This is a genomic window from Roseomonas sp. E05, assembly GCF_030063475.1.
GTDB lineage: Bacteria > Pseudomonadota > Alphaproteobacteria > Acetobacterales > Acetobacteraceae > Pseudoroseomonas.
Window position 1 is genome coordinate 56,608 of sequence record NZ_JASIRT010000006.1, and the last position, 55,457, is coordinate 112,064.

Genomic DNA, 55,457 nt, shown 5'->3' on the forward strand with positions numbered 1-55,457 from the left:
CCGCTCGGCCAGGGCGCGCTGGCGGAGCAGCCGGTGCTGCAGGAGATCGGCCGCAAGCATGGAGCGACTCCGCTGCAGGTGGCGCTGGCCTGGCTGCTGCGGCAGGAAGGGGTGGTCGTCATTCCCAAGGCGGCGCGGCGGCAGAGCCAGCAGGCGAACCTGGATGCCGTGGCGCTGGCGGCGAAGCTCGATGCGCAGGACGTCGCCGCCATCGACGCCCTGCCCAAGGACTGGCGCCGGGTGGACCCGGATTTCGGTCCGGACTGGGACGCCTGAGGGCCTGGGGGCGCGACCTCAGGCCTCCGGCTTCGGTGCGTCCTCCAGCAGGGAGAGCCAGATCGGCTCCTTCACCTTGCCGAGGAAGGCGCGGTGCGCCTCCAGCTCCGCCGCGCTCGGCACGATCGGGCGCGGCGTGCGGGCGACGGGCCCGGCTTCGAGCTGGAGGGCGGTGGGGGCGGAAACCGCCGGCCGGCTGGCCAGTGCAAGCCCCGGCTGCTTGCCGCCCATCAGCTCCAGATAGACCTGCGCCAGCAGCTGCACGTCGAGCAGCGCGTTGTGCGAGGTGCGCATCGAGTTGTCGATGCCGTAGCGGCGGCAGAGCGCGTCGAGGCTGTTGGGCAGGCCGGGGAAGCGCTTCTTCGCCAGGGCCAGCGTGTCCACCATCCGCGCCCGATCGATGACGGTATGGCCGGCCTTCTTCAGCTCGAAGTCGAGGAAGCCGAAGTCGAAGGGTGCGTTGTGCGCCACGACCGGGTCGTCGCCGAGGAATTCCAGCATGGCGGGCGCGATCTCGGCGAATTTCGGCTTCCCGCGCAGCATCTCCCAGGTGAAGCCGTGCACCTTCGCCGCCTCCTCGGGCACTTCGCGCTCGGGGTCGATCAGCACGTGGAAGGTGCGGCCGGTGGGGACGAGGTTGACCAGCTCGACCGCCGCGACTTCCAGCACGCGGTCGCCGGTCAGCGGATCGAAGCCGGTGGTTTCGGTGTCGAGCACCAGGGCGCGGCTCATCGGAACCTCTCCAGCAGGCGCCGGATCGCCCGGCGCGCATGGGCGCGGGACAGGCCGGTGCGGATGACGAAATCGGCGCGCCGGCGCTTCTCGGCATCGGGCGTCTGGCGGGCCAGGATGGCGGTCAGCCGCTCCGGCGTCATGCCGCGGCGGGCCAGCACGCGGGCGCGCTGCACGGCCGGCGGCGCCGAGACCACGACGACGGCGTCGCAGCGGGCCTCGCCACCGGTCTCGAAGAGCAGCGGGATGTCCAGCACCACCAGTCGCCGCCCCTCGCGCCGGGCGCGGCCGAGGAAGCGACGCTCCTCCGCCCGCACCAAGGGGTGCACGATGCCCTCCAGCTGCTTCAGCGCCGCCGGATTGCCGAGCACCGCGCGGCGCAGGGCCTCGCGGTCCACCGCGCCATTCCGCACGCTGCCGGGGAAGGCGGCGCCGATCGGTGCCACCGCCCGTCCGCCGCGTCCCTGCAGCCGGTGCACCGCGGCATCGGCGTCGAAGACCGGTACGCCGAGGCGGCGGAAGGTGCCGGATGCCGTGGACTTGCCCATGCCGATGCCGCCGGTCAGGCCAAGGATCTTCATGCGCGGCGCGGAATGTCGCTGGCCACGAAGTCGCGCAGGGCGGCATCCACCTGCGGCATCACGCCGAACCAGGCGGCGAAGCCCGGCCGCGCCTGGTGCAGCAGCATGCCGAGCCCGTCCACCCCGCGCAGGCCGCGCGCGCGGGCGGCGGCGAGCAGCGGCGTCTCCAGCGGCACGTAGACGGCATCGGCCACCACGGCAGGGGTGGGCAGGGGAGCGAGATCGATCTCCAGCGGCGGCTGACCGGCCATGCCGAGGCTGGTGGCGTTCACCAGCAGAGCGGCGCCCTCCAGCGGCGGTGCCGTGGCGACTTCCACCGGTCCGCCCAATGCCCTGGCGAGGGCCTCGGCGCGTTCGGTGTTCCGGTTGACGATGGTCAGGCGCGGGCATCCGGCATCCAGCAGCGCGGCGGCAATGGCGCGCGCCGCCCCGCCGGCCCCCAGCAGCACGGCCGGCCCGTCGCTGGCCTGCCAGCCGGGCGCCTGCTCGCGCACACTTTCCAGGAAGCCGAATCCGTCGGTGTTGGAGCCCAGGATGCGCCCTTCGCGGAAGACCAGCGTGTTCACCGCCCCGGCGCGGCGGGCGCTCTCCTCCAGCGTGTCGCAGAGGGCGAAGGCGGCCTCCTTGTGGGGGATGGTGACGTTCGCTCCCTGGAAGCCCAGCGTCACCAGGGCGCGGACGGCGGCGGCGAAATCCTCCGGCCGCACCGGCAACGGCACATAGGTGCCGTCGATGCCGTGCCGCTCCAGCCAGGTGCCGTGCAGCCGCGGGGAGCGGGAATGGGCGACGGGCCAGCCGAGCACGCCCGCCAGTTTCGCCTTGCCGGAGAGGATCACCATACCGGCATGAATCCGCTGCGCGGGCCTTGCGGTCAATAAGCAAGGCTGAGGGAATGAATTCCCCCAGACCCCCTTCTTTTTTCTTCGGGCTTTCACGCCGGCGGTGAGGCGGGCGCCAAACGGACAGAAAAAAGATGGGCCAAACCTATGGGCTTGGCGGGGGAATTCCTTCCCCCGACCTTCTCCCGCGCCATCCCCTCTGGCATTCCGCGTCGGCCGATGCCACCACTCTCCGCCAGAGAGAGACAGACGGAGCGTTCCATGGCGCGGGCATTGAAGGTGGCGGTCCAGATGGACCCCATCGAGAGCATCAACATCGACGCCGACAGCACTTTCGCGCTGATGCTGGAGGCGCAGGCACGCGGCCACCAGCTCTGGTTCTATCTGGTGAAGAACCTGACGCTGGCTTCGGGCAAGGTGCTGGCGCGGATGCAGCCGGTCGAGGTGCGGCGCGAGAAGGGCAACCACTTCACCCTGGGCGAGGCGGCCGAGCACGACCTCTCCGGCATGGACGTGGTGCTGATGCGGCAGGACCCGCCCTTCGACATGGCCTATATCACGGCCACGCACATCCTGGAGCACATCCACCCCAAGACGCTGGTGGTGAACGACCCGGTGCATGTCCGCAACGCGCCGGAGAAGCTGTTCGTGATGCACTTCCCGGACCTGATGCCGGAGACGATGATCACCCACGACCCTCTGGAGGTCCGGAAGTTCCGCGAGAAGCACGGGGATATCATCGTCAAGCCGCTTTTCGCCAACGGTGGCGCCGGGGTGTTCCACCTGCGCCCCGAGGACGGCAACCTCAACGCCCTGCTGGAGCTTTATGCCGAGCGCTCCCGCGAGCCGCTGATGATCCAGAAATACGTCCCGGCCGTGCGGCAGGGCGACAAGCGCATCATCCTGGTTGATGGCGAGCCGATGGGCGCCATCAACCGTGTCCCGGCGAGCGGGGAGAGCCGCTCCAACATGCATGTCGGCGGCCGGCCCGAGGCGGTGAAGCTGACCGAGCGGGACAGGGAGATCTGCGCCCGCATCGGGCCGGAGCTGAAGGCGCGGGGGCTGATCTTCGTCGGCATCGACGTGATCGGCGACTACCTCACCGAGATCAACGTCACCTCGCCCACCGGCCTGCAGGAGATCGCCCGCTTCGACGGCGTGAACCTCGAAAAGGCGATCTGGGACGCGATCGAGGCCCGGCGCTGAGCCGGGCCTGGCCGGGGAGGGCGGTGTGCCCTCCCCGGCCGGGTCTCAGGCGGTGCCGAGCAGCCGGATCAGGCCGAGACTCACCGCACCAAGTGCCAGCAGCGACAGCACCACCGTGGCCGAGACGCGCCCGCCGGCCCGCGCCACCACCCGCACATCCACCCCGAGGCCGAGCGCGGCCATGGCCAGCACCGTCAGGATGCCGGTGATGGAGGCGAGCGGCGCCAGCAGGGCCTCCGGGATGACGCCCAGGGCGCGCAGCACGGCCAGTGCGACGAAGCCGATGATGAACCAGGGCACCAGCTTGGCAAGGCCAGGGCGCTTGCTGCGGCCCTCCTGCCGGCCATCCACCAGGGACAAGGCCAGAACCACGGGGCCGAGCATGAGCACCCGCACCAGCTTGACCAGCGTGCCCATCTGCACTGCGAGCGTGCCGACCGGCGCGGTGGCGGCCAGCACCTGCGGCACGGCATAGACCGTCAGCCCGGCCAGCACGCCGTACTGCAGCTGGCTGAGGCCGAAGAGCGGCATCAGCAGCGGCAGGCTCAGCACCATCACCACGCCGAGCACTGCGGTGAAGGCGATGGAGGCGGCGACGTCCTTCGCCTGTGCGCCGATCACCGGCGCCACCGCGGCGATGGCGGAGTTGCCGCAGATCGAGTTCCCGCAGGCCACCAGCACCGCCATGTGCCGGGGCAGGCCGAAGGCGCGCCCGATGCCATAGCTGAATACGATGGAGAGCGTCACCACCACGGCGATGCCGAGAATCAGCGCCGGCCCGGCCGCCAGCATCGCCGTGAGGCTGAGCGAGGCACCGAGCAGCATGACCGCCACCTCCAGCAGCGTCTTGGCGCTGAAGGCGATGCCGGGCGCCGTGGCCTTGGGCGGCGCCCAAAGGCTGCGCAAAACTGTGCCGACCAGGATGGCGAGCACCAGCGGCTCAAGCCAGGCATGGCCGAACAGTGCCTCCTCCATCCTTGCGAGCACAACCGCCACCGCGGAGACGCCGGCGCAGAGCACGACGCCCGGTACGAGCTCCCGCAGCTTGCGGGCCAGCGTCGGTGGGGCGTGGGTATGGGCGGTGGAGGATGGCATCGGGGAGACTCGTGCGTTGCAGGGATGTGGCAGAGGATGACAGTGGCGATCCGTTCGATCCAACGCGTTGCTCTTGTCGTTCCGTTCGATAAAACTGATGGGTCATGACCCTGGAGCAACTCCGCATCTTCCTGGCTGTCGCCGAGCGCGAGCACGTGACCCGTGCGGCCGAGGCGCTTCACCTGACGCAATCCGCCGTCAGCGCCGCCATCCGCGCATTGGAGGCGCGGCATGGCATCACCCTCTTTCACCGCGTCGGGCGCCGCATCGAATTGACGGAGGATGGCCGAATCTTCCAGACCGAGGCGGCCGCCGTGCTGGCGCGCGCCGATGCGGCGGAACTGGTGCTCTCGGAACTGGGCGGCGCGCTGCGCGGAACCTTGCGCATCCAGGCCAGTCAGACCATCGCCTCCTACTGGCTCCCGCCGCTGCTGGTGCGGTTCCGCGCCGCCTGCCCCGGCGTGGCGGTCGAGGTGGGGGCGGGCAACACGCGCAGCGTGGCTCAGGCGGTGCTGGACGGCGTGGCGGAACTGGGCCTGGTCGAGGGCGAGGTGGATGACCCTGCCTTGGCGCAGACGGTGCTGGCGCGCGATCAGCTCATCGTGGTGGTGGGGCCGCGCCATCCCTGGGCAGCGCAGGGGCCGATCGCCCCGGCGCGCCTGCCGGAGACGCCCTGGATCATGCGCGAGGCAGGCTCCGGCACGCGCGCGGCCTTCGAGCAACTGCTCCCGGCATGGAGGCTGGCGCCCGAGGCCCTGACCATCGCGCTTGAACTCCCCAGCAATGAGGCGGTGCTGGCCGCGGTGGAGGCGGATGGCGGCGCCACGGTCGTGTCGGAACGCGCGGCGGGGCCGCATCTGGGCGCGGGGTTGCTGGTGCGGGCACAGGTCACGCTGCCGCCGCGCAGCTTCAAGGCGCTGCGGCACAAGGAGCGCTACGCCAGCCGCGCCTCGCGCGCGCTGCTGGAGCTGGCACTCCGGTAAGGAGATGGGATCAGAACAGGCGGTGGCCGTTGCCGTAAGGCACCACCAGCTCGTCCTTGCCGACCATGTTCAGCAGGGCGCGGGCGCGTTCGTCGAGCTGGTCGCGGTCAATGCGGTCACCGCGCAGACCGGCCACCTTGCGTTCCATGGAGTCGCGCTCGGCCTCGGCCTCCACCAGGGAAACCTTGGCGGCGGCGATCTCGACAGCCTTGGCCTCGCGCGCCAGCGAGCCGACGCGTGGGCCATGCACCGCATACCAGGCGAAGTGCCAGATCAGCCCCGCAAAGACCAGCGGCAGCCAGAGCACCTGGACCATTCGCTTGATGGCGCGCATCGAGTCGTCCCATACCGCAAGAAACGCAGGCACTTAACGGCAGGAGCACGGCGCGCCGCAAGGGTTGCTTCAAGAATCCAGGCGCTTTGTCACTGTGGCGTGGCGCGCCGGACACGCGGGGGAGGGCGCAGGCCCATCCCCCGCAGCCGTTCAGCGCTTCAGGATGGTGCGGCCGGCATAGCGGGCTGCCGGGCCGAGCCCCTGCTCGATGCGGATGAGCTGGTTGTACTTGGCCAGGCGGTCCGAGCGGGAGAGCGAGCCGGTCTTGATCTGCCCGCAATTGGTGGCGACGGCGAGGTCGGCGATGGTGGCGTCCTCGGTCTCGCCCGAGCGGTGCGACATCACCGCCGTGTAGCCGGCGCGATGGGCGGTTTCCACCGCCTCCAGCGTCTCCGTCAGGGTGCCGATCTGGTTGACCTTCACCAGGATGGAGTTGGCGGTCCGCTTCTCGATGCCCTGGCGCAGGCGCTCGGGGTTGGTGACGAAGAGGTCGTCGCCGACCAGCTGCACCTTGCCGCCGAGGCGGTCGGTCAGCAGCTTCCAGCCCGCCCAGTCATCCTCGGCGCAGCCGTCCTCGATGGAGATGATGGGGTACTTGCCGCAGAGATTGGCCAGGTAGTCCACCATGCCGGCGGCGTCGAGCTTCTTGCCCTCGCCCTCCATGTCGTAGGTGCCGTCCTTGAAGAACTCGGTGGAGGCGCAGTCGAGCGCGAACATGATGTCCTCGCCGACGCGGTGGCCGGCCGCCTCGCAGGCCTTGGCGATGAAGCCCAGCGCCTCCTCGGCCGACTTCAGGTTCGGCGCGAAGCCGCCCTCGTCACCGACATTGGTGTTGTGGCCGGCGTCGTGCAGCGCCTTCTTCAGGCTGGCGAAGACCTCGGCGCCAATGCGGGCGGCATCCGCCGCGCTGCCGGCAGCCACCGGCATGATCATGAATTCCTGGATGTCGATCGGGTTGTCCGCATGCTGGCCGCCGTTGATGATGTTCATCATCGGCACCGGCAGGGTGCGGGCGAAGACGCCGCCGACATAGCGGTAGAGCGGCACGCCGTAGTGCTCGGCCGCCGCCTTGGCGGTGGCGAGGGAGACGGCGAGGATGGCGTTGGCGCCGAGCCGGCCCTTGTTGGGCGTGCCGTCGAGCGCCAGCATGGTCTCGTCGATCTTCACCTGCTCGGTGGCGTCCATGCCGGAGAGGGCGTCGAAGATCTCGCCCTCGACATTGGCGACGGCCTTCTGCACGCCCTTGCCGTGGTAGCGGGCCTTGTCGCCGTCGCGCAGTTCGACAGCCTCGTGCGCGCCGGTGGAGGCGCCGGAGGGTACGGCGGCGCGGCCGACCGCCCCGCTGTCCAGCACGACATCGACCTCCACCGTCGGGTTGCCGCGCGAGTCGAGGATTTCTCGGGCGATGATGTCGGCAATGGCGGTCATTCCGGGCCCCCTGGGTGTCGGATGAATCTTTGGACTGAGCGCGGATAAGACGACCGCCGTCACAGGGCAAGGTCTGACCTGGGTCCAGGGCTGCGACGATTTCGTGTCCGCCTCAGGCGGAGGCGCTCCGTAGCGGCGCGGTGGCGGTGGTGCGCTTGACCCCGTACATCGCCGCGTCGGCATGCCGCAGCAGCGCCGCGGCCGTGGTGCCGTGCTGCGGATAGACGGCGGCGCCGAGGCTCGCGCCGACCGAGACCCGGCGCCCCTCCAGGATGATGGGCTGGCTGACCATGATCAGCATCCGGTCGGCCACGCCCTGCCAGAGATCCGGGGCCGGCAGGTCCGGCAGCAGCACCACGAACTCGTCGCCGCCCACCCGGGCCACGGTGTCGCCGGGACGCACCTCCCCCTGCAGGCGCAACGCGACCTGCTGCAGCACGGCATCGCCCGCGTCGTGGCCCAGGGTGTCGTTCACCGGCTTGAAGCGGTCCAGATCAAGGAACAGCAGGGCAAGGCAGCCCTGCTTGCGCTCCGCCTGGGCGAGCGCCTCCTCCAGGCGGCGGTCCAGCAGCAGCCGATTGGGCAGCCCGGTCAGGTCGTCATGCTGCGCCGCATGGGCCAGGCGGACCGCCACCTCGGCCGTGATCGCATGGTGCTGCGCCACGCTTTTCAGCAGCCACCACAACATCAGGGTCAGGGAACAGCCGCCCAGCAACAGGGCAAGCGGGGCAGGCCCCAGAGCATGGCGGACCGGTGGGCGGGTGATCGTGATCATCCAGGCCCGGCCGGCGACAGGCAGCACGGCCGAGAGGCGGTCCGCCTGCGGCACGGCGGCAAGCGGAGCGGCGGATGGCGGCGCGCTGTCGAACACCAACTGCGGGGCCGCATCCGCTTCAGGCCATGCGCCACGGTCCTCGATGGACACGCGGTGGCCGCGCGGCAGTGCCGGTAACAGGGGGGTCATGATGCCGGCGCCGCGGAACACGATGCTGAGCACGCCGCTGAAGGCGGCGCGGCGCTGATCTTCGGTCCAGATCGGGGCGTCCTGCCGATAGATGGCCTGGAGCACCAGGAAGCCGCGCGTTTCCTGCAGCAGCTGCAAGGGCGGGGAAGCCTCCGGCTCGCCGGTGTCGCGCGCGCGCTCGAGGCTGCGCTGCCGGCTGGGCTCGGCATTCAGGTCGGAGCCGAAGGCCGCCTCGCTGCCGGCCATCGGTTCGATGTAGAGGATCGGCGCATAGAAGGGCCGCTCGCCTTCGGGCCGGATGGTGAAATCCGGGTAGCCGCCCGGATCGAGGCTGGTATCGGCGCGTACCGCGGCTTCGAAGGCCGCTTTCTCCACGGCGGAAACCAGGGGGGAGAACTGCACCGAGGCCACGCCGGTGAAGCGCTCGCGCAGGCGCAGCGTCGCGGCGTGCCGGTGGAAATCGGCGCGGCTGATCTGCCGCTCCGTGCTGAACAGGCCGCGGAAGCTCGCCATCAGGTCCAGCGCGCGGAGCATCCGCTCATGGACGAGGCGTGTCACGGACTGTGCGGTGTCGTGGAAGCGGGCTTCGGCCTCGGCCGCGCTGCGGAGCGCCGCGAGCTGCCAGAGCAGGACCGAGACGAGCAGGCCCAGTGCGGGCACCGTGACGCTGGCATATCGGAGGAGCTGCGTCCGGGCGGTCAGCGGCTTCAAGGAGGCACCCATCGGCGACGGCTCCCGGTCGGCGGGCGGTGGAAGAGGGTGCCGCGCCGGCTCAACCGGCCACCTGCGGACACTCCCCTTCTTCCCACAAGCCGGTTAGCGAAGGCCTAAGCGCCCCGCCGCCAGGCTGCCGTCACACCGGCTGGCCCTGATGCTCCCCGCCCAGCCCGATCTCCGGCAGGTTGCCCCGGAGGAGGCTATCGGCCTCGCCGCTTTCGGCTTCGCCGGCGAACCAGTTGTTGACAGCCCAGATGGCGGCCTGGGTCCGGTTCGCCGTCTGCGTCTTTCGCAACAGCGCCTTCACATGCACTTTGACCGTGGCCTCGGTGATGTCGAGTTCGCGCGCGATCATCTTGTTGGAGAGGCCGTCCACCAGGCATTGCAGGATCTGGCACTCACGCTTCGAGAGGCTGATGGTGCGCGGCCGCTCGCCGGCCATGCGGGGCATCCCCTCGATGCCCGGCCGGGAGGGTGCGAGGTCTGAGGGAATGGCCTCGTCGGGCTGCAGCCAGAACGGATTGAAGGCGAGCTGCGCCAGATTGCCCGGCAGCAGGTGCTGACCGTTCAGGACCAGCTCCAGGGCACGCTGCAGCACCTCGGCGGAGATGTCCCGGGAAAGGAAGGCTTCCACGCCGCTCCTGACGGCGGGCAGCAGCAGCGCGGGCCGGGAACAATCGGTCAGCACCACCGCCTTCATCCCCACGAAGCGCAGCCGCGCCCGCTGGATCTCCGGCAGCGCGGCTTCGATGCCGGTGTCGGCGTCCAGAGTGTGGATCAGGAGGTGGATGGCGGTTCCGGGCGGTATGCCCTGCAGGGCCTCGCCAAGGGTGGCTCCCTCGGCAACGACAGCAGTGGCAGGAGAGGAGATCAGGCGCCGCAGCGCCTCGCGTGACAGACGCCGTGGATCGATGACAGCAATGTTGAAGCGACTGAGGCCCTCGGCGGTGGAGGAGAACTCGTTGTCCATGGAGATAACCCCCGAGATTATAATAGAATTGCTGGATTCTTGCTGGCGAACTGCCGGACCCGACAGGTGGAATTCCCTTTGTTCTTCGAAGCGGCTTTTTGGAACAAAAAATATTTATGCCGTTTCTGTCGCCTTATTTAAACGTATGCATCGTGGCGCCGGATCGTTTCAACCAACCAGTAATTGCATTTGAGACGCCCCCTAACGCCGCTGATGTGTTCCGGCTACCTTGAGTTGTGATGAGTTGTTTCAAGAAATACTTTCACGTGTGATTATATTTGGTTCACGCACCTGGGATGGTGGCGGATGAAGTAATTGTAGGATCCTACGACCTAAGATTTCCAGAAGATCGCAAAGACGTTATTTATGGTTAACGTTAACGTCTCGCCTCTCCTGCCTAGACGGCGGACGGGCATAAACATCCGTGTGTGACGCACGCGCTTTGCGCGCCTGGAAAAGGGCGTCAGCCCAGCCTTCCGCGGAAGGTGCGGCGCTCTCCAGGGCAGGGTCGCTGGCAGCTTCTCTCGCCCTGCCAAATGCTATGGCAAGAGGCGGGATCGCATTGCCGAAAAAGGAGGGATGCCGCTTTTATGCCCGGCCCAGAGGCGGGTTCCAGGCTGGGCAGCCGGGGCAGCCTCCTTCCGGGATGAGCGCGCCTGCCGCCGGAACTGCGGCAGGCGCCGTCGCTCAGACCAGCCGTGCCTGCTTCACGGCCGCGCCGACGAAGCCGGCGAAGACAGGATGGGGCTGGAATGGCTTCGACTTCAACTCGGGGTGGTACTGCACGCCGATGAACCAGGGATGGTCCGGGTATTCGACGATTTCCGGCAGGAGGCCGTCCGGCGAAAGGCCGGAGAAGCGCAGCCCGGCTTGCTCCAGCCGCTCGCGGTAGCCGATGTTCACCTCGTAGCGGTGGCGGTGCCGCTCCTCGATCTCGCCACGTCCATAGACCTGGCGGATCAGCGAGCCCTCGGCCAGCATGGCGGGGTAGGCGCCGAGCCGCATGGTGCCGCCCAGATCCCCTTCGGCCTTGCGCCGCTCGCGCTCATTGCCGCGCAGCCACTCGGTCAGCAGACCGACCACCGGCTCCTCGGTCGGGCCGAACTCGGTGGAGGAGGCTTTGTCCAGCCCCACCAGGTTCCGCGCCGCCTCGATCACCGCCATCTGCATGCCGAAGCAGATGCCGAGGAAGGGGATCTTGCGCTCGCGGGCGAAGCGCACCGCCTCGATCTTGCCTTCCGAGCCGCGCTCGCCGAAGCCGCCGGGCACCAGGATGCCATGAACCCCCTCCAGCCGCTCCAGGGCGCTGGAGGTCTCGAAGATCTGGCTGTCCACCCAGTCGAGCTTCACCTTCACGCCGTGCTGGATGCCGCCATGGGTAAGCGCCTCGGCCAGCGACTTGTAGGCGTCGAGCAGCGAGATGTACTTGCCGACGATCGCGATCTTGACCTCGCCCTCCGGGTTCTCCAGCCGCTGGACGATGCGCGTCCAGCCCGAGAGGTCCGGCTCGCCGTAGATCGAGAGGCCGAAATGGCGCAGCACCTCCCGGTCCAGACCCTCGGAGTGATACTGCAGCGGCACGGCATAGATCGAGTTGGCGTCCAGCGCCGGGATCACGTTTTCCGGCCGCACGTTGCAGAACAGTGCGATCTTGCGGCGTTCGTTCTCGGGGATTGGCCGGTCGCAGCGGCAGAGCAGGATCTGCGGCTGGATGCCGAGGCCCAGCAGCTCCTTCACCGAATGCTGGGTCGGCTTGGTCTTCAGCTCGCCGGCGGAGGGGATGTAGGGCACCAGCGTCAGGTGCATGAACAGGCTGCGCTGCGGGCCCAGCTCGTTGTGCAGCTGGCGCAGCGCCTCCAGGAAGGGCAGGCTCTCGATGTCGCCCACCGTGCCGCCGACCTCGATCAGCACGAAGTCCAGCCCCTCGGTCTCGGCCGTGGCGGCTTCCTTGATGGCGTCGGTGATATGCGGGATCACCTGCACGGTGCCGCCGAGATAGTCGCCGCGCCGCTCCTTGGCGATCACGTCGGCATAGATCCGGCCGGAGGTGTAGGCGTCCAGCTTGGAGGCATGCACGCCGGTGAAGCGCTCATAGTGGCCAAGGTCGAGGTCGGTCTCGGCCCCGTCATCGGTCACGAAGACCTCGCCGTGCTGATACGGGCTCATGGTGCCCGGATCGACGTTCAGATAGGGGTCGAGCTTGCGAAGGCGGACCTTGTAGCCCCGGGCCTGCAGCAGCGCGCCGAGGCTTGCCGCCGCGATGCCTTTGCCGAGAGAGGAAACCACGCCGCCGGTGATGAAAACGAACCGCGTCATGGGCGCCCTTTCTAGCGTGCGGCGCCTCCGGCGGGAAGTGAAAGCGCGGCGACGCAGCTGCGTGTTGGAAGCGTGGCCGGAATGGCCCACGCCGCGGGACCGGTGCGGCCTCATGGCCGCACCGGTCCCTCATGAAACAGCTCGGGCGCCTGGGGGTGTCCCGGCGCCCGATTCGGCGGGTTAGTTGTTCGGCACGCCGGCCGGTGGCGGCGTCGCCGGCTGCGCCGGGGCCGCCGGCGTGGCGGGGGCAGTTTGTGCGGGCGCCGCCGGCTGCGGCTGCAACGGCTGCTCGCCGGTGACGGCGGGCGGCGGCGGCGAATCCAGGATGGAGTTGCGCTGCGACTGGCCGCGGCCGAGCAGCGCCATCGCCAGGGCGAGCGCCATGAACAGCGTGGCCAGCACGGCGGTGGTGCGGGTCAGCAGGTTGGCGGTGCCGCGCCCGCTCATGAAGGACCCCATGCCCTGCGAGGAGCCAATGCCAAGCCCACCCCCTTCGCTGCGCTGGAGCAGCACGACGCCGATCAGCGCAAGGGTGACGAACAGGTGCAGGACAAGCAGGACGGTCATCATGGCGCTGCGCTCTTAGCCGCCTTCCGGGAAGGACGCCAGCGGCAAGCGCATGTCGGGGCGGGGGAAAACCGTCGCGCGCGGCTCAGCCGGCCTCGCCGCGCTCCGCCGGGGGCGGCGGCAGTTCGAGCGTCACGAGCAGGCCGATGCCGCTCTCGGGTGTGCTCCAGCGCAGCGTCCCGGAAAGCTTCTGGCTCAGCCCGTGGATCAGCACCATGCCCAGGCCCGTGGCCTCCGCCGGCGCGAAGTCCGGCGGCAGGCCGTGGCCGGCGTCGCAGACGGTCAGGCGCAGGCCGCCGCCGGGCAGCCGCCGGCATTGCAGGTCCACCGGGCCGGCGCCGTATTTCGCGGCATTGGTCAGCAGCTCGGTGACGATCAGCCCGATCGAGACGGCGTCGTCCGCCGAGTATTCCGCCACCTCCACCGCGACATGCAGCGGCCGCCCGGCATCCGTCAGGCCGGAGGAATAGTGCAGCTCCTCGCAGAGTCCCTGCAGATAGTCGGCGAGATCGACTTGGCCGATGCGGCTGCTGCGGTAGAGCCGGTCATGCACCCGGGCAATGGTGGAGACGCGCTGCGCCGCCTCCTCCAGCAGGGCGCGGGAGGATGAGTCCTGCGTGAGGCGCGATTGCATCGCCAGCAGCGAGCGCGTCACGGTCAGGCTGTTCTTTACCCGGTGGTCGATCTCCCGCATCAGGAGATCCTTCTGCCGCAGCAGTTCGTCACGTGCCCGCAGCGCCTCCTCGGCCTCCTGCGCCCGCGCTTCGGCCAGCGCCGCCAGCCGGCTCATCTCCTGCCGGGTATGCTCGCGGTCCATCGCCGCCCCAAGCGTGTTGGCGAAGGCCTGGAGAAAGTTGACATCGTCCGGGGTGAAGGCGGTGCCGTCGCGTTTGTCCGCCTCCAGCACGCCGTAGGGCGTGCTCTCGCCCCGGATGATGACGTTCACCGCGCGGCGCACGCCGTGCTCGGCCAGCAGCGGCGTCATCTGGAAGCGGCGCTCGCTGGCCAGCGCATTGGCGATCACCGGCCTGCCGGTGCGGAAGGCATAGCCGGCCGGGCTTTCCATCTCGCCCCCGATCCGCGCATGGCCGACGACGCCTGGATGCCAGCCGACGCCGGCGCGCACCAGGAACGTGTTCTCCCCCGGCAGGTGTTCCAGCACCTTGGCGAAGTCGCTGCCGAGGCCGCAGGCGGTCAGCCGCGCCGCCATGTCGAGCAGGCTCTGGAGGTCCTGCGACCGCAAGGCGGCGAGGCCGAACTCCGCGATCAACGCCTGCTGGCGCAGGCGAATGTCCACATCCTTGTTGGCTTCCATGTCACGATCCGTCCGGGGCCGCGCAGCAGGGCCCATGGCGTTCCCTTACAACGCCGCCGCCAAGCCCGCGATCATGCAGCCTGCTGCGGCGCACTTTCCCGGGGCGATCTCACGGCAGCGTGTTCTGCGCCCGCCTCCGGCGGGGCCGCTAGCCCGCGTCGTTTGCCGGTGCCGGCCCGGCCGCCTCGCGCAGCAGGCGGAGCGCCATGGCGACACTTGCCGCGCGCACCCCGCTCCGGTCACCGGGAAGGACGCAATGCCGGGCCAGGGTGGTGGCGCCGCGCCGGGCAGCGCCGAAATGCACCAGCCCGACCGGCTTTCCCGGTGTGGCGCCGCCCGGCCCGGCGATGCCGGTGATGGAAACGGCGAGATCCGCTCCCGAATCGCGCAGCGCCCCCTCGGCCATGGCCCGCGCCACCGGCTCGCTGACGGCGCCGAACTCGGCCAGCATCGCCTCCGGCACGCCCAGCATGCGCTGCTTGGCTTCGTTCGAGTAGGTGACGTAGCCCGCCAGCAGCGTGGCCGAGGAGCCGGGGATGGCGGTCAGCGCGGCGCTGACCAGGCCGCCGGTGCAGCTCTCCGCGGTGGCGAGGGTGAGCTTGCGCGCCTGCAGCGCCTGGAGCAGCGAGGCCGCCTGCTCCAGGGTCTCGGCATCGAGCAGCGTGGTCACAGCGGGATCTCCCAGAAGCGCAGCGCCAGGATCGGCAGGGCGGCGAGCGCGCCGGCGATCAGGTCGTCCAGCATCACCCCGGTCGTGCCCTTCTGCCGGTCCGCCCAGCCGACCGGGCCGGGCTTGGTGATGTCGAACATGCGAAACAGCAGGAAGGCCAGGATGATCCCGCCCGCCCCGGCGCCGAGGGGAAGCGCGGCGAGGGCGAGGCTCTGCCCTGCGCCTTCATCGACCACCACCCAGCCGGGGTCGGTCCGGGCGTCGGGCAGGCGCTCCAGCGCCCACCAGCCCAGCAGGCTGAGCAGGGCGGCGAGGGCGAGGCAGCCATCCGGCCCGAGCAGCGCGGCGGGCAGCACGATGGCGCTGCCCCAGGTGCCGGGCGCCGGGCGGATGAAGCCGACGCCGCCCAGGCTGGCGACGAGGCGCGGCAGCGTCGCCGCCGGCAGCGGCGGGGCCGCGAGCGGGGTGGACATCAGCGCGCCGTCCCGACCGGAAGCCAGGGCTTCAGGGGATGGTCCCGCCCGCCGGCGCCGCGGAGCGCACGGTAGATCACTGCGTTCTCCACCACGCGCTGGACGTAGTTGCGGGTTTCGCTGAAGGGGATCTGCTCGATCCAGTCGATCATGTCGGCCCCGCCGGCCTCCTGTGGCATGCGCGGGTCGCCGTAGGAGACGATCCAGTCGTCCACCCGGCGCGGCCCGGCATTGTAGGCGGCGGCCGCCATGGCGAGGTTGCCGAAGCGCGCGAGCTGGTCGCCCAGGTATTGCGCCCCGAGGCGCAGGTTGTGCTCGGGCTGGCCGGTCAGCCAGGAGGCCTGGTGCGGAATGCCGAGCTGCCGCGCCACCAGCGTGGCCGTGGAGGGCAGCAGCTGCATCAGCCCGCGCGCATTGGCGGGGGAGACGGCGCCGGGATCGAAATTGCTCTCCTGCCGGCTGATCGCATAGACGAAGGCCGGCTCCACCGGCGCGGCCTCCGGCACGGGATAGGGTGTCGGATAGCCTTCCGCGAGCATCGTCACGCCGTCGATGCCGGCGCGGCGCGCCACCCAGACGGCATTGTCCGGCCGGCCGATGCTGTTGGCCAGCCGCGCCGTCAGCACCTGCTCGGCGGGGTCGGCGGCGGTGTCCTCCAGGCGCAGCAGGAAGGTGCGGGTGCGGTCGGTATCGCCCAGGTCGGCCAGGGCCAGCACCGCCTGGGCCATCTCCTTGCCGAGGAAGGCGCTGGCGGCTTCCGTCGTGGGCTGCGGCGCGGGCAGGGCGGTGATGCGAGCGGCGAGCTGCGGCGATGTCTCGCCGAGCGCCAGCGCGCCGAGCTGGCCGTAGAAGGCGGTGGGCAGCGCGGCGGCGGCGGCGAACTGCGCGCGCGCCTCCTCGGCGCGGCCCTGCGCGGCGGCGGCGCGGCCGCGCCAGTAATGCGCGCGGGCGCGGGTGATGACGCTGCTGCTGTCCTCGCCGAGGCGGGCGAAGTGCTGCGCCGCGCGCGCCGGGTCATTCAGCTTCCGCAGGGCGATGAAGCCGGCCAGGAACTCGGCATCGTGCAGCGCGGCACCATCGGTCTGGCCATGCGCGGCGGCGACGCGATAGGCGGTGGCGGCGTCGCCCAGCCGCAGCAGCTTGCGGGAGAGGATCTGCCGCTCGATCCAGGTGGCGCGGGCGGCCTCGTCCGTCAGGCTGCGCTGCAAGGGCTCGGCCTGCTGCCAGACGGCGGCGGCCTCGCGGTCGCGGTCCTGCCGGCGCAGGTAGCGCGCCAGCTCCATCGCCAGGCCGAGATCGGCGGCGGCGCGCGGCGCGGCGCCGGCCTCCGCGGCGGCCTGTCCGCCGGCCAGCGCCAGCCGCAACTCGCCGTTGAGCCGCGCCTCGGGTGGCAACAGGGGCAGCATGCGGGCCGCGGCGGCGGTCTGGCCGGTCCAGGCCAGGCGCTCGAAGCGGGCGCGGTGGTCCTCCGGCCCCAGCACGCCGCCGAGCGCAGCGAGAAAGCCCGCCTCGGCCTCCGCATCGGGGGTGGCGTCGCGCCAGCCGGCCTGCACCGCACGCCGGGCGGCGGCGGCATCACCCTGGCGCTGCAGGGCCTCGGCGAGTTGCCGCACGGCGGGGAGGCCGCGCGGCGGCGTGCCGGCGAAGAGCCGCAGCACCAGCGCGTCCTCCGCCAGGACCGGCAGGGCCTCCTCGCCGCGCTGCGCCAGCGTGGCCTGCAGCGGCCAGCCCGGATTGGCGGCGAGGAAATCGGCGATTTCCGCCGCGCTGGCCTGACCGCGCACCTGCAGCCGCATCCAGGTGATGATCTTGTCGGCCAGAGGGTCGGCGCCCCGGTCCGCCAGGACCTGCGCCTCGCTCCAGCGGCCGGCATTGGCGGCGATGAGGGCGGCACGGCCGGCGGCGCGGGCCTGCTCCGGCGCCCAGGGCTGCGCCAGGGCTGCCGGCGCCGTCAGCGCGAGCGCGGGGAGGAGGGCCAGCGCCAGGGCGCGGCCCAGGAAGGGGCGGGGCAGGGAGGGGCGCGAGGCGGAAAGCATGGGCATCAAAGTTAACCGATCCGCGAGCACTTGTCCCGGCGTTTGGGGGAGCCATGCGGCGTCCGGCGCTTGTGCAGGGCCGGGCGCGCGCCTAGCTTCCCGCCAGCATGCCGCCGCCATTCCGGGAAGGAAAGCCTCGTCCGATGTTCAAGGGATCCCTCGTCGCGCTGATCACGCCGATGACCGAGAACGGCGCCCTCGACGCGAAAGCGTTCCAGGACCTCGTGGAGTGGCAGGTCACCGAGGGCACCGCCGGGCTGATCCCGGTCGGCACCACCGGCGAGAGCCCGACGCTCTCCCATGAGGAGCACCATCGGGTGGTGGAGATGTGCGTCGAGGCGGCCGCCGGGCGCGTGCCGGTGATCGCCGGCGCCGGCTCGAACAGCACCGAGGAAGCCATCGCGCTCACCCGCCACGCCAAGCGGGCGGGCGCCGACGCCGCGCTGGTCGTCACGCCCTACTACAACAAGCCGACGCAGGAAGGCCTCTACCTGCACTTCACCGCCATCGCCGACGCGGTGGACCTGCCGATCATCATCTACAACATCCCGCCCCGCAGCGTGATCGACATGTCGGTCGAGACCATGGCGCGGCTGGCGAAGCACCCGAACATCGTCGGCGTGAAGGACGCGACCGCCAACCTGACCCGGCCGCTGCACACCAGGCTCGCCTGCGGGCCGGATTTCTGCCAGCTCTCCGGCGAGGACCATACCGCGCTCGCCTTCCGCGCCGCCGGCGGGGTCGGCTGCATCAGCGTGACCGCCAACGTCGCGCCGCGCCTCTGCGCCCAGATGCACGCGGCCTGGGAAGCCGGGCAGATCCAGGAGGCCATGGCCATCCAGGACCGGCTGACGCCGCTGCACGACGCGATGTTCTGCGAGACCTCGCCCGGGCCGGTGAAGTACGCCGCCAGCCTGCTTGGCTACTCCTCAGCCCGCTGCCGGCTGCCGCTGGCGCCGCTCGGCGAGGCGAACCGGGCGCGCGTCAAGGCCGCCATGGTGGCCGCCGGGCTGCTGAACTGAAACCGCGACCAAGGGGGCGCCGCCCCCTTGGATCCCCCGCCAGGGTGACGGTGCAACCCCGGATCCCGCCAGCAGGGGGAAAGACTCCAGGAACGATATGGCCGAGCCCCGCAAGAAAGCCCTGATCGCCCACGGCACCGCCGCGCAGAACCGCAAGGCGCGCTTCGACTACAAGATCAACGAGACCGTGGAGGCCGGCATCGTGCTGGTCGGGCCGGAGGTGAAGTCGCTGCGCGCCGGCCGCGCCGCGCTGGCCGATGCCTGGGCGGGCGAGCGGAACGGGGAGCTGTGGCTGTTCAACACCTACATCCCCGAATGGCAGGCCGGCAGCTTCGTCTCGAGGTTCGAGCCGCGCCGGCCGCGCAAGCTGCTGGTGCACCGCAAGCAGATGCGCGAGCTGATCGGCGCCGTGACGCGCGAGGGCATCACCATCGTGCCGCTGGAAATCCTGTTCAACGACCGCGGCATCGCCAAGGTCGTCCTCGGCCTCGCCGAGGGCAAGAGCAAGGCCGACAAGCGCCACGCCATCGCCGAGCGTGACTGGCAGCGCGACAAGGCGCGGCTGATGCGGGAGCGCGGCTGAGCCGCTCTCCCGTCCGCCGGAAAGCCGCTGGCCTTATTCCTTTTCCTTGAAGGACGCCTCGTGGCTCAGCAGCGTGCCGCTGCGGTCCTCCAGCGTGAGTTCGAGCCGATCGGAACTCGGCGCCAGCTGGAAGGGGTTGAGCCGGTCATAGCGCTGGAAGTGCAGGGTCAGGGTCAGGCCCTGCTCCGGCCAGGTGCGCCGCTGGATCGAGTCACGCTCCACGTCATTGACTTCGCCCACCATGGTCAGCCCCTGCTCCATCGCCGTCTCGACGGCGATCAGGTGGCTCTTGCGCTGGCAGGCGATCTCCACGGCCTGCTTGAGCACCGCGAAGGCCTTGAGCGCCTCGGATTTGGGGGTGGATGTCTCGGACATGACGCGTGTCCTCCTAAAGGCATGGTCCTAGTTTGCGCGGGCGGGCGCAATATTCAAGCGCCGCCCGCCGCCGCTCACCAGGTGTAGCGCAGCCCCGCCAGCACGACGCGCCGGTTGCCGAAGAAGCAGTTGGTGGTGCTGGAGCAGCTCGCCACGTACTCCTTGTCGAACAGGTTGCTGACGTTCAGCGTGACTTCCGCGCCCTTGAGGTCGTCCCGCAGCGCGCCAAGCTGGTAGCGCAGCGCCAGGTCGGCCAGGGTGACGGAAGGCACGGTGAAGCTGTTCGCCTCGTCGCCCTGCGTCTCGCCGATGAAGCGGACGCCACCGCCCAGGCCCAGCCCGTTCAGCGGACCGCTGCGGAAGCGGTAGTTCGCCCAGGCGGAAGCCGCGTGCTTCGGCACCTGCGGCGCCTGGTTGCCGGTCACGCCCGCGGTGGTCGAGCTGGTGATCTCGGCCTCTGTGTAGGCATAGGTGCCGATCAGGTCGAGGTTCTCGGAGAGGCTCGCCCGCCCCTCCAGCTCGACACCGCGCGAGCGGATCTCGCCGGTCTGCACGCTGTAGTTGCTGTAGAGCGGATCGGTGGTCAGCACGTTCTGCTGCGTGATCTGGAAGGCGGCAAGCTGGATGAAGCTGTTCATCCCCGGCGGCTGGTACTTCACGCCGGCCTCGAACATCTGGCCGGTGGTCGGGTCGAAGGTGCCGCCGCCGCGGGCCGGCGCGAAGGTGCCGCTGTTGGGCAGGAAGGAGGTCGCGTAGCTGACATAGGGCGCGATGCCGCTGTCGAAGAGGTAGAGCAGCCCGGCGCGCCAGGTCACGGCGCTATCCTCCTGCGAGCTGCTGACGCCGGTGTTGCGCGTGGTGGTGTCGGTGTCGGCCCAGTCCTGCCGGATGCCGATGTTGAAGCGCCAGCGGCCCCAGGCGATCTGGTCCTGGGCATAGACGCCAAGCTGCGTCTGGTCCTGGTCGGTGTAGGTGGAGGCGCTGATCGTGGGGATCGAGACGTAGTAGCTCGGCGCGAAGATATCGAGCGAGGAGACGGAGGCGTTGCCGAGTCGCCGCTTGGCATAGGAGCCGCTCCAGTCCAGCCCGGTGAGCAGCGTGTGCTCCATCCCGGCGGTGGTGAAGCGTGCCTGCAGCTGGTTGTCGAGCGCGACGGTATCAACATGCTCGATGGAATTGACGCCGGCGCGGACCAGCGTGCGGCCGCCGGTCAGGCTGCGGCCGGAGACGGCCTGGAACACCGTGTCCAGGTGCTGGTAGCGAAAATTCTGCCGCACCGTCCAGGTCTCGTCGAAGCGATGCTCGAACTGGTAGCCGATCGAGGCCTGCCGGCGCTCGAAGTGGTTCCAGCTGGGGTCGCCGCCGAAGAAGCTGGAGGACAGCTTGCCATAGGGGCTGGCCAGCACCGTGCCGGTGGCGGGGACGAAATTGTAGAAGCCGCCCTCGGGCTCATACTGGTAGTTGGCGAGGATGGTCAGCGTGGTGGCGTCGTTCGGTCGCCAGGTGAGGGCGGGGGCGATGGCGATGCGGCGCTCCTCGTTGTAGTCGTACTGCGTCTCGGCGATGCGGCCGATGCCGGTCAGGCGGTAGAGGAACTGGCCGTCCTCGGTCAGTTTGCCGCCGAAGTCGAAGGCGGTCTGCAGCAGGGCATTGCTGCCGGCTTCCAGCCGCACCTCGTGAATCGGCGTCTCGGTCGGGCGGCGGCTGACCAGGTTGACGATGCCGCCCGAGCCGGTCTGCCCGTACAGCACCGAGGCCGGGCCGCGCAGCACCTCGATCCGCTCCAGCAGCCAGGGATCGACGGTCGGGATGGCGTAGGAGACGCCGCGTTGCTGCCGCAGCCCGTCGAGGAAGTTGACATAGGCCGCGCTGGAGCCCTGGCCGCCGAAGCCGCGGACATAGACGCTGTCATAGCGGCTGGTCGGCCGGACCTCGGGCAGCACGCCGGCCGTGTAGCGCAGTGCCTCGGAGACGGTGAGCGCCGCCTGGTCGTCGATCTGGTCGCGGGTGACGACGCCGACGGACTGCGGCGCCTCGATCAGCGGTGTGTCGGTCTTGGTGCCGGTGGTGGTCAGCGGCGCGACATAGCCCTCGATCGGCGACCAGGCCCGCCATGCGGTGCCTTCCACATTCACCTCCGGGAGGACCAGAGGCGCCGCGGTGCCGGTGTCCTGCGCATGGGCGGGGGCGGCGAGCGCAGCGAGTGCGACGCCGGCGAGCAGCGATCGGCGCAATCCGGCGGGTACGGTAGCGGAGAGGATCATCGGTTTCAGCATCTCCCTGCGGGCGCCCAGGGGCGGGCATCGTCAGGAAGATCTGATATTGCGATTCATTCTTAATAACAAGATGCGGCGGCGCTCAGGCACGGTCCAATCCGCCTCGCACCGCCGTGCCAGCTCCCTTCCCGGCAGGACGACGCCGAGAGACGGGCTTGGTGCCGGTTCCGCTGCACTGGGTGGCGGGCGATGCGGCATGCTTCACGGCGGGCAGGCTCTTGAGGAGATGCGCCAGCGCCCGCGCATCCTCGCCGGTGAGCCTGGCGTGGCTGCCACGGCATCATCGGCGCGAGCATGCGCCCATCCGGCCGCTCCCCGGGCCGCACCGCCGGGATGGTGTCGTTCCCGCTCCAGCAACCGAGGCCGGTTTCGCGATCCGGCGTCGGTTGGGCGCTGGAAGCAACCGAGGGCGGGAGTGTCGAAGCCCCTCTCCACGCCCAGAGAGGTGGAGTTGCTGGCTGGGGCGTCGGTCAGGCCGGATGTGACGTCAAGCCGCGCTGCACTTGCGGCGAGCGGGCGAGCCTGAACCTTCCTCGTGCCGTGCCGGCCCTGCGCCTATCCGGGCGCGTCGATGCGGCGGAAGCGCGCCTCGGCGAATTCGAAGGTGCCGAAGGCGGCCAGTCCCAGCGCGACCAGCCCGAACAGGGCCCGCCCGAAGGGCTGCTGCTGCAGCGCCAGCAGCGCGCCGCCCAGGCCGCGCACCTCGCTTGCATCGGACTGCCAGGCGGCGATGCCGATGAAGGCACCGATGATCAGGAACACCACCCCGCGCGCCGCGAAGCCCACTTGGCCAAGCGGGATCACCCAGCGGGAGGCCTCGGCGGAGCAGCGGAGATGGCGGGTGAAGGCGCGGCTCCAGGCCAGGTACAGCATCGCGAACCCGACGCCTGCCACGATGACGCCCGCCGCTGCCACCAGCAGCTCGCCGGCCGGCTTCTCCAGCACCCAGCGCGTCCAGTCGCGCGCCGACTGTCCGTCGCCGCTGTGCGTCGCATTGCCGATCAGCAGGCTCACTGCGAAGACACCAAGGCTGACATAGGCGAAGGCCGAGACGAGCTGCCCGCCGCGCACCGCCATGGCTTTTCCGCCATGGCCTCTGTTGTCCGCGTCGAGGAGGGACTGCATGCCGCGCCACAAGGCGAAGCCGAACAGGCCGAGGGCAACGACGCCGAGCAGCACGCCGCCGAAGGGATGCAGCAGCAACTCCTGCAGCGCCCCCTTGGAGTCGGTGGCCTGCCCACCGCCGGGGCCGAAGGCGCCAACCAGGGCCAGTACGCCGATCACCAGGTTGACGACGCCCCGCGCGGCATAGCCGAGGCGGGCGAGCAGTTCGAGCGCGGGGCGCGGCGAGGGCATGGGGGAGAGCTCCGTGCAGGGGCCTTGTTGCCCCTGCAACGCCGCAGCTCAGGCTTCGGATGCAGGCAGGGCGTGTTCCGGCGCCGGGCGGGGCGGCGGCAGCCGCGCCAGCAGGAACAGCATGACCGCCATGGCCGGCAGCGCGGCGGCGGTGGTGAGCAGGAAGAAGTCCGCCCAGCCCAGCCACTCGGCCAGACTGCCCGAGCTGGCGCCCAGGGTCCGCAGCGGCACCGCCGCCAGCGAGGAGAGCAGGGCGTATTGCGTGGCGGTGAAGGCGCGGCTGGTCAGGCTGGAGAGATAGGTGACGAAGGCGGCGTCGGCGAGGCCGTCGGTGAAGTTCTCCACGCCCACCTGGGCCCAGAGCATGGGCATGTCGTGCCCGGCATGGGCGAGGGCGACATACATCAGGTTGGAGAGCATCTGCGTCAGGCCGGTCAGCACCAGGGCGCGGGCGGTGCCGATGCGCACCACCAGCCAGCCGCCGGCCAGGGCGCCGAGCAGCGTGGCGAAAAGGCCGAAGACGCTGCCTACCGCCGCGACCTCGACGCGGCTGAAGCCCATCTCCCGGTAGAAGGGCGCCGTCATCACCCCGGCCAGCGCCTCGCCCAGCTTGAAGAGGGCGATGAACAGCAGGATGGCCAGCCAGTAGGGCCGGCGCATGAAGTCGGCGAAGGGGTCCGCCACCGCGGCCCGCATCCGCGCCGCCCAGGCGAGCGCCGGGCGCGGCGCGGCGGCCGGCTCGGCGGCGAGCGTCACGGCCAGAAAGCCCACCCCGACCAGCGCCGCGCAATAGGCGAAGGCCGCCGTCCAGCCGGCGAAGTTGGCGACGGTCAGCGTGCCGGCATTGGCGGCCAGCAGCGCCCCGCGATAGCCCCAGACATAGTAGGCGAGGCCCAGCCCCTGCTGCCGCTCCTCCAGGATCTCGATGCGGAAGGCGTCCACCACGATGTCCTGGCTGGCCGAAAGGAAGGCGACCAGCACGGCGACCGCGACGGTGATCTCGGGCGCCGTGGCCGGGTTGGTGAAGCCCATCGCCAGGATGGCCAGCGCCAGCACCGGCTGGATGCTTGCCAGCCAGCCGCGCCGCCGCCCCCAGGCGCGGAACAGCGGCGGCGCCGAGTGGTCGATCAGCGGCGACCACAGGAATTTCAGCGAATAGGAGAGCCCGACCAGGGCGGTGAGGCCGATCGCCGTCAGCTCGATGCCGGATTCCGACATCCATTGCCGCAGCACGAAGGCGGTCAGCGGCAGCGGCACCCCGGAGGAGAAGCCGAGGGCCAGCATGATGAGGAAGCGGCGATCATTGGCGATCGCGGGGAGGGAGAGGCGCATATGGCGCTCAACCTGCCATGCGCGCGGGGGATTTTGAACTCTCGGCCGGCGCCAGTGTGGCGAGCGCCTCCGGCTGCGGGGCGGGAATGGCGAGATAGGCGATGCGCTTGGCCTCCCGCCGGCCCTGGGTCACGGTGTCCAGGACCAGCCCGCAGGCGCCGGCGAGAAAGGAGAGCAGCAGGAAGGCCACCGAGGCCAGGAAGGTCGGCAGGCGCGGTACCAGGCCGGTTTCGAGATAGGTGCCGAAGACCGGCAGGAAAAAGCCGGCGGAGAGCAGCAGGAAGGCCAGCGCGATGCTGCCGAAGAACAGCAGCGGCCGCTCGCGCTGAATCAGCCGGAGGATGGTGCGCAGGATGCGCAGCCCGTCGCGCCAGGTGTGCAGCTTGGAGGCGGAGCCCTCGCCCCGCTCGCGATAGGCGGTGGGCAGCTCGCCAACCGGCAGGCGCAGCTCCAGGGCATGCACGGTGAACTCGGTCTCCGTCTCGAAGCCCTGCGCCAGGGCGGGGAAGGACTTCACGAAGCGGCGGGAGAAGCAGCGGTAGCCCGAGAGGACGTCCGAGACGCGGTTGCCGAAGACCAGCCGCACCATCCCCGTCAGCACCCGGTTGCCCAGGCGGTGGCCGGGGCGATAGGCCCCCGCCGCGCTGGCGACGCGGATGCCCGTCACCATGTCCAGCCGCTGCTCCAGCAGCATCCGCACCATGGCCGGGGCGGCGGCGGGGTCATAGGTGCCGTCGCCGTCCACCAGCAGGTAGAGATCGGCCTCGATGTCCGCGAACATCCGGCGGACGACGTTGCCCTTGCCCGGCAGGCGCTCGCTGCCCAGCATGGCGCCGGCCGCGGCGGCCATGGCGCGCGTCTCGTCGGTCGAGTTGTTGTCGTAGACGTGGATGGCGGCGTCCGGCAGCGCGGCGCGGAACCCCGCCACCACGCCGCCGATCGCCGCCGCCTCGTTGCGGCAGGGGATCAGGACGGCAAGCCTGGGCGCTCCCTGCATCCGACCCCCTCGCGGTTCCGCCGAGCTGCGGCGGCGAGGCTAGCCCATGTTCACCATGATCGTCTTCTTGTGCGTGAAGTGCTCCAGCATGGCCTCCAGCGAGGCCTCCTTGCCGAGGCCGGAGGACTTCACGCCGCCATAGGAGAGGTTGGCCTGCACGACGAGGTTCTGGTTGATCTGCACCAGGCCGGCCTCCAGCTTGTGGGCCAGATTGAGGCCGACCTTCAGGTTGTTGGTCCAGAGGCTGGCGGCCAGGCCGTACTCGCTGTCATTCGCCTCGGCCAGCACCGCCTCCGGGTCGTCGAAGGGGAAGATGCAGGTGACGGGGCCGAAGATCTCCTCCCGCACCAGCCGGCTCTCCCTGGTCAGGCCGGTGAAGATCACGGGCTGGATGAACAGGCCCTTCTTCAGCGCGGGGTCCTTCGGCATGGCGGAGCAGGCGCGGCCGGTGGCGCCGGCGGTGGCCTTGCCCTCCTCGATGAAGGCCTTCACCTTCTCGAACTGGCCGTCGGAGATGATGGTGCCGATGTCGGTCTTCTCGTCCAGCGGATCGCCCATCACCATCTGGTCGACCTTCTCGGCCATGGCGTCCACGAACTTCTGGAAGATCGGCCGCTCGACATAGATGCGGCTGGCGGCGGTGCAGCTCTGCCCCTGGCGGGTGAAGCGCATGGAGGTGAGGGCGCCGGCCAGCGTCTTCTCGAAGTCGCAGTCGGCGAAGACGATCATCGGCGACTTGCCGCCGAGTTCCAGCGTCACCGGGATCAGCTTCTCGGCCGCCGTCCGGTAGACGATCTTGCCGGTCTCGACCGAGCCGGTGAAGGTCACCTTGCGGACCAGCGGATGGGCGACCAGCGGCGCGCCGCATTCCGGCCCGAAGCCCGAGACCATGTTGAACACGCCCGGCGGCAGGACGCGGTTCATCAGCTCGCAGATGCGCAGCACGGCGAGCGGCGCCTCCTCCGCGCTCTTCACCACCACGGCGTTACCGGCCACCAGCGCGGGCGCCACCTTCAGCGCCATCAGCAGCATCGGCACGTTCCAGGGGATGATGGCGCCCACCACCCCGAGCGGCTCGCGCACGGTGACGGAGAGCACGTCCGGCGCGAAGGGTACGGTCTCGCCCTTCAGCTCGCCGCCCAGGCCGCCGAAGAACTCCAGCACGTCGGCCACCGTGTTGGCCTCCACCCGGCTCTCGGTGCGCAGTGCCTTGCCGGTCTCGAGCGCGATGAGGCGGCCCAGCTCCTCCACATGGTCGCGGATCAGCGCCGCGGCCTTGTGCACCAGCGCGCCGCGCTTGCGGGCAGGCACCTTGGCCCATTCCTTCTGCGCCTTCGCCGCATCGGCCACCGCCGCCTCGACATCGGCGGCATCGCCCTCGGCAGCCTGCGCCACCTCGGCGCCGGTCGCCGGGTTGACCACGGCAAAGTTGCGGCCGGACTTCGCCGGGGCGAAGCGGCCACCGATGAAATGGACGCCCGAGAGCGCCTTGGCCAGCACGAAGGGGTCGAGGCAGGGCGCTTCCGGCGCAGGGTTCGGACGATCGAGCATGGGTTTCCTCCGCTGCGTTCTGGCGATGGCGAGGCGCGACCATGCGCCGGCGCGGCCGGGCGGGCAACCCTGTCCCCGGCATCACCATCGCACACCCAACCGGCAGTCACATTATCTTGCGCAACTCCTAACGTTCTGGGATTTTGCTCTTTGGGCAAGATGTCCAGCCGCCTGCGGGACAAGGACATCGCATCGCGTCACGATGGTCCCTGTCCGGCTGGGCCGCGGAGAGAATTCCGGCACGCAACGAGAGGTGCATGCCATGGCGAGCATGGAGATGAGCGGGGAGGAGGAGCAGGCGCTGCATCTGCGCCTGCTGTTCGACGCCGTGCAGGATCACGCCATCTGCATGCTTGATCCGGCCGGCCATATCGTCAGCTGGAATGCCGGCGCGGCCCGCGTGAACGGCTACAGCGCCGCCGAGATCATCGGTAAGTCGTTCCGTGTCTTTTTTCGTCCGGAGGAGCTGGAGCGCGGCGAGCCGGAGGCACTTCTCGCCCGCACCTTACGGGAAGGCCGGGTCAAGGTGGAGGGCTGGCGGCGACGGCAGGACGGGTGCTGCTTCTGGGCGCATGTCGTCCTCAGCGTGATCCACGACGCTGGCGGGCGCCATATCGGATTCGCCAAGGTGACGAGCGACATGACGCCGCTGCAGCGGCGCGAGGAGGCGCTGCGCGCCAGCGAGGCGCAGTTCCGCAGCGTCATGCACCATTCCCCCATCGGCATGGCGCTGATCGGGCTGGACGGCACCTTTCTGCGCGTCAACCAGGCATGCTGCACGCTGCTCGGCTATCCGGAGGCCGAACTGCTGGGGCTGAACTTCCGGGAGATCACCTATCACCCCGACCTCGCCGCCGACCTGGCGCATCTGCAGGCGCTGATGGAAGGCCGGACCGACAGCTACCAGATGGAAAAGCGCTACCGCCGCAAGGATGGCGAGCTGATCTGGGGCCTGCTCTCCGTCTCCCTGCTCCGCGATTCCGCCGGGCGGCCGATGCATTTCATCTCCCAGATCCAGGATATCAGCCGCCTCAAGCGCAGCGAGGCCGCCCTGCACGAGGAGCGCGACCGCCTGCATGTCACGCTCTGCGCCATCACTGACGGAGTGATCAGCACCGATGCGGAGGGGCGCATCCGCTTCATGAACCCGGCGGCGGAGGCGACCACCGGCTGGACCCTGGATGAGGCCAGGCACCGGCCGGTCGAGGTTGTCTTCGACATTGCCGACCCGGAAAGCGGCGAGACGCTGCTCAACCCCGTGCGCGTCACCCTGGCGACACGGCGCCCCTTCAACCTCAAGCGCCAGGCCGTGCTGATCGACCGGCATGGCGAGCGGATCGAGGTACGGGACGCCTCCGCCCCGATCCGGGGCAAGGACGGCGCCATCCTCGGCGCGGTGCTGGTGTTCCAGGACGTGCGGGCGGTGCAGAGCATGCAGAAGGAGCTGGAGTTCTCCACGCTCCACGACGCCCTGACCGGCCTGCCGAACCGCCGGAAATTCGAGGCGGCGCTGGCCAGCGCCGTGGATTCGGCGCATGTCGGCGGCGGCGAGCACACTCTCTGCTTCCTCGATCTCGACCGCTTCAAGATCGTCAACGACAGCGCCGGGCATGCGGCGGGTGACGCGCTGCTGCGCACGGTGGCGCAGATCCTGTCGCGCATGGTGCGGCCGACCGACATGGTGGCCCGGCTGGGCGACGACGAATTCGCGATCCTGCTGTTCGGCTGCCCGGTGACGAAGGCCCGCAAGGTGCTGGCGCCGATGATCGAGGCGATCGCCGCCATGACCTTCAGCTGGGAGGAGCGGGACTACCGCATCACCACCAGCATCGGCGTGGCCTCGATCGGCGCCGTGGCGACCAGCGCCAGCGTGATGAAGCATGCCGACGTCGCCTGCTACGCGGCCAAGCTCGCCGGGCGGAACCGCATCAGCGTCTATGACATGGAGGATGAGGCGGGCGGTGCCCATCACCGCGAGATCATCATGGCAACCGAGATCCGCACCGCGCTGCGCGAGGGGCGTTTCCGCCTGCACGCCCAGCGCATCGCCGCCATCGGGGTGGAGCGGGGAAAGCATTACGAGTTGCTGCTGCGCATGGTGGGAAAGGATGGCGTCCTGGTCTCGCCGGGCCTGTTCATCCCGGTGGCCGAGCGCTACGACCTGATGGCCGAACTGGACCGCTGGGTGCTGTGCGAGGTTCTGCAGCGCCGGGCCGCGCAGCTTGCCACGGTGCCGGGGCTCTCGCTGGCGATCAACATCTCGGCCCATTCGCTGAATGATCCGCAGTTCCTTGCCTTCTTCCTGGATCTGCTCCAGCAGTCGCCCCTGCGGCCGCAGGCGCTGACCCTGGAGATCACGGAGACGGCCTTGGTCAGCAACCTGACTTCCGCGGGGGCGATGCTGGACAGCATCCGCCAGCTCGGCTGCCGCGTCGCGCTGGATGATTTCGGCGCCGGCCTCAGCTCCTTCGGCTACTTGCGCGCCTTCAAGGTGGACACGATCAAGATCGACGGCAGCTTCATCCGCAACCTGCCGGAGAGCGTGATCGACCTGACCATCGTGCGCTCGATCCACCGCATCGCGCACGAGATCGGCGCCGAGACGGTGGCCGAGTTCGTCGAGAACGGGCTGATCCTGGAGCGGCTGCGCGAGATCGGGGTGGACTTCGCCCAGGGCCATGCCATTGCGATCCCCCTCGATCTTGACGAGCTGGTCACCGAGCTGAAGGCGCTCGGCGGAATGCTGGCCTGAGGGCGCTTGCCCGGGGCGCTTGTCTCGGGGCGGGCGGGGTGGCGGGGCAACGGCGAATCTGGCTTCATGCACCCTCCGGCCCCACCGGGGGCCGCAACAGCCAACGCGACAGGAAAGAGCCAGCCTGATGACCGAGCCGAGCCCCTCCACCCCCACCGGTCCGCTGAAGGGCTTGCGCGTGGTTGACCTGACCCGCGTGCTGGCCGGCCCGACCTGCACCCAGATGCTGGGCGATCTCGGTGCCGAGGTGATCAAGATCGAGCGCCCGGAGGCCGGGGACGACACCCGCGGCTTCGCGCCCCCCTACGTTCCCAACACGAAGGAGAGCGCCTACTTCGTCGGCGTCAACCGCAACAAGAAGTCCCTGACGCTGGATATCGCCCAGCCGGAGGGCCAGGCCGTGGTCCACAGGCTGCTGGAGACGGCGGACATCCTGGTCGAGAACTTCAAGGTCGGCGCGCTGGCCAAGTACGGGCTGGGCTACGAGCAGCTCAAGGAGAAGTATCCCGGCCTGATCTACTGCTCGATCACCGGCTTCGGCCAGACCGGCCCCTATGCGCCGCGCCCGGGCTATGACGCGCTGATCCAGGCGATGGGCGGCGTGATGAGCCTGACCGGGGAGCCGGAGGGCGAGCCGCAGAAGGTCGGCATCCCCATCGCCGATCTCTTCGCCGGGCTCTACGGCACCATCGGCATCCTGGCCGCGCTGCGCCACAAGCAGGCGACGGGGCAGGGGCAGCAGATCGATATCGGCATGCTCGACACCCATGTCGCCTGGCTCGCCAACCAGGGCATGAACTACCTGGCCACCGGCGAGAACCCGCCGCGCCTCGGCAACCAGCACCCCAACATCGTCCCCTACCAGGTCTTCCCGACCGAGGACGGGTACATGGTGCTCTCCATCGGCAACGATCCGACCTTCGAGCGCTTCTGCAAGAATTTCGGCCTGGAGCATCTGCTGGCCGATGAGCGCTACGCCACCAACGCCGCCCGCGTCGGCAACCGCGCGCTGGTGACCGAGACCCTGACGGCCGTCACCAAGACGAGGCCCACCAAGGAATGGATCGCGAAGCTGGAGGCGCTGAAGATCGGCTGCGGCCCGATCAATACGCTGAAGGAGGTCTTCGCCGATCCGCATGTCGTGGCACGCGACATGGTGAAGGAGATGCCGCACGGCTCGGGCGAGACGGTGAAGGTGATCGCCAATCCGGTGAAGCTCTCCGCCACGCCACCCGACTACCGCTCCGCCCCGCCGCTGCTCGGCGAGCATAGCGAGGGGGTGCTGAGCAGCCTCGGCTACTCGGCCGGGCAGATCGCTGCGCTGCGCGGGAAGGGGATCGTCTGATCCCGCGGCGGCCCGGTGAAGGCCGGGCCGCCCGTGCTGGTTCTGCAACCCGGCCGTCAAGTCCACGTTGCCCTCTCCGCACGTCCCGGTCCCTTGGCCGGGGCTGAGGAGATGCCCGATGCCTGTCCTGTCGCGCCGCGCCAGCCTGATGCTGCCGCTTGGTCTCGCCGGGCTCGTCAGCGCCTGCGCCGGCGCGCCCGAGTCCATGCCGCCTGCCGATCCCACCGGCCGCGCCAACCCGCAGATGCGCGACTTGCTGGAGAGCCTGCAGGCGCTCCGCCCGAAGCCCATCGAGACGCTGAGCCCCGCCGAGGCGCGGCTGCAGCCGGGCATGGCGGATGCGGTGAAGCACCGCCTGCGCGTGCTCGACCGCGCCGATACGCCGCGCCCGCTGCCTGTGGTGCGCGACCTGCAGATCCCCGGCCCCGGCGGCCCGCTGACGGCACGGCTCTACAGCCCGGTCGAACTGCCGCGCCAGGGGCAGCCGCTGCTGCCGCTGGTCGTCTATTATCACGGCGGCGGCTGGGTGATCGGCAACCTGGACGCCTATGACGCCTCGGCCCGCGCCCTGGCGGCGGAGGCCCAGGCGGTGGTGCTGGCCGTGCACACCCGTCAGGCGCCGGAAAGCAAGTTCCCGGGGCCGGTCAACGACGCCTATGCCGGCTATCTCTGGGCGCTCCAGAACGCCGCGCAGTTCGGGGCCGACCTCTCGCGTGTCGCTGTCGTGGGCGAGAGCGCCGGCGGCAACCTGGCACTGGACGTGGCCATGGCGGCCCGCGACGCCCGCACGCCGCTGCCGGTGGCGATGGGCCTCATCTATCCCGTCGCCGGCACCGACACGACCACGCAGTCCTATGTCGAGAACGCCAATGCCAAGCCGCTCAACGCGGCGATGATGCGCTGGTTCTTCGACAAGTACATCAGCAGCCCGGCCGACCTGCAGGACACCCGGCTGAACGTCTATGGCCGCGCCGACCTGCGCGGGCTGCCCAAGGCCGTCATCGTCACCGCCGAGATCGACCCGCTGCGCAGCGACGGCATGCTGCTCGCCGAGCGCCTGCGGCAGAGCGGCGTGACGGTGGTGGCGCGCGACTTCCAGGGCGTGACGCATGAGTTCTTCGGCGTGAACCCCTTCCTGCTGGCGCAGGCGGGCGACGCGCAGCGCTTCGTGGCGGGCGAGTTGCAATCCGCCTTCGCCCTGCCGGCGCCGGCGGTGGTCGTGCCCGACCGGCGCCGCGCGCGCCGCGGCTGAGCGCGGCCTTTCGGTTTCCGCTTGCTCGCGCGGTCCGCCCCCACGGACCGCGCGAGCAAGGCCGGGCCAGGGGAGCCTGTCTCCCCTGGCTGCCTTCCCGGAAGGGGGGCCTTCCGTCCCGCCGGGGGAAGCCCCACTCTGCCACCCGGCACCATCACCGATGGAAGGAACCTGACGATGGAAATGCGCGCGCTCGGCCGCTCGGGCCTGAAGGTCTCGCCGCTCTGCTTCGGCGGCAATGTGTTCGGCTGGACGGCCAGCGAAGCGGATTCCTTCCGCCTGCTCGACCGCTTCGTGGAAGCCGGCTTCAACTTCATCGACACCGCCGATGTCTATTCGCGCTGGGCGCCCGGGCATCAGGGCGGTGAATCCGAGACCGTCATCGGCAACTGGCTGGCCCGCAGCGGCAAGCGCAGCCGCGTGGTCATCGCCACCAAGGTGGGCATGGAGATGGGGCCGGACCGCAAAGGCCTCTCCGCCGCCTATATCCGCCGCGCCGTGGAGGATTCCCTCCGCCGCCTCCAGACTGACGTCATCGATCTCTACCAGTCCCACAAGGACGACCCGGACACCCCTCTGGAGGAGACGCTCGGCGTCTATGCCGAGTTGATCAAGGCCGGCAAGGTGCGCGCCATCGGCGCCTCCAACTACGAGGCGCCGCGGCTGAAGGCGGCGCTGGAGGCCAGTGCGAAGCATGGCCTGCCGCGCTACGAGAGCCTGCAGCCGCATTACAATCTGGTCGAGCGGGCCGACTACGAGGCCGGGCTGGAGGCGCTCTGCCGCGAGGAAGGGCTGGGGGTGATCCCCTATTTCTCCCTCGCCGCGGGCTTCCTCACCGGCAAGTACCGCTCGGAGGCTGATCTGGGGCAGAGCCCGCGCGGGAAGGGTGTCGCCAAGTACCTCGACGAGCGCGGACTGGGCGTTCTGGCGGCGTTGGACCAGGTGGCGGAACACCACAAGGCGAAGCCGGCCCAGGTCGCGCTCGCCTGGCTGATGGCGCGCCCGAGCATCACCGCGCCGATCGCCAGCGCCACACGGCTGGAGCAGCTGGAGGACCTGATCGGCGCCGCCGAGTTGCGGCTGAGCGCCGAGGACATCGAGCGGCTGAATCGGGCGAGCTAGAGCAGATCCCATTCCGATGGCATCATCGGAATGGGTGAAAATGCTCTAGTCAGGCCATCCCCCGCCAGCACTGCTCGAAAAATATAAAAACGCTTCGATATCAAATGGTTGGGCATTGATTCTGAAAGGATTTCTGAGCATCAGCGGAGGGCTGGAAGAAACAAAAAAGCTTGGGGGAAAGAATTCCCCCAAGCCCCCATCTTTTTTCTGTCTGTCGGCCTTAGTAAGCTGAAAAAACAGTCTGTTGGAGGATATTCCTGCTCCTCCGTCCAGCAGGAAAGAAGCCTTCAGCCTGCCCGCAGCCGCTGCGCAGCCTCGATGGCGAAATAGGTCAGCACGCCGCTGGCACCGGCCCGCTTGAAGGCCAGCAGGCTCTCCAGCATGGCCTTCTCATGGTCCAGCCAGCCGTTGCGCACCGCCGCCATGATCATCGCGTATTCGCCGCTCACCTGATAGGCGAAGGTCGGCACCGCGAAGCGCTCCTTCACCCGCTGGATGATGTCGAGATAGGGCATCCCCGGCTTCACCATCACCATGTCCGCGCCCTCGGAGAGGTCCAGCGCCACCTCGCGCAGGGCCTCGTCGGAATTGGCGGGGTCCATCTGGTAGGTCTTCTTGTCGCCCTTCAACGCCCCGCCGGAACCGACCGCGTCGCGGAACGGACCGTAGAAGGCCGAGGCATATTTGGCGGCATAGGACATGATGCGGGTATGGATCAGCCCCTTGCCGTCCAGCGCCGCGCGGATGGCGGCGACGCGGCCGTCCATCATGTCGGAGGGGGCGATGACGTCGATGCCCGCCTCGGCCTGCACCACCGCCTGGGCGGCCAGGATCTCCAGGGACTCGTCGTTGTCCACGTAGCCGTCGCGGATCACGCCGTCATGGCCGTGGTCGGTATAGGGGTCGAGCGCCACGTCCCCGATCAGGCCGAGATGCGGGAACTTCTCCTTCAGCAGCCGGGAGGCCCGGCACATCAGGTTCTCCGGATTGCGCGCCTCGGTGCCCTCGGCATCCTTCTTCTCCGCCGGCGTCACGGGGAAGAGCGCCAGGGCAGGGATGCCCAGCTCCGCCGCCGGGGCGACATGCGCCTCCAGCCGGTCCAGCGTCACGCGCTGCACGCCCGGCATGGAGCCGACCTCGGTGACGGTCCCGCGCCCCTCCATGACGAAGATCGGCCAGATCAGGTCGTCCACCGAGAGGCGGTTCTCCGCCACCAGCCGCCGCGTCCAGGCGTCGTAGCGGTTGCGGCGGGGGCGGATGGCGGGGAAGGCGCCGTGGAAGGCGGCCGGGGCGGGAGCGGTCATGCAGTCTCTCCTGCGGCGACCAGCGCCTGGTCGAGGTCGGCCAGGATGTCGTCGATATGCTCGATGCCGATGGAGAGGCGGACATAGCCCGGCGTGACGCCCGCCGCCAGCTGCTCCTCGGGCGAAAGCTGGCTGTGGGTCGTGGTGCCGGGATGGATCGCCAGGCTGCGCGCGTCGCCGATATTGGCGACGTGGTAGAAGAGCTGCAGCGCCTCGATGAAGCGCCGCCCGGCGTCAATGCCGCCCTTCAGCTCGAAGCCCAGCAGGCTGCCAAGGCCGCCCTTGAGATGCGCCTCCGCCCGGCGCCGCGCCTCGCCCTGCGCGACGGAAGGGTGGATCACCCGGGTCACCGCCGGATGTCCGGAGAGATAGGCGGCGACGCGCAGCGCATTGGCGCATTGCCGCTCCATCCGCAGCGGCAGGGTCTCCAGGCCCTGCAGGAAGAGGAAGGCGCTCATCGGGCTCATCGCGGCGCCGATGTCGCGCAGCAGGCAGGTCCGCATCCGCAGGATGTAGGCGATGGGGCCGAGCGGCCTGGCGGCCTCGGTCCAGACCGCGCCGTGATAGGAGGGGTCGGGCTGGTTCAGCGTCGGGAAACGGCCGGCATGCGCGGCCCAGTCGAAATTGCCGCCATCCACCACGATGCCGCCGATGCTGGTGCCGTGGCCGCCGATCCACTTGGTCGTGGAGTGCATGACGATGGCCGCGCCGTGCTGCAGCGGCCGGCAGAGCACCGGCGCCGCGGTGTTGTCCATGATCAGCGGGATGCCCAGCTTGCGCCCGAGCGCCGCCACCTCGGCGATCGGGAAGACCTCCAGCGCCGGGTTCGGCAGGGTCTCGGCATACCAGGCGCGGGTGCGATCGTCCGAGGCGCGGGCGAAGGCCTCCGGATCAGCCGGATCCACGAAGCGAACTTCGATGCCGAACTGCTTGAGTGTATTGGCAAAGAGGTTCCAGGTACCGCCATAGACCGCGGTCGAGGAGACGATGTTGTCCCCCGCCGCGCAGAGATTCATCACGCAGAAGGTGCTGGCCGCCTGGCCCGAGCCGACCCCCAGCGCCGCCACCCCGCCCTCCAGCGCCGCGATGCGCTTCTCCAGCACGTCCACGGTCGGGTTCATGATGCGGGTGTAGATGTTGCCCAGCTCCTCCAGCGCGAAGAGCCGCGCGGCGTGGCCGGTGTCCTGGAACTGGTAGCTGGTGGTCTGGTGGATCGGCACCGCCACCGAGCCGGTCGTCGGGTCCGCGCGCCAGCCGGCATGCAGGGCAATGGTCTCGGGATGGGTGTAGCTGTTGCTGGCCATGGTTTCCTCGTGCTTCTGGAAGGGTGGTGCCATGCTGCCACGCGCCGGGCAAACGCTGCGCGCAGCGGGAAGGGGGGGAGGATGGCCTCGGCTTCAAGAGGTGCGGAGGAACGAAGCCGGGGTTCCCGCACATGCCCGGGTTGCGCGCAAGCTGTGGGGGGGCGAGTTTCCCCGATCAACAAGGCGTGGTAACGGAGGCGCCATGAATCCGGCCAGCACCCCCATCGCCCTTGGCGCCGACCATGCCGGCGTTGCCCTGAAGGACAGCCTGCGCGCTGCGCTGGAGGCGGCCGGGCATCCGGTGCTGGACTTCGGTACCCATGGCGCGGCGAGCTGCGACTATGCCGACTTCGCCCATCCCGTGTCCGAGGCCATCACCACGGGCAAGGCGAAGTTCGCCGTGCTGGTCTGCGGCACGGGCATCGGCATGGCGATGGCGGCCAACCGCCACCCGGCCATCCGCGCGGTGGTGGTGCACAACACCACCGAGGCGCGTCTGACCCGCGCCCACAATGATGCCAACGTCGCCTGCTTCGGCGCCCGCACCATGGGACCGGAAGTTGTGCTCGATGCGCTTTCCGCTTTCCTCACCACGCCCTATGAGGGCGGCCGGCATGATCGCCGCATCGCCAAGCTGACACCCGGCGCGCGGCCGCAGGAGGCCTGAACCCATGAACGAGCTGTCCCCCGCGAATGGCACCGGCCGCTTCTTCGCCGCGCCGCTGAGTGAGGCCGACCCGGACATCGCGGCCCTGATCGGCCGTGAGCTGACCCGCCAGCAGGACGGCATCGAGCTGATCGCCTCGGAGAATATCGTCTCCCGCGCGGTGCTGGAGGCGCAGGGCTCGGTGCTGACCAACAAGTATGCCGAGGGCCTGCCCGGCCGCCGCTACTACGGCGGCTGCGAGTTCGTGGACGAGATCGAGACGCTGGCCATCGAGCGCGCCAAGCAGCTCTTCGGCTGCGCCTTCGCCAATGTGCAGCCGCATTCCGGCGCCCAGGCCAATCAGGCCGTGTTCTTCGCCCTGATGCAGCCGGGCGACACCTTCATGGGCCTCGACCTCGCCGCCGGCGGGCACCTGACCCATGGCTCCGCCGTCAACATGTCCGGCAAGTGGTTCAAGGTGGCGCCCTACACGGTGGGCCGCGAGACCGGCACCATCGACATGGAGGAGGTGGCCCGCATCGCGCGGGAGAGCCGCCCCAAGCTGATCGTCGCCGGTGGCTCGGCCTATTCCCGCGCCTGGGACTTCGCCCGCTTCCGCCAGATCGCCGACGAGGTGGGTGCTCATTTCATGGTGGACATGGCGCATTTCGCCGGCCTCGTGGCGGGCGGCGCGCATGACAGCCCGTTCCCGCACGCGCATGTCGTCACCACCACCACGCACAAGACGCTGCGCGGCCCGCGCGGCGGCATGATCCTGACCAATGACGAGGCGCTGGCCAAGAAGTTCAACAGCGCCGTCTTCCCCGGCCTGCAGGGCGGTCCGCTGATGCATGTGATCGCCGGCAAGGCGGTCGCCTTCGGCGAGGCGCTGCGCCCCGAGTTCCGCGCCTATGCCCAGGCCGTGGTGGCGAATGCCAAGGCGCTGGCGGCGGAGCTGCAGGCCCAGGGCGCCGGCATCGTCACCGGCGGCACCGACAACCACCTGATGCTGGTGGACCTCCGCCCGATGAACCTGAGCGGCAAGGCCGCCGAGGCCGCGCTGGGTCGCGCCCACCTGACCTGCAACAAGAACGCCATCCCCTTCGACCCCGCCAAGCCCGCCGTCACCTCCGGCATCCGCCTGGGCACGCCGGCCGGCACCACGCGCGGCCTGGGCGAGGCGGAGTTCCGCGCGATCGGCCGCATGATCGGTCAGGTACTGACCGGCCTCTCCCGTGCCAACGACCCCGAGGGGAACGCGGCGGTGGAGAAGGAAGTCGGCGCCCGGGTGCTGGAGCTCTGCAACCGTTTCCCGATCTATCGCGCCTGAGGCGGCCGGGCAGGAGGGCTGAAGGCGATGCGCTGTCCCTTCTGCGGCAGTGAGGACACGCAGGTGAAGGACAGCCGCCCCGCCGATGACGGGGCGGCGATCCGGCGCCGGCGTTCCTGCCCCTCCTGTGGCGCCCGCTTCACCACCTTCGAGCGCGTCACGCTGCGCGAGCTGACGGTGGTGAAGGCCGATCAGCGCCGCGTCGCCTTCGACCGGGACAAGCTCGCCCGCTCCATCCGCATCGCGCTGCGCAAGCGGCCGGTGGACGAGGACCGGGTGGAGCGCATCGTCAACGGCATCCAGCGCCGGCTGGAGGCCGAGGGCGAAAGCGAGATCAGCAGCCGCACCATCGGCGAGATGGTGATGGAGACGCTCAAGGAACTCGACCAGGTGGCCTATGTGCGCTTCGCCTCGGTCTATCGAAACTTCGGCGAAGCCAAGGACTTCCAGGCCTTTCTTGGCTCGCTGGATCCAAACGACAACGGCTGAACGCATCGTGGTCAAGCTCTTCCATCCCGCGGCGCTGGCCGTCGGGGGCATGTCCGTCATCTCCTTCCCCGGCAGTGTGCCGCTGCGGGCGGCCCGCGCGGCCGACCATGCCGCCCTGGCCGCGCTCTCCGCGGAAGCCTTTGCCCAGGGGGCGGTGGCGCTGGTGCCGGCCGGCCTTCGGGCCGGGGCCGATGCCGCGCGCTTCCGCGCCCTCTTCGCGGCCGGCGGTCCGCTGCTGCTGGCCGAGGACGACGAGGGCCGTCCGCTGGGCTGCATCCTCGCCGAGCCCGCCATCGAGAACGGCACCGCCCGCCTGACCGGCCTTTGGGTGGCGCCGCAGGCCGCCGGCCAGGGCATCGGCTCCGCCCTGCTGGAGGCGATGGAGGCGCTGCTCGCCGCCGAGGGTGCGGCGGTGCTGCGCCTGCGGGTGCCGGGCGGCAATCTGCGCGCCCTCGGCCTGTTCCGTCGCCGTGGCTATGCGATGCTGGCTGCGGGCCAGCGGAGCGAGCCGGTGCTGCGCGTGCAACTGCCGCATTGCATGCTCGCCAAGCCGCTGCCGGCTCCGGTCAGCGCCGCGGCATGAGCGGAGCGCCCATCCCCCCCGACCCGGCCCAGGACGCGGCGCATATGCGCGCCGCGCTGGCGCTGGCCGCGCGCGGGCTGGGCAATACCTGGCCGAATCCCTCGGTTGGCTGTGTCATCGTCAAGGAGGGCGCGGTGGTCGGGCGCGGCTGGACCGCACCGGGCGGCCGCCCCCATGCCGAGACCGAGGCGCTGAAGCGCGCCGGCGCCGCCGCACAGGGCGCCACCGCTTATGTCACCCTGGAACCCTGCTGCCACTGGGGCCGCACGCCCCCCTGCACGGATGCGCTGATCGCCGCCGGGGTGGCGCGCGTGGTGGTGGCGCTGCGCGACCCGGACCCGCGTGTGGACGGCGCCGGGCTGGAGCGCCTGCAGGCCGCCGGCGTGACGGTGGCGGTCGGTGTGCTGGAGGCGGAGGCGCGGGCGCTGAACGCCGGCTTCATCATGCGCCTGGAGGAAGGTCGCCCGCTGGTGACGCTGAAGCTCGCCACCACGCTGGACGGCCGCATCGCCACCCGCACCGGCGAAAGCCAGTGGATCACCGGCCCGGCTGCGCGCCGCGCGGCCCATGCGCTGCGCGGCCGGCATGACGCCGTGCTGGTCGGCAGCGGCACTGCGCTGGCCGACGATCCGGACCTTTCCTGCCGCATCCCCGGCTTCGCGCCGGTGCCCACCGTGCGCGTGGTGGCCGATGCGCGGCTGCGCGTGCTGCCCACGGCCCGGATGTTCCAGGGGCCGGGCCCGGTCTGGATCGCCACCCGCGCCGGCCATCCGGATGCGCCACGCGAGGCGCTGCGCGCCGCTGGCGCCGAGATCATCGAGGTGCCGGAGGCGGCGGAGGGGCCGGGCCTCGACATTGCCGCACTGCTGCGGGCGCTGGCGGCGCGCGGCCTGACCCGCGTGCTGGCGGAAGGCGGCGCAGCCCTGGCGGCCGGGCTGCTGCGCGCCGGGCTGGTGGACCGGCTCGCCTGGTTCCATGCTCCGGCGGTGATGGGAGCCGACGGGCGGCCCGCCGCCGATGCCCTGCCGTTGGAGGTTCTCGCTGCCATGCCCAGATATCGCCGTGTCGGCCTGGCGCCGCTGGGGCCGGACCTGCTCAGCGAGTTCGTCACCGAGGGAACCGTCACCGAGGGATCTGGGGCTGCCTGAATGTTCACCGGCATCATTACCGCCACCGGCATCGTCGCTGCCATCGAGCCCATCGGGGAAGGGCACGACATGCGCCTGGCCATCGAGGCGCCCGAGGGCTGGCTGGAAGGCGCCGCCATCGGTGCCTCCATCGCCTGTTCCGGCTGCTGCCTGACCGTGATCACGCTGGCGGCCAACCGCTTCACGGTCGAGGTCTCGGGCGAGACCCTTTCCAAGACCACGCTCGGCCGCTGGCGCGAGGGCAGCCGCATCAACCTGGAGCGCGCGCTGCGCATGGGCGACGAGATGGGCGGGCATGTCGTCTCGGGCCATGTGGACGGCGTCGCCGAGGTGCTGTCCGCGACGCCGGAGAACGGCTCGCTGCGCATGCTGTTCCAGCTTCCGATAGGCCTCGCGCCCTTCGTTGCGCCGAAAGGCTCGATCACCATCGAGGGCGTCTCGCTGACGGTGAACGAGGTCGAGGGCGCCAGCTTCGGGGTCAACCTGATCCCCCATACCGCAGCCGTCACCACCTTGGGCGAGCTGCGGCCCGGCCAGCAGGTGAATGTCGAAATCGACATGCTGGCACGCTACGTCGCACGGCTGCGTCAGTTCAACGCCAGGGATCTCACCGCATGACCGTCCTGACGAGCCGCATCTCCTTCGCCGAGTTCCTGAGCCCGACGGAGGAGTTGCTTGAGGAGGCGCGCCGCGGGCGCATGTTCATCCTGGTGGATGACGAGGACCGCGAGAATGAGGGCGACCTCGTCATCCCCGCGCAGTTCGCCACGCCGGATGTCATCAACTTCATGGCCCGCCACGCGCGCGGCCTGATCTGCCTGGCGATGACCAAGGCGCGTGTCGAGCAGCTCGGCCTGCCGCTGATGGCGCAGAGCAACGGCACCCGCCACCAGACCGCCTTCACCGTCTCGATCGAGGCGCGCGACGGCGTGACGACCGGCATTTCCGCCGCCGACCGCGCCCGCACCGTGGCGGTTGCCATCAACCCCGAGGTCGGGCGCGACGAGATCGTGACGCCCGGCCATGTCTTCCCGCTGGTGGCGCGCGAGGGCGGCACGCTGGTGCGCGCCGGCCATACCGAGGCGGTGGTGGACCTCGCCCGCCTCGCCGGGCTGAACCCGGCCGGCGTGATCTGCGAGATCATGAACGAGGATGGCACCATGGCCCGCATGCCGGACCTGGTGGCCTTCGCCCAGCACCACGGGCTGAAGCTCGGCACCATCGCCGACCTGATCGCCCATCGCCGCCGCACCGAGCGGCTGGTCCGCCGTGTCCAGGAAGGACAGCTGCCCGACGCCCCCGGCGGCGAATGGCGCATCGTCGTCTATGCGAACGCGCTGGAATACGGCGAGCATATCGCGCTGGTGAAGGGTGACGTCACGCGCGGCGGCCCGGCGCTGGTGCGGATGCACGCGGTCAACCTGTTCACCGACATCGTCGGCCCGCAGGGGCCGCACGAGCTGCAGGCCGCGATGCGGGAGATCGGCGAGGCCGGCCGGGGCGTGGTGGTGCTGATCCGCGAGGTCAGCCCCACGGCCCTGTCGGAGCGGGTGCGCGACGGCCGCCAGCTCCCGGTCCGGCCCGAGCTGCGCGACTACGGCATCGGCGCGCAGATCCTGACGGATCTCGGCGTGCACGAGATGATCCTGCTGACCAACCACCCCAAGGCCATTGTCGGCCTCGAGGGCTATGGCCTGACCGTGGCCGAGACACGACCGATCGAGGAAGGGGCCACATGAGCACCATCGACGCGCCCGAGCGCGCCACTCCCACCATTCCCGGCCCGCCCCCGCGCATCCTGCTGATCCAGGCGCCCTATTACGCGGAGGTGGTCGGTGGCATGCGGCGCGGTGCCGAGCGCGTCCTCGCCGAGGCCGGCGCGGCACTGGAGGTGGTGGAGGTCGCCGGCGCCTATGAGCTGCCGGCGGCGCTGCGCATGGCGCAGAAGGTCGCCCCGGGCTGGGACGGCTTCCTGCTGCTGGGCTGCGTGGTGAAGGGCGAGACCGACCACTACCAGTTCATCTGCGAGGCCGTCTGCCAGGGCGTGATGGACATCAGCAGCGAAACCGGCCTGGCGCTCGGCTTCGGCCTGCTGACGGTCGAGACCCTGGCGCAGGCCGAGGCGCGCAGCGCCGAGGACCGCCACAACAAGGGCGCGGAGGCGGCGCATGCCGTACTCGGCCAGATCGCCTTGGCGCGGAAGTGGGGGCAGCGATGAGCGCCACCTCCGGCAAGCCCCGCCGCCCGGACACGCAGGGCCGGCCGCGTACCGGCTCGCGTGTCGCCGCCATCCAGGCGCTGTTCCAGAGCGAGCTGACCGGCGAGACCGCCGAGACGGTGATCGACCAGTTCGTGCGCCACCGCATCGGCCCCGATGCCGGCGGCTACGAGGATGGCCGCGTGCCCCTGGCCGACGTGCCGCTTTTCGCCGAGTTGGCGCGCGGCGTGGCGCGCCAGTCCGAGAGCCTGGACGCCATCATCGCCGGCCATCTGGCGAAGGACTGGACGGTGGCGCGGATCGATCCGGTGCTGCGCGCCCTGCTGCGCGCCGCCGCCTTCGAGCTGTCCTCCGGCTCGGAGCCGCCGGCGCGGGTGGTGATCAACGAGTACATGGACATCGCCCATGGCTTCTTCAGCGGCGACGAGCCGCGCTTCGCCAATGGCGTGCTCGACGCCATGGCACGCAGCCTGCGCGCGGACGAGTTCCGGCGATGACGGCCCGGCCGGGGTGGCTTCCGCGCCCTGGCCTCGCCGCCGAAGCGGATGGCGCTCGTGACGCTGCCCCCTGAATTCGACCTGATCGCCCGCCATTTCCGGCCGCTGGCCGGTCCCGGCGCGCTCGGCCTCACCGACGACGCCGCCGTGCTCGCCCCGCCGCCCGGGCGGGAGCTGGTTCTCGCGGCCGATGCCATGGTGGCCGGCGTGCATTTCCTGCCGGACGACCCGCCGGAGACGATCGGCCGCAAGCTGCTCCGCACCAACCTCTCCGACCTCGCCGCCATGGGGGCGGCGCCGCTCGGCTACCTGATGACCACGGCGCTGCCGCGCGGCACCGGGGAGGCCTGGCTTGCCGCCTTCGCCGCCGGGCTGCGGGAGGATCAGGCGGAGTTCGGCCTCGCCCTGCTGGGCGGCGACACCGTCTCGACACCCGGCCCGGTGACCCTCTCGCTGACCATCCTCGGCCATGTCGCGCCCGGCGCGGCGCTGCGCCGCACCGGCGCGGCACCGGGGCAGGACATCTGGGTCTCCGGCAGCATCGGCGACGGGGCGCTGGGGCTGGCGGTGCTGCAGGGCGAGCTGCCCGCCGACGCCGAGGGGCACCTGGCCGGGCGCTACCGGCTGCCGCGCCCGCGCCTGGCGCTCGGGCAGGCGCTCGCCGGGCTGGCCACGGCCGCGATGGACGTCTCGGACGGGTTGGTGCAGGACCTCGGCCATCTCTGCCGCGCCGCCGGCTGCGGCGCCCGGCTGCAGGCGGCGGCGGTGCCGCTTTCCGGGGCCGCCGCGGCGCTGCTGGCCTCCCGCCCGGCGCTGCTGCCCCGGCTGCTCACCGGCGGCGACGACTATGAGCTGCTCTTCGCCGCGCCGGCCGTGGCGGCGGCGGATATCGCGGCGCGGGCGGCGGCCTGTGGCGTGAATGTCACGCGCATCGGGCGCTTCGTGCCCGGCGCGGCGGCGGTGACGGTGCAGGACGCGCAGGGAATGCCGCTGCACCTCGACCGGGGGGGCTGGAGCCACTTCTGAAGGCCGCCGGAACGGCCCGGGCGGCCGCGATGGCCGCCCGCTGCCCTGTGCGCGCCGCTCAGCTGATGGCCGGCCGTGCCCGGAAGGAGCCGGTGGCCCAGAGCGTCGCGGCGGCGGCCAGCAGCGGCGGCAGGGAGACCCAGCACACCATCTCCCAGCCATAGCTGTTGAGCAGCCCGCCGGACGCGAAGGAGCCGACCACCATCAGGCCGAAGACCAGGAAGTCGTTCAGGCTCTGCACCTTCGTGCGCTCCTCCGGGCGGTGGCATTCGACCACCATGGCCGAGGCGCCGACGAAGCCGAAGTTCCATCCCAGGCCAAGGAAGATCAGTGTCAGCCAGAAATGGCCGACCGAGGTGCCGGTGAGGCCCGCCGCCGCCGCGCAGGCGGTCAGCAGCAGGCCGGCGGTCACCACCCGGGGGGCGCCGAAGCGCGCGATGATGCGGCCGGTGACGAAGGAGGGACCATACATGGCGATGACATGCCACTGCAGGCCCAGATTCGCGTCATCCTGCGAGAGCCCGCACATCCGCATGGCCAAGGGCGCCGAGGTCATGACGAGGTTCATGATGAGGTAGGAGATCACGCCGGCCGTGACGGCGCTGACGAAGCGCGGCTGGCGGGCGATCTCGGAGAGCGGGCGGCCGCGCTCGCGGGCCTCGCTCGCCTTCGGCTTCGGCAGCCGCACCCCGGCGAGCACGAGGGCGCAGAGCACCGCCACGGCAGCCTGGGCGAGGTAGGTCGGCACGAAGAGGTAGGGGGGCCACAGGTCCATGGTGTGCGTGACGAGCTGCGGCCCGATCACCCCCGCGAAGACGCCGCCCGCCATGACGGCGGAGATCGCCTTCGCGCGCTGTGCGGGCAGCACGCAGTCGGCCGCGGCGAAGCGGAAGGTCAGCACGACAGCGGCATAGGCGCCGCCAAAGAAGGTGGCCAGGCAGAACAGCCAGAAGGAGGCCGCCATCACCGCCAGCGCGGCCAGCAGCCCGACGAGAACGCCGCAGCCCGTTCCCAACAGGAAGGCGGCGCGGCGGCCGTAGCGCTGGGCCAGCGCCCCGGCAGGCAGCGTGCAGGTCGCCATGCCGACCACGAAGATGGTGATCGGCAGGGTGGCGAGCGCCTTGTCCGGTGCCAGCGAGTTGCCAACCACCGCGCCGGTTGCATAGACGATGGTGGCGTTGGCCCCGGCCAGCGCCTGGGCGATGGCAAGCCGGGCGACGTTTCCCCGCTCATGGGGCGGTGCCGCCTCCAGGGCGGCTTGTGCTTCCTTGGTCATGCCGCCTTATAGGAGCTTTTCATGGAGCTGGGCCAAGGCAGGGAAAGGATGCTGGCGCGCTTCGGTGGAGGAGGCTGCCATGGCCGGCTGGGTGGCGCTGCCTGGCGCCCGCCCCTGACAGGCGGTCCGGATGGAACCCGTGCCCGCCGCTGAGCCCCGCGTCGTCGGGCCGGCGCTGCCCGAGGCGGTGCGCCGCCTTGCGGCGGGCCTCGGCGCCCCCGGCGACGCGTCCCTCGCGGAGGTGGCGCTGACGCAGTCCGGCACGATGCGCGGGGCACCCGGCGCCCGGCCGCTGCGGTTCTCCGCGCGCCAGCGCATCAACCTGCGGCAGCTTGCCTTCACCTGGCGCGCGACGATGGGGCCCTTCGGCTGCGTCTCGGTTGTGGACGCGCTGGATGAGGGCGGGGGACGACTCGACGTGCGGCTCCTGCGCGCCATCCCCCTTGGTGGCGCCACGGATGGCCCGGCGCTGATGAAGGGCGAGATCATGCGCTACCTGGCCGAGCTCGCCTGGGCGCCTGACGCCCTCCTGGCGAATGCCGCGCTGGAATGGCGGGCGCTGGACAGTCAGACCCTGCGGGTCGCGGCCGGCCGGGGCCCGGCGCGCGGGGAGGTCACGCTCCGGCTGGACGCGCTGGGCCGCATCGCCGAGGCCGCGGCGGAGGACCGCCCGCGCCGGGAGGGAGCGGGCTTCGTCGAGCGGCCCTGGCGCGGCCGGTTCTCCGACTATCGCCAGCACCAGGGGCGCTGGATTCCCTGCGCCGCCGAGGTGGACTGGATCCTGGACGGGCACCCCTTCACGACCTGGAGCGGCACACTCCGGAGCTGGGCGGTCGGCTGAGGGGCCGGAGCACTCAGCCAGCGCTCCAGGGCGGGGCCGGGTCCTGCTCCTCCGGCCGGCCGCGCCGCATCCGGCCGCGGGACAGCTCGGTGACCACGCCATGCAGGGTGCGCAGCTCCTGCTCCGTCACCTCGCCTCGCTGGAACCAGTGGCGCAGGTTGCGCACCATGCCCGGCCGCTTGGCGAGGTTGTCGAGGAAGCCGGAGGCATCCAGCTCCGCCACCAGACGGTTGAGGAAGCCCTCCAGCTCGCCCTTGGTGGCGACATGCGTCTCGTTGGTGACGAGTTGGCGCGGCGGCGTGCGGTCCTCGGCGGCGTTCCACCACTCATAGGCCAGGATCATCACCGCCTGGGCGAGGTTGAGCGACATGTGGTCGGGGTTGAGGGGGTAGCGCACCCAGGTGTCGGCATGCGCCATGTCCTCGTTCTCCAGTCCGGCCCGCTCGGGGCCGAACAGCACGGCGCAGCGCAGCGCCCGGCCGCGGCAGATCTCCACCAGATCCTCGGCGGCGGAGCGGGCCGTGCGCAGGGGGGCGATGACATGGCGCGGCCGGGGGCAGGTGGCGAAGACGCGGTGGCAGTCGGCGACGGCTTCGGCCACCGTGGCATGGACCGTCACGGCGTCGAGAATGCGGTCGGCGCCGGAAGAGGCGAACCAGGCGCGCTCCAGCGGCCAGCCGTCGCGCGGCGCCACCAGCCGCAGGTGGAACAGCCCGCCATTCGCCATGGCGCGCGCCGCCGTGCCGATATTCTCGGCCAGCTGCGGCCGCACCAGCACGACGATCGGGCTCTCGCCGGGCAATGGCTTCAGGTCGGCGCCACCGTCGCGGCCGGTCATGGGCGGGTCATCCTCACGGGTGAAGGGCTGGTGGGCCGCCCCGATAGCGCCCCCAGGCGCCCGACGGAAGGGGGCGGCCGCTCAGCGCCGCCGCGGCGGCTCCAGATAGGTCCGCAGCACGGCGATCTCCTGCTCCTGGGCGGCGATGATCTCCTCCGCCATCTGCCGCAGCACCGGGTCCTTGCCGTAGCGGAGCTGGGTGCGCGCCATGTCGATGGCGCCCTGGTGATGCGCGATCATGCCGGCGGCGAAGTCGCGATCCGGGTCGCCGGTGAAGGGGACGTCCATGCCGCGGTGCATCCGCTCGGCCGCCGCCCGATACTCCGCCGTGGCGGGGGAGTCAGGCGCCGCGCCGCCGGGGGCGGCATGGCCGGCGTGCTGCGCCTGCCCGGGGCTGGCGAGAAGCAGGGCAGCGAGCAGGCCGCCGGTCGCCAGAAACATGCGGGTCATCAAGTTCTCCGGTCCTACAAGGGTCCCACGGGCAGATCTCACCTTCCCGCGGGGGAAGGCAAGAGCCGGCCATGCGGGGAGATGTTCGGTAACACAAGAGGCCGCTGTCAGGACGGGGTGGCAGCCCCAAATGCCTGTGACCCACACCCGGTGCCGGAGACCTGATGGCCCAGCCTCGCCGCCGCTTTCCGCCGCCCTGGCAGGACCGCCAGGGGCAGTTCTCGCCCCTGAAGCTGGCGGTGCTGCTGGGACTCACCCTGCCGGCGCTCTGGCTGGCCTGGCTGGCCTTCCGGGGCGGGCTCGGCCCACGCCCGATCATGGAGGCCATCCATCAGGCCGGCCTCTGGGCCGTGCGCATCCTGCTGCTGTCGCTGCTGATCACCCCGCTGCGGCAGGTGCTGCGCTGGCCCCGCGCGATGCTGGTGCGCCGCATGCTGGGCCTGGGGGCGCTGGCCTATGCGTTGCTGCACCTCACCCTCTACGCGCTGGACCTGGGCTGGGACCTGGCGAAGGTGGCCAGCGAGATCGTGCTGCGCTTCTATCTGACGATCGGTTTCGTGGCGCTGCTCGGGCTGCTGGCGCTGGGCGTCACGTCCACCGATGGCTGGGTGCGCCGGCTCGGCGGCCCACGCTGGCAGCGCCTGCACCGGATCGTCTACGGCATCGGCGTGCTGGCACTGGTGCATTTCGCCCTGCAGTCGAAAATCGATGTGACCGAGGCGATGCTGATGGCCGGCCTGTTCCTCTGGCTGATGGGCTATCGTGCGGTGGCGCCGAAGGGCGGTGCGCCGGGCCTGCTGAGGCTGGCTGGGCTGGCCGTGGCGGCGGCGCTGGGCACGGCGCTGCTGGAGGCCGGCTGGTACGCCGTGGGCACCGGCATCCCGCCCTGGCCGGTGCTGGCGGCGAACCTGGATGTCAGCTTCGGGTTGCGCCCGGCGCTGTGGGTCGGGATCGCGGGCGCTGCCGCCGTGCTGCTGCGGGCTGCGCGCCTGCTGCGGGAACGCCTGCCGGCCGCGCGCCCGGCCCATTGAGGCCAGGGCGCGGGCCAGGAGGGGAGGGGTGTTCAGGCCCGGCGCCAGGTGGTGCCGTCCGGCCCGTCCTCCAGCACGATGCCCTGCGCCGCCAGCTCGGCGCGGATGCGGTCGGCCTCCGCCCAGTCCTTCGCCTTCCGTGCCGCCAGCCGCGCGGCGATGGCGGCCTCGATGGCGGCCGCCTCGCTGCCGCCGCCGCCCTGGCGCCAGGCGACCGGATCGCTGCCCAGCAGCCCCAGCACTCCAGCCGCCTGTCGCATCGCCGCCGCCGCCTGGCCGGATTCCGGCTGCCAGTTCCGCCCGACACGGGCCAGCACCGTGGCCGCCGAGCCACCCACCGTCGCCACGTTCTCCAGCGTGCGCAGGTCGCGCAGGCGGGTCAGGGCGAGGGGCGTGTTCAGGTCGTCCGCCAGCGGCTCCAACACCCATTCCGCCATCTCCGCCACCAGCGGGTCGTCCGCCTCGGGCTGCGGCAGGTCGCGGGCGAGCAGGGCGTAGAAGTCGTCCAGCTCGGCCTTGGCCTCCTCCAGCCGCTCGGCGGTGTAGTCGAGGGCGGCGCGGTAGTGCGTCTTGAGCAGCAGCAGGCGGAAGGCCTCGCCGGCCCAGGGTCCGCCGGCCAGGATGTCCCGCACGGTCAGGAAGTTGCCGAGCGACTTCGACATCTTCTCGCCGTTCACCAGCAGCATGCCGTTGTGCAGCCAGTAGCGGGCGAAGCGGCTGCCCGGGAAGGCGCAGACGGACTGCGCCAACTCGTTCTCGTGGTGCGGGAAGAGCAGGTCGTGCCCGCCGCCATGGATGTCGAAATCGGTGCCGAGATAGCGCCAGGACATGGCCGAGCACTCGATGTGCCAGCCCGGCCGGCCGCGGCCCCAGGGGCTCTCCCAACCCGGCAGGTCGGCCTCCGAGGGCTTCCAGAGCACGAAGTCACCGGGGTCGCGCTTGTAGGGCGCGACCTCCACGCGGGCGCCGGCCAGCATCTCCTCCGGCGAGCGGCCGGAGAGCGCGCCATAGGCGGCGTAGCTCGACACCGCGAAGAGCACATGCCCCTCGGCGACATAGGCGTTGCCATTGGCGATCAGCCGCTCGATCAGGGTGATCATGCGGTCGATATTCTCGGTCGCCCGCGGCTCCTCATCCGGCGGCAGGCAGCCGAGCGCCACCATGTCGCGGTGGAAGTCGGCCGCGGTGCGGGCGGTGATGGCGGCGATCGGCTCGCCGCTCTCGCGCGAGCGGGCGTTGATCTTGTCGTCCACGTCCGTGATGTTGCGGACATAAGTGACGCGCGGGAAGCGCCGGCGCAGCAGGCGCGCCAGCACGTCGAACACCACGACCGGGCGGGCATTGCCGAGATGCGCGAGGTCATAGACCGTCGGGCCGCACACATAGAGGCGCACATGCTGCGGATCGAGCGGGACAAACGTCTCCCGCCGGCGCGTGGCGCTGTTGTGGAAGGCCAGTTCGGTCATCACGCTGCCTTGTCGGGCTGGTTGGCGGGAACGAGGGGGGGTCGTGCGCCAGATCGGCGCCCCGCGTCAACCTCCGAGCTACGGCGGCGGGGCCGGAGGGCTCAGGCAGCCCGCCGACAGAGGGTGGCGAACTGGTCGGGCGACATGGGGCGGCCGTAGAGGTAGCCCTGGACCTCCTCGCAGCCTTCCTGACGCAGCAGCTCCGCCTGCTCGCTGCTCTCCACCCCCTCCGCATGGGCGCGGATACCCAGCGTCTGGCTGATGCCCATCACGGCGCGCACGACCGCCTTGGCCTTCGGGTCATCGGCCAGATGCCGCACGAAGCTGCGGTCGATCTTGATCTTGTCGAAGGCGAAGCGGCTGAGATAGCCGAGACTGGAATAGCCGGTCCCGAAATCGTCCATCGCGAGCCGCACGCCAAGGTTCCGCAACCGGCCCAGGGCTTCGAGCGTGTCGGGGGTGTCGCGCAGCAGGATGCCCTCGGTGATCTCCAGCTCCAGCCGCTCCGGCGCCAGGCCCGCCCGCTGCAGCGCCGCCTTCACTGTCCCGTCCAGGTCGGGCAGCAGGAACTGCAGCGGCGACACGTTGACCGCGACGCCGATCGGCGCCGGCCAGAGCGCGGCTTCGCGGCAGGCTTCCTGCAGCACCCAGGCCCCGAGCGGCCCGATCAGTCCGATCTCCTCCGCCAGGCCGATGAACCGGTCGGGCGGGATGTCGCCATGGCCGGGGCGGTGCCAGCGCAGCAGCGCCTCCGCACCGAGCACGCGTCCCGAGGCCAGGCAGACCAGCGGCTGGTAGGCCAGGCGGAACTGGCCCTCCTGCAGCGCGCGCCGCAGGTCCCGCTCCAGGGCGTGCCGCTCCCGCAACTGCTCGTTCAGCTCCGGCGTGAAGAAGCGGAACCCGGCGTGGCCGCTCCGCTTCGCCTGATACATCGCGAGATCGGCCTGCTGCACCAAATCATGGGGACCGGCCGGCTCGCCCGGGCATCCGAGCGCGATGCCGATGCTGGCGCCGATCTCGACCTGATGGCTTCCCAGGACGAAGGGCGTGGCGAACTGCGCGAGCAGCCGGGTGGCCAGGGCGGCGGCGGCCTCGGGCCGGGTGCCGGTCTGCAGGATGGCGAATTCGTCGCCGCCGAGGCGTGCCAGGACGTCGCCGGCGCGCAGCGCCCCGGAGAGCCGCCGGGCCACCGCGATGAGCAGCGCATCGCCGCTGGCATGCCCGAATGTATCGTTGACCGGCTTGAAGCGGTCGAGATCGATCAGCAGGACCGCCAGGGCTTCATCCTCCCGCCGCGTGCCTTGCCACGCCTGCAGCAGCCGGTCCTGGAAGGCGTCGCGATTCATCAGGCCGGTCAGGGAGTCATGGGTGGAGAGATGGGCGGCCCGGCCGAGCGCATCGGCCAGCGCGCGGAACGGCAGCAGCCGCAGCAGGAGGAAGACCAGCAGGCCGAGTCCGGCGCAGGGAGCCAGCAGCAGGGCGGCGCCCAGGAAGGCGGGCCGCACCGAGCGCACCACCTCGACCTGCCACAGCACATCCCCCTCCGTGACAAAGAGGGCGCGGCGACGCAGCACGGGGGCCGGCAGGGCCACTTCCGGCTCCTCGGCGATCAGGACGGTGCCGTCCGCCCATAGGAGGCGCTGGATCTCCGGCTGCTGCCCGCCCGCCTCGCCGCGCAGGATGCGCCGGAGGTAGGCTTCGCTGCCGGGCGCATTCAGCAGCCAGCCCTGCCGCGTCAGCGCGGCCGCCAGGGAGCGGGCCCGCGCTTCAAGCGCTCCGACCTCATAGGCACGCTGCCCCAGGAAATAGCTGGCGGGCGGCACGAGGGCGGTGACGAGCGCCGCCAGCAGCGCCAGCAGCGCGATGAGGGCAGACAACGGATTACGGTGCGACGCGAACATCCGGCTCCAGCCGGGGCGAGCGCCGGGCTTCGAGGCTGTGCGGGCAGAGGGCCCCGCGGCGAGGCTCTGCGTCATTGAAGATGGTCCCTCCTGGGCCCTCCACGCGGCAAAAAGCGCGCCATCGTCGAGCAGCGGCAGATTGGCTGAGCACGCGTCGCCAGCCGGTTAACACGGGGGCTGGCTGCCGCGCCGGATTGCCTCCCGGGGAAGGCTGCGGCATTCGGGGAAAGTCCATCCGCCGCCATGCGGTCCAGCTGAGGGTTTCCGCCATGTCCCGTATCCTGCGTGTCGCCGCTGCCCAGATGGGGCCGACACAACGCGCCGATTCCCGTTCGCAGACCCTGGCGCGGATGATCGCCCTGCTGGAGCAGGCGGCGGCCGGCGGTGCGCAGCTCGTGGTCTTCCCCGAGCTGGCCTTCACCACCTTCTTCCCGCGCTGGCTGCTCGACGAGTCGGCGCTTGACGCCTTCTATGAGACCGCCATGCCGGGCCCCGGCACGCAGGCGCTGTTCGACCGCGCGCGCGCACTCGGGGTCGGCTTCTATGTCGGCTATGCCGAGAAGACGCCGGAGGGCAAGCGCTTCAACAGCGCCATCACCGTCGGGCCGGACGGCACGCTGCTCCAGAAATACCGCAAGATGCACCTGCCGGGCTCGGTCGAGCCACGCGCCGGCTCCCGCTTCCAGCAGCTTGAGAAGCGCTACTTCGAGTACGGGGACCTCGGCTTCCCGGCCTTCCGGGGTCCGGCCTCCTGGGGCGAGCCCGTGCTGGGCATGCTGGTCTGCAATGACCGCCGCTGGCCGGAAGCCTGGCGCATGTACGGGTTGCAGGGGCTGGAGATGCTGCTGGTCGGCTACAACTCGGCCGCCTACGACCCCAATGGCGGCGACGGTGAAGACGCCGCGCTGCGCACCTTCCACTCGCAGCTGATGGCGCAGGCCAATGCCTACATGAACGCGAGCTGGGCGGTGGCGGTGGCCAAGGCAGGGGATGAGGATGGCTCAGGCCTGATCGGCGGCTCCTGCATCGTGGACCCGAACGGACGCATCGTGGCGGAGGCAAGGACTTTGGCCGACGAGGTCATCCTGGCCGAATGCGACCTCGATCTCTGCCGCCAGGGTAAGGAGAAGATGTTCAACTTCGCGGCCCATCGCCGCCCGGAAGCCTATGGGCTGATCACCAGCCAGAGGGGTGCCGAGCCGCCGGCCCGCGCGGGGTGAGGGAAGGCGGTGTCCGCCCGGAGTTGGGGCGGACACCGCGCAAGTCATCCATCAGGCAGACGAAAGCCCGGCTGGGGGGCCGGGCTCCGCGGAGAACAGGGATGGGTAGGAAGAGGCTTACCAGCGGCCGAAGGAGCCGAGCGTAAGGGGGTTGCGCTCGCCCCAGGAGTTCCAGCTGGCATAGCCGCTGCCAGCTTCGCTGCGGAAGGTGTCGTAGCGATCGCCTTCCGGAGCGGCAGGGCTCGGGCGGCGCTCGGCAGTCGTTTCGCTCTGGGTCGGCTTGCGGTCCATCATAGGGCGGCCTCCTCTGCTGTCATCCTAATTAGGGCAAGTCGTGCCACATTTCAGCCCTAAATGTGGCGGTTCTGGCTTATTTTGCCCTAATCGTGAAGAGAACGGCCGGTTATGTGCCGCCCCCGGACGGCTGCGAGGGGTGGGTGGATCGAAAAAATACTCTATATTTCAGGTATTTATTGGTGATTCTGCAACGGAGGGGAAGAACACAGGCGGCCCAATTCAGGACACATTTGCCTCTCATCCCTTCCTATGGGAGGCGCCTGGTGCAAGCCGCGCAGCAATGCGTGCCCACTCCTCCGCCAGGCCGTACGCTGCGAGAACCCGTGTGGCGGTCTCGCTGTAGCCACGGATCTCGCCAATTTCGAGCTTGAAGGCCGCGGCTTCGGGAGAATCCGTGAGCAGAAGATCAGTTAGCAGGCGCAGCGTGTCTCCGACCTCGCTTCGGCGAGCTTCTCGCTTCAAACGGCTCCTGAGGGAGTTCGACATGGGCTCGCCGAAGCGCGGCGGCCGCCCCCGCTTCTTCTGTGGCGACACGGAATTCCGCACGGCGGCCTCATTTCCTGCATCGCCGCACGGCGTCTCGTCATGGCGCTCCGCAGCCGCCTGGACGTACCGATCGCCTGCGCTGCCCTCGGCTGTGCTGTCCGCTTGCGCCTGCTCTTCCCGCGGCCGGGGGACGCTGCCTCCGGCGGGCACCGGGTCTACACTCTCCTGTTGGGGTTCGCGCTTTTGCGGCGCTACAGAATCCCGGGCCCTGCCCATGACGCTCTCCGGCTTTATGTGGCGCCACGTAAGATGCCCAAGGCGGGGCTGGACCACAAGTATTTCGTGGCGACACATAAAACTTGCCAGATCCTCTAAGCTCAAGGCTCCGAAGATATTCTAAGCAGGCACAGAGCAGCGCTTCGCTCCAGGGCGTGCAGCAGGGCGCCGCTTGCAGGGGGAAGGGCGGCGATCGCGACGGTGCCGTGGCTCAGCCATGCTGCCCGCTCCACATGCAACAGCAGCCAGGAAACCGGCCCTTGCTTATGGCAGGTCATGCCGCCGCGCCGCAGCGCGAGGGCACCTCAAGGATCGTCGGCGGTCATGCGTGAATCAGGCACCGCCCAGCCAGCGACAGTAGAAGACGCGGTCCTGGCAGGAAGGTGGGAGGGCAACAGACAAAGGCGGCTCCGAGCAAAAAGCCGGGCCACCTTCGTCATCATCTACAAATGCTTGGGAGAGTTGTGGCTGGGGAACCTGGATTCGAACCAAGACTGCCCGAGTCAGAGTCGGGAGTTCTACCGTTAAACTATTCCCCACCAGCCGCCCGGCGGTGGCGGCGATATAGCGCCGGTGCAGGAGTGATGCAACCCGTCTGGTGAATCGTTCCGCAGTGCGATGCGAAACTTCTTGCTCTCGCCGCCCATAGGTCGGATCATGAAAAAGCCCCCCGTGTTGCCGCTGCCCCGGCGGCCGTGGGAAGGCCGAATCATCATGCCAGAAGCTGTATCCCGCCCTGCCATCACCTCGCCCCGCACCTGCCCGGACCGTGCTGCCGGGATATTCGCGGCGATTGACCTGGGCACCAACAACTGTCGGCTTCTGGTAGGCGCCCCCACCGCCTCCGGCTCCTTCCGCGTGCTGGACAGCTACAGCCGGGTCGTCCGGCTGGGGGAGGGGCTGGCGACCCATGGGCTGCTCTCCGAAGGAGCCATGGGCCGGGCGCTGACAGCCCTCCAGACATGCGCGCAGAAGCTGCTGCGGCGGCCGCTGCGCCGGCTTCTGGCCGTCACCACCGAGGCCTGCCGGCAGGCCCGCAACGGCCCGGCCTTCGTGGCCGAGGCGCGCGCCGCCACCGGCCTGCCCATCCGCATCATCTCGGCGCGGGAGGAGGCGGAACTGGCCATGGAATCCTGCGCGCCGCTGCTGCGTACGCAGGACCGGCGGGCGCTGCTGTTCGACATCGGCGGCGGCAGCACCGAGATCGCCTGGATCCGCAGCGAGGGCCGCGGCGCCACCGAGCTGATCGGCTATATCTCGCTGCCGCTCGGCGTCGTGACCCTGGCCGAGCGGGCCGGGCTCTGCTGTGGCACGCCGGAGGGCTTCCGGCGGGTGGTGGACGAGGTCGCCGAGGAACTGTCCCGC

Annotated in this window: 51 protein-coding genes and 1 tRNA gene (2 of these 52 only partly in view); 23 read left to right on the forward strand and 29 right to left on the reverse strand. The window is 70.4% G+C overall.

Going from position 1 to position 55,457, the window contains the following annotated elements; all coding sequences use genetic code 11:
• Window positions 1-276 carry the end of an aldo/keto reductase gene (locus tag QMO56_RS08560; RefSeq protein WP_283524924.1) on the forward strand. Its footprint begins 552 nt before the window's first position, so only the last 276 of its 828 coding nucleotides appear in the window; the start codon falls outside the window, past its left edge; its stop codon occupies window positions 274-276.
• Between the two features lie 18 nt (window positions 277-294).
• Here QMO56_RS08560 and dnaQ read toward each other — a convergent pair whose 3' ends face one another.
• The 3 genes from dnaQ to QMO56_RS08575 are packed head-to-tail and all read right to left on the reverse strand — an operon-like array spanning window position 295 to window position 2,422.
• Window positions 295-1,008 (reverse strand): DNA polymerase III subunit epsilon, encoded by a 714-nt coding sequence (dnaQ, locus tag QMO56_RS08565; protein ID WP_283524925.1) that lies wholly within the window; start codon window positions 1,006-1,008, stop codon window positions 295-297.
• The gene (gene coaE / locus QMO56_RS08570; protein ID WP_283524926.1) at window positions 1,005-1,589 is read right to left on the reverse strand and encodes a dephospho-CoA kinase; all 585 of its coding nucleotides are present in this window, start codon (window positions 1,587-1,589) and stop codon (window positions 1,005-1,007) included. The genes dnaQ and coaE overlap by 4 nt, the downstream gene beginning before the upstream one ends.
• Window positions 1,586-2,422 (reverse strand): shikimate dehydrogenase, encoded by an 837-nt coding sequence (locus QMO56_RS08575; RefSeq protein WP_283525173.1) that lies wholly within the window; start codon window positions 2,420-2,422, stop codon window positions 1,586-1,588. Before QMO56_RS08575 ends, coaE begins: the two co-directional genes overlap by 4 nt.
• A gap of 267 nt (window positions 2,423-2,689) precedes the next feature.
• Between QMO56_RS08575 and gshB the strand changes: the two genes are divergently transcribed.
• Window positions 2,690-3,634, forward strand: coding sequence for a glutathione synthase (gshB, locus tag QMO56_RS08580; RefSeq protein WP_283524928.1), 945 nt, complete (start codon window positions 2,690-2,692; stop codon window positions 3,632-3,634).
• 45 nt (window positions 3,635-3,679) lie between these two features.
• On the opposite strand, the gene QMO56_RS08585 is transcribed toward gshB, so the two are convergent.
• The gene (locus QMO56_RS08585) at window positions 3,680-4,729 is read right to left on the reverse strand and encodes a YeiH family protein (protein WP_283524930.1); all 1,050 of its coding nucleotides are present in this window, start codon (window positions 4,727-4,729) and stop codon (window positions 3,680-3,682) included.
• Window positions 4,730-4,833: 104 nt separating this feature from the next.
• Between QMO56_RS08585 and QMO56_RS08590 the strand changes: the two genes are divergently transcribed.
• Window positions 4,834-5,712 carry a LysR family transcriptional regulator gene (locus QMO56_RS08590; RefSeq protein WP_283524932.1) on the forward strand — a complete coding sequence of 293 codons (879 nt, stop codon included), beginning with the start codon at window positions 4,834-4,836 and terminating at the stop codon, window positions 5,710-5,712.
• A 10-nt stretch (window positions 5,713-5,722) separates the two neighbouring features.
• On the opposite strand, the gene QMO56_RS08595 is transcribed toward QMO56_RS08590, so the two are convergent.
• The 10 genes from QMO56_RS08595 to QMO56_RS08640 form a co-directional block, all read right to left on the reverse strand.
• Entirely contained in the window at window positions 5,723-6,046 is a 324-nt protein-coding gene (locus QMO56_RS08595; protein ID WP_283524934.1) for a septum formation initiator family protein, read from the reverse strand.
• 150 nt (window positions 6,047-6,196) lie between these two features.
• Window positions 6,197-7,474: a phosphopyruvate hydratase gene (eno, locus tag QMO56_RS08600; RefSeq protein WP_283524936.1), complete on the reverse strand. Its 1,278-nt coding sequence runs from the start codon at window positions 7,472-7,474 to the stop codon at window positions 6,197-6,199.
• Between the two features lie 112 nt (window positions 7,475-7,586).
• Window positions 7,587-9,161, reverse strand: coding sequence for a diguanylate cyclase domain-containing protein (locus tag QMO56_RS08605; protein WP_283524937.1), 1,575 nt, complete (start codon window positions 9,159-9,161; stop codon window positions 7,587-7,589).
• A gap of 130 nt (window positions 9,162-9,291) precedes the next feature.
• Window positions 9,292-10,125, reverse strand: a complete 834-nt coding sequence (locus tag QMO56_RS08610; protein ID WP_283524939.1) for a response regulator transcription factor — start codon at window positions 10,123-10,125, stop codon at window positions 9,292-9,294.
• A 687-nt stretch (window positions 10,126-10,812) separates the two neighbouring features.
• The gene (locus tag QMO56_RS08615; RefSeq protein WP_283524940.1) at window positions 10,813-12,441 is read right to left on the reverse strand and encodes a CTP synthase; all 1,629 of its coding nucleotides are present in this window, start codon (window positions 12,439-12,441) and stop codon (window positions 10,813-10,815) included.
• Between the two features lie 180 nt (window positions 12,442-12,621).
• Entirely contained in the window at window positions 12,622-13,011 is a 390-nt protein-coding gene (gene secG / locus QMO56_RS08620) for a preprotein translocase subunit SecG (RefSeq protein WP_283524942.1), read from the reverse strand.
• Between the two features lie 82 nt (window positions 13,012-13,093).
• A complete protein-coding gene (locus QMO56_RS08625; RefSeq protein ID WP_283524944.1) occupies window positions 13,094-14,323 on the reverse strand; it encodes a sensor histidine kinase in 1,230 nt (409 codons plus the stop codon).
• A gap of 148 nt (window positions 14,324-14,471) precedes the next feature.
• Window positions 14,472-14,984 (reverse strand): CinA family protein, encoded by a 513-nt coding sequence (locus QMO56_RS08630; protein ID WP_283525175.1) that lies wholly within the window; start codon window positions 14,982-14,984, stop codon window positions 14,472-14,474.
• 5 nt (window positions 14,985-14,989) lie between these two features.
• Window positions 14,990-15,466 (reverse strand): phosphatidylglycerophosphatase A, encoded by a 477-nt coding sequence (locus QMO56_RS08635; RefSeq protein ID WP_283524945.1) that lies wholly within the window; start codon window positions 15,464-15,466, stop codon window positions 14,990-14,992.
• Window positions 15,466-17,508, reverse strand: a complete 2,043-nt coding sequence (locus QMO56_RS08640; RefSeq protein WP_283524947.1) for a lytic transglycosylase domain-containing protein — start codon at window positions 17,506-17,508, stop codon at window positions 15,466-15,468. The genes QMO56_RS08635 and QMO56_RS08640 overlap by 1 nt, the downstream gene beginning before the upstream one ends.
• A gap of 137 nt (window positions 17,509-17,645) precedes the next feature.
• On the opposite strand from QMO56_RS08640, the gene dapA reads away from it, so the two are divergent.
• Together dapA and smpB are read left to right on the forward strand one after the other, a co-directional pair.
• On the forward strand, window positions 17,646-18,524 hold the full coding sequence (gene dapA / locus QMO56_RS08645; protein ID WP_283524949.1) for a 4-hydroxy-tetrahydrodipicolinate synthase: 879 nt from the start codon (window positions 17,646-17,648) through the stop codon (window positions 18,522-18,524).
• A gap of 97 nt (window positions 18,525-18,621) precedes the next feature.
• Window positions 18,622-19,107: an SsrA-binding protein SmpB gene (gene smpB, locus QMO56_RS08650; RefSeq protein ID WP_283524950.1), complete on the forward strand. Its 486-nt coding sequence runs from the start codon at window positions 18,622-18,624 to the stop codon at window positions 19,105-19,107.
• 33 nt (window positions 19,108-19,140) lie between these two features.
• Here the strand turns inward: smpB and QMO56_RS08655 are convergent, their stop codons facing one another.
• The 6 genes from QMO56_RS08655 to QMO56_RS08680 all read right to left on the reverse strand — a co-directional run bounded on the left by QMO56_RS08655 (window position 19,141) and on the right by QMO56_RS08680 (window position 26,994).
• Window positions 19,141-19,482: a hypothetical protein gene (locus tag QMO56_RS08655; protein ID WP_283524951.1), complete on the reverse strand. Its 342-nt coding sequence runs from the start codon at window positions 19,480-19,482 to the stop codon at window positions 19,141-19,143.
• 74 nt (window positions 19,483-19,556) lie between these two features.
• Window positions 19,557-21,746, reverse strand: a complete 2,190-nt coding sequence (locus QMO56_RS08660; RefSeq protein ID WP_283524952.1) for a TonB-dependent siderophore receptor — start codon at window positions 21,744-21,746, stop codon at window positions 19,557-19,559.
• 567 nt (window positions 21,747-22,313) lie between these two features.
• Window positions 22,314-23,114 carry a DUF1206 domain-containing protein gene (locus tag QMO56_RS08665; RefSeq protein WP_283524953.1) on the reverse strand — a complete coding sequence of 267 codons (801 nt, stop codon included), beginning with the start codon at window positions 23,112-23,114 and terminating at the stop codon, window positions 22,314-22,316.
• A 48-nt stretch (window positions 23,115-23,162) separates the two neighbouring features.
• Window positions 23,163-24,446, reverse strand: coding sequence for an AmpG family muropeptide MFS transporter (locus QMO56_RS08670; RefSeq protein WP_283524955.1), 1,284 nt, complete (start codon window positions 24,444-24,446; stop codon window positions 23,163-23,165).
• A gap of 7 nt (window positions 24,447-24,453) precedes the next feature.
• Entirely contained in the window at window positions 24,454-25,443 is a 990-nt protein-coding gene (locus tag QMO56_RS08675) for a glycosyltransferase (protein WP_283524956.1), read from the reverse strand.
• A 39-nt stretch (window positions 25,444-25,482) separates the two neighbouring features.
• Window positions 25,483-26,994, reverse strand: a complete 1,512-nt coding sequence (locus QMO56_RS08680; RefSeq protein WP_283524957.1) for an aldehyde dehydrogenase family protein — start codon at window positions 26,992-26,994, stop codon at window positions 25,483-25,485.
• 262 nt (window positions 26,995-27,256) lie between these two features.
• On the opposite strand from QMO56_RS08680, the gene QMO56_RS08685 reads away from it, so the two are divergent.
• The 4 genes from QMO56_RS08685 to QMO56_RS08700 all read left to right on the forward strand — a co-directional run bounded on the left by QMO56_RS08685 (window position 27,257) and on the right by QMO56_RS08700 (window position 33,465).
• Window positions 27,257-29,746 carry a PAS domain S-box protein gene (locus QMO56_RS08685; RefSeq protein WP_283524958.1) on the forward strand — a complete coding sequence of 830 codons (2,490 nt, stop codon included), beginning with the start codon at window positions 27,257-27,259 and terminating at the stop codon, window positions 29,744-29,746.
• A 127-nt stretch (window positions 29,747-29,873) separates the two neighbouring features.
• Window positions 29,874-31,091, forward strand: coding sequence for a CaiB/BaiF CoA-transferase family protein (locus tag QMO56_RS08690; RefSeq protein WP_283524959.1), 1,218 nt, complete (start codon window positions 29,874-29,876; stop codon window positions 31,089-31,091).
• 118 nt (window positions 31,092-31,209) lie between these two features.
• The gene (locus tag QMO56_RS08695; protein ID WP_283524961.1) at window positions 31,210-32,343 is read left to right on the forward strand and encodes an alpha/beta hydrolase; all 1,134 of its coding nucleotides are present in this window, start codon (window positions 31,210-31,212) and stop codon (window positions 32,341-32,343) included.
• 177 nt (window positions 32,344-32,520) lie between these two features.
• The gene (locus QMO56_RS08700) at window positions 32,521-33,465 is read left to right on the forward strand and encodes an aldo/keto reductase (RefSeq protein ID WP_283524963.1); all 945 of its coding nucleotides are present in this window, start codon (window positions 32,521-32,523) and stop codon (window positions 33,463-33,465) included.
• Between the two features lie 287 nt (window positions 33,466-33,752).
• Here the strand turns inward: QMO56_RS08700 and hemB are convergent, their stop codons facing one another.
• Window positions 33,753-34,769, reverse strand: coding sequence for a porphobilinogen synthase (gene hemB / locus QMO56_RS08705; RefSeq protein ID WP_283524964.1), 1,017 nt, complete (start codon window positions 34,767-34,769; stop codon window positions 33,753-33,755).
• Window positions 34,766-36,106, reverse strand: a complete 1,341-nt coding sequence (locus tag QMO56_RS08710) for an O-acetylhomoserine aminocarboxypropyltransferase/cysteine synthase family protein (RefSeq protein ID WP_283524966.1) — start codon at window positions 36,104-36,106, stop codon at window positions 34,766-34,768. The genes hemB and QMO56_RS08710 overlap by 4 nt, the downstream gene beginning before the upstream one ends.
• A gap of 169 nt (window positions 36,107-36,275) precedes the next feature.
• Here QMO56_RS08710 and rpiB point away from each other — a divergent pair, with 169 nt between their 5' ends.
• Genes rpiB through thiL form a run of 10 tightly spaced genes read left to right on the forward strand, consistent with a single transcriptional unit; the run spans window position 36,276 to window position 44,010 of the window.
• A complete protein-coding gene (gene rpiB, locus QMO56_RS08715) occupies window positions 36,276-36,740 on the forward strand; it encodes a ribose 5-phosphate isomerase B (protein WP_283524967.1) in 465 nt (154 codons plus the stop codon).
• A 4-nt stretch (window positions 36,741-36,744) separates the two neighbouring features.
• Window positions 36,745-38,049, forward strand: coding sequence for a serine hydroxymethyltransferase (gene glyA / locus QMO56_RS08720; RefSeq protein WP_283524968.1), 1,305 nt, complete (start codon window positions 36,745-36,747; stop codon window positions 38,047-38,049).
• 27 nt (window positions 38,050-38,076) lie between these two features.
• On the forward strand, window positions 38,077-38,538 hold the full coding sequence (gene nrdR, locus QMO56_RS08725) for a transcriptional regulator NrdR (RefSeq protein ID WP_283524970.1): 462 nt from the start codon (window positions 38,077-38,079) through the stop codon (window positions 38,536-38,538).
• A gap of 7 nt (window positions 38,539-38,545) precedes the next feature.
• Window positions 38,546-39,121, forward strand: a complete 576-nt coding sequence (locus QMO56_RS08730) for an N-acetyltransferase (protein WP_283524971.1) — start codon at window positions 38,546-38,548, stop codon at window positions 39,119-39,121.
• On the forward strand, window positions 39,118-40,269 hold the full coding sequence (gene ribD, locus QMO56_RS08735; protein WP_283524973.1) for a bifunctional diaminohydroxyphosphoribosylaminopyrimidine deaminase/5-amino-6-(5-phosphoribosylamino)uracil reductase RibD: 1,152 nt from the start codon (window positions 39,118-39,120) through the stop codon (window positions 40,267-40,269). The genes QMO56_RS08730 and ribD overlap by 4 nt, the downstream gene beginning before the upstream one ends.
• Window positions 40,270-40,887 carry a riboflavin synthase gene (locus QMO56_RS08740; RefSeq protein ID WP_283524974.1) on the forward strand — a complete coding sequence of 206 codons (618 nt, stop codon included), beginning with the start codon at window positions 40,270-40,272 and terminating at the stop codon, window positions 40,885-40,887.
• The gene (ribB, locus tag QMO56_RS08745; protein ID WP_283524975.1) at window positions 40,884-42,008 is read left to right on the forward strand and encodes a 3,4-dihydroxy-2-butanone-4-phosphate synthase; all 1,125 of its coding nucleotides are present in this window, start codon (window positions 40,884-40,886) and stop codon (window positions 42,006-42,008) included. The genes QMO56_RS08740 and ribB overlap by 4 nt, the downstream gene beginning before the upstream one ends.
• Entirely contained in the window at window positions 42,005-42,487 is a 483-nt protein-coding gene (ribH, locus tag QMO56_RS08750; protein WP_283524976.1) for a 6,7-dimethyl-8-ribityllumazine synthase, read from the forward strand. The genes ribB and ribH overlap by 4 nt, the downstream gene beginning before the upstream one ends.
• Complete coding sequence (gene nusB / locus QMO56_RS08755; protein ID WP_283524978.1) at window positions 42,484-42,984, forward strand: transcription antitermination factor NusB; 501 nt, start codon at window positions 42,484-42,486, stop codon at window positions 42,982-42,984. Before ribH ends, nusB begins: the two co-directional genes overlap by 4 nt.
• Window positions 42,985-43,032: 48 nt before the next feature.
• Entirely contained in the window at window positions 43,033-44,010 is a 978-nt protein-coding gene (gene thiL, locus QMO56_RS08760; protein ID WP_283524980.1) for a thiamine-phosphate kinase, read from the forward strand.
• A gap of 58 nt (window positions 44,011-44,068) precedes the next feature.
• Here the strand turns inward: thiL and QMO56_RS08765 are convergent, their stop codons facing one another.
• On the reverse strand, window positions 44,069-45,286 hold the full coding sequence (locus tag QMO56_RS08765; RefSeq protein WP_283524982.1) for an MFS transporter: 1,218 nt from the start codon (window positions 45,284-45,286) through the stop codon (window positions 44,069-44,071).
• 139 nt (window positions 45,287-45,425) lie between these two features.
• Between QMO56_RS08765 and QMO56_RS08770 the strand changes: the two genes are divergently transcribed.
• Entirely contained in the window at window positions 45,426-46,127 is a 702-nt protein-coding gene (locus QMO56_RS08770; protein WP_283524983.1) for a DUF6544 family protein, read from the forward strand.
• Between the two features lie 13 nt (window positions 46,128-46,140).
• On the opposite strand, the gene QMO56_RS08775 is transcribed toward QMO56_RS08770, so the two are convergent.
• Window positions 46,141-46,965: an RNA methyltransferase gene (locus QMO56_RS08775; RefSeq protein WP_283524985.1), complete on the reverse strand. Its 825-nt coding sequence runs from the start codon at window positions 46,963-46,965 to the stop codon at window positions 46,141-46,143.
• 81 nt (window positions 46,966-47,046) lie between these two features.
• Window positions 47,047-47,415, reverse strand: coding sequence for a DUF305 domain-containing protein (locus QMO56_RS08780; RefSeq protein ID WP_349362348.1), 369 nt, complete (start codon window positions 47,413-47,415; stop codon window positions 47,047-47,049).
• A 164-nt stretch (window positions 47,416-47,579) separates the two neighbouring features.
• Between QMO56_RS08780 and QMO56_RS08785 the strand changes: the two genes are divergently transcribed.
• Complete coding sequence (locus QMO56_RS08785; protein WP_283524986.1) at window positions 47,580-48,446, forward strand: sulfite oxidase heme-binding subunit YedZ; 867 nt, start codon at window positions 47,580-47,582, stop codon at window positions 48,444-48,446.
• A 32-nt stretch (window positions 48,447-48,478) separates the two neighbouring features.
• Here the strand turns inward: QMO56_RS08785 and cysS are convergent, their stop codons facing one another.
• Together cysS and QMO56_RS08795 are read right to left on the reverse strand one after the other, a co-directional pair.
• Entirely contained in the window at window positions 48,479-49,912 is a 1,434-nt protein-coding gene (cysS, locus tag QMO56_RS08790) for a cysteine--tRNA ligase (RefSeq protein ID WP_283524987.1), read from the reverse strand.
• A gap of 101 nt (window positions 49,913-50,013) precedes the next feature.
• Window positions 50,014-51,789 carry a bifunctional diguanylate cyclase/phosphodiesterase gene (locus QMO56_RS08795; RefSeq protein WP_283524988.1) on the reverse strand — a complete coding sequence of 592 codons (1,776 nt, stop codon included), beginning with the start codon at window positions 51,787-51,789 and terminating at the stop codon, window positions 50,014-50,016.
• Window positions 51,790-52,082: 293 nt separating this feature from the next.
• Here QMO56_RS08795 and QMO56_RS08800 point away from each other — a divergent pair, with 293 nt between their 5' ends.
• A complete protein-coding gene (locus QMO56_RS08800; RefSeq protein WP_283524990.1) occupies window positions 52,083-53,033 on the forward strand; it encodes an N-carbamoyl-D-amino-acid hydrolase in 951 nt (316 codons plus the stop codon).
• A gap of 117 nt (window positions 53,034-53,150) precedes the next feature.
• On the opposite strand, the gene QMO56_RS08805 is transcribed toward QMO56_RS08800, so the two are convergent.
• The gene (locus QMO56_RS08805) at window positions 53,151-53,327 is read right to left on the reverse strand and encodes a hypothetical protein (protein WP_283524992.1); all 177 of its coding nucleotides are present in this window, start codon (window positions 53,325-53,327) and stop codon (window positions 53,151-53,153) included.
• Window positions 53,328-54,557: 1,230 nt separating this feature from the next.
• A tRNA-Gln gene (locus tag QMO56_RS08810) sits at window positions 54,558-54,631 on the reverse strand.
• Window positions 54,632-54,806: 175 nt separating this feature from the next.
• Here QMO56_RS08810 and QMO56_RS08815 point away from each other — a divergent pair.
• Window positions 54,807-55,457: the 5' portion of a Ppx/GppA phosphatase family protein gene (locus QMO56_RS08815; RefSeq protein ID WP_283524993.1), read on the forward strand. The gene runs 420 nt beyond the window's last position; 651 of the gene's 1,071 nt are visible here — the first part of the coding sequence; the start codon lies at window positions 54,807-54,809; its stop codon lies beyond the right edge, outside the window.

Coding starts and splice junctions, on each gene's coding strand:
- dnaQ (WP_283524925.1), bottom strand. CDS start 1,008: ATGAGCCGCGCCCTGGTGCTCGACACCGAAACCACCGGCTTCGATCCG.
- coaE (WP_283524926.1), bottom strand. CDS start 1,589: ATGAAGATCCTTGGCCTGACCGGCGGCATCGGCATGGGCAAGTCCACG.
- gshB (WP_283524928.1), top strand. CDS start 2,690: ATGGCGCGGGCATTGAAGGTGGCGGTCCAGATGGACCCCATCGAGAGC.
- QMO56_RS08585 (WP_283524930.1), bottom strand. CDS start 4,729: ATGCCATCCTCCACCGCCCATACCCACGCCCCACCGACGCTGGCCCGC.
- QMO56_RS08590 (WP_283524932.1), top strand. CDS start 4,834: ATGACCCTGGAGCAACTCCGCATCTTCCTGGCTGTCGCCGAGCGCGAG.
- QMO56_RS08595 (WP_283524934.1), bottom strand. CDS start 6,046: ATGCGCGCCATCAAGCGAATGGTCCAGGTGCTCTGGCTGCCGCTGGTC.
- eno (WP_283524936.1), bottom strand. CDS start 7,474: ATGACCGCCATTGCCGACATCATCGCCCGAGAAATCCTCGACTCGCGC.
- QMO56_RS08605 (WP_283524937.1), bottom strand. CDS start 9,161: ATGGGTGCCTCCTTGAAGCCGCTGACCGCCCGGACGCAGCTCCTCCGA.
- QMO56_RS08610 (WP_283524939.1), bottom strand. CDS start 10,125: ATGGACAACGAGTTCTCCTCCACCGCCGAGGGCCTCAGTCGCTTCAAC.
- QMO56_RS08615 (WP_283524940.1), bottom strand. CDS start 12,441: ATGACGCGGTTCGTTTTCATCACCGGCGGCGTGGTTTCCTCTCTCGGC.
- secG (WP_283524942.1), bottom strand. CDS start 13,011: ATGATGACCGTCCTGCTTGTCCTGCACCTGTTCGTCACCCTTGCGCTG.
- QMO56_RS08625 (WP_283524944.1), bottom strand. CDS start 14,323: ATGGAAGCCAACAAGGATGTGGACATTCGCCTGCGCCAGCAGGCGTTG.
- QMO56_RS08635 (WP_283524945.1), bottom strand. CDS start 15,466: ATGTCCACCCCGCTCGCGGCCCCGCCGCTGCCGGCGGCGACGCTGCCG.
- QMO56_RS08640 (WP_283524947.1), bottom strand. CDS start 17,508: ATGCCCATGCTTTCCGCCTCGCGCCCCTCCCTGCCCCGCCCCTTCCTG.
- dapA (WP_283524949.1), top strand. CDS start 17,646: ATGTTCAAGGGATCCCTCGTCGCGCTGATCACGCCGATGACCGAGAAC.
- smpB (WP_283524950.1), top strand. CDS start 18,622: ATGGCCGAGCCCCGCAAGAAAGCCCTGATCGCCCACGGCACCGCCGCG.
- QMO56_RS08655 (WP_283524951.1), bottom strand. CDS start 19,482: ATGTCCGAGACATCCACCCCCAAATCCGAGGCGCTCAAGGCCTTCGCG.
- QMO56_RS08660 (WP_283524952.1), bottom strand. CDS start 21,746: ATGATCCTCTCCGCTACCGTACCCGCCGGATTGCGCCGATCGCTGCTC.
- QMO56_RS08665 (WP_283524953.1), bottom strand. CDS start 23,114: ATGCCCTCGCCGCGCCCCGCGCTCGAACTGCTCGCCCGCCTCGGCTAT.
- QMO56_RS08670 (WP_283524955.1), bottom strand. CDS start 24,446: ATGCGCCTCTCCCTCCCCGCGATCGCCAATGATCGCCGCTTCCTCATC.
- QMO56_RS08675 (WP_283524956.1), bottom strand. CDS start 25,443: ATGCAGGGAGCGCCCAGGCTTGCCGTCCTGATCCCCTGCCGCAACGAG.
- QMO56_RS08680 (WP_283524957.1), bottom strand. CDS start 26,994: ATGCTCGATCGTCCGAACCCTGCGCCGGAAGCGCCCTGCCTCGACCCC.
- QMO56_RS08685 (WP_283524958.1), top strand. CDS start 27,257: ATGGCGAGCATGGAGATGAGCGGGGAGGAGGAGCAGGCGCTGCATCTG.
- QMO56_RS08690 (WP_283524959.1), top strand. CDS start 29,874: ATGACCGAGCCGAGCCCCTCCACCCCCACCGGTCCGCTGAAGGGCTTG.
- QMO56_RS08695 (WP_283524961.1), top strand. CDS start 31,210: ATGCCTGTCCTGTCGCGCCGCGCCAGCCTGATGCTGCCGCTTGGTCTC.
- QMO56_RS08700 (WP_283524963.1), top strand. CDS start 32,521: ATGGAAATGCGCGCGCTCGGCCGCTCGGGCCTGAAGGTCTCGCCGCTC.
- hemB (WP_283524964.1), bottom strand. CDS start 34,769: ATGACCGCTCCCGCCCCGGCCGCCTTCCACGGCGCCTTCCCCGCCATC.
- QMO56_RS08710 (WP_283524966.1), bottom strand. CDS start 36,106: ATGGCACCACCCTTCCAGAAGCACGAGGAAACCATGGCCAGCAACAGC.
- rpiB (WP_283524967.1), top strand. CDS start 36,276: ATGAATCCGGCCAGCACCCCCATCGCCCTTGGCGCCGACCATGCCGGC.
- glyA (WP_283524968.1), top strand. CDS start 36,745: ATGAACGAGCTGTCCCCCGCGAATGGCACCGGCCGCTTCTTCGCCGCG.
- nrdR (WP_283524970.1), top strand. CDS start 38,077: ATGCGCTGTCCCTTCTGCGGCAGTGAGGACACGCAGGTGAAGGACAGC.
- ribD (WP_283524973.1), top strand. CDS start 39,118: ATGAGCGGAGCGCCCATCCCCCCCGACCCGGCCCAGGACGCGGCGCAT.
- QMO56_RS08740 (WP_283524974.1), top strand. CDS start 40,270: ATGTTCACCGGCATCATTACCGCCACCGGCATCGTCGCTGCCATCGAG.
- ribB (WP_283524975.1), top strand. CDS start 40,884: ATGACCGTCCTGACGAGCCGCATCTCCTTCGCCGAGTTCCTGAGCCCG.
- ribH (WP_283524976.1), top strand. CDS start 42,005: ATGAGCACCATCGACGCGCCCGAGCGCGCCACTCCCACCATTCCCGGC.
- nusB (WP_283524978.1), top strand. CDS start 42,484: ATGAGCGCCACCTCCGGCAAGCCCCGCCGCCCGGACACGCAGGGCCGG.
- thiL (WP_283524980.1), top strand. CDS start 43,033: ATGGCGCTCGTGACGCTGCCCCCTGAATTCGACCTGATCGCCCGCCAT.
- QMO56_RS08765 (WP_283524982.1), bottom strand. CDS start 45,286: ATGACCAAGGAAGCACAAGCCGCCCTGGAGGCGGCACCGCCCCATGAG.
- QMO56_RS08775 (WP_283524985.1), bottom strand. CDS start 46,965: ATGACCGGCCGCGACGGTGGCGCCGACCTGAAGCCATTGCCCGGCGAG.
- QMO56_RS08780 (WP_349362348.1), bottom strand. CDS start 47,415: ATGACCCGCATGTTTCTGGCGACCGGCGGCCTGCTCGCTGCCCTGCTT.
- QMO56_RS08785 (WP_283524986.1), top strand. CDS start 47,580: ATGGCCCAGCCTCGCCGCCGCTTTCCGCCGCCCTGGCAGGACCGCCAG.
- cysS (WP_283524987.1), bottom strand. CDS start 49,912: ATGACCGAACTGGCCTTCCACAACAGCGCCACGCGCCGGCGGGAGACG.
- QMO56_RS08800 (WP_283524990.1), top strand. CDS start 52,083: ATGTCCCGTATCCTGCGTGTCGCCGCTGCCCAGATGGGGCCGACACAA.
- QMO56_RS08805 (WP_283524992.1), bottom strand. CDS start 53,327: ATGATGGACCGCAAGCCGACCCAGAGCGAAACGACTGCCGAGCGCCGC.